We start from the raw sequence: 57,671 nt of genomic DNA on the forward strand, positions 1-57,671 counted from the left end.
GTTGCTGGCAAGTTTGCGGGCAGCACAGCGGCAATCTGCACTGTATGAAGAGCAGCGAGAAATCTACGGCGAACTCACTGCTGCCCGGCAAGAAATGCAGCAAAACCAGCACTGGAAAGAGGAATGCGAGCAACTCAATCGTGAATTACGCACGCAGCTAGAAATCAACAGTGCGCAGGAAGCGGATATCCGCGAACTCTCCACATTGCTGGAGCAAACCCGTCTAAATGCTGACGATAAACATCGCCAGATGCTTAATAGCGAACAGCGACTCAGCGAACAATTTGAAAACCTCGCCAACCGAATCTTTGAACAAAGCGGCCGAAAAGTTGAAGAACAAAACCGCCAAAGTTTGAATGGCTTGCTGTCGCCATTGCGCGAACAACTGGATGGCTTTCGCCGCCAGGTGCAGGATAGCTTTGGTCAGGAGGCTCGCGAGCGGCACACGCTGACTCATGAGATCCGCAACCTTCAGCAGCTAAATGCTCAGATGGCGCAAGAGGCGCTAAACCTCACCAAAGCCCTGAAAGGGGATAACAAAACGCAGGGTAACTGGGGCGAGGTCGTATTGACCCGCGTACTGGAAGCATCCGGTTTACGTGAAGGTTATGAATACGAAACTCAGGTGAATATCCAGCTCGAAAATAACAGCCGTATGCAGCCAGATGTCATCGTACGTTTGCCGCAAGGCAAAGATGTGGTGATCGACGCCAAGATGACGCTGGTGGCCTATGAACGTTATTACAATGGCGACGACGAGTTAACGCGAGAAAGTGCGCTCAATGAACATATTGCAGCGATGCGTAATCACATTCGTATGCTGGGCCGCAAAGATTATCAGCAATTACCGGGTTTGCGTTCGCTGGATTATGTGTTGATGTTTATCCCCGTCGAACCTGCATTTTTACTGGCGATTGACCGCCAGCCTGAACTCATCAGCGAAGCGCTGAAAAATAACATCATGCTGGTTAGCCCAACCACATTGTTGGTGGCATTAAGAACCGTTGCCAATTTGTGGCGTTATGAACATCAAAGCCGGAATGCGCAACAAATTGCCGAACGTGCCAGTCGGCTATATGACAAAATGCGCCTCTTTGTTGATGATATGTCGGCGATAGGCCAGAGCCTCGATAAAGCGCAGGATAACTACCGGCAGGCGATGAAAAAACTCGCTTCGGGACGTGGCAATATTCTCGTGCAGGCCGATGCGTTTCGTGGCCTGGGCGTTGAGGTTAAACGTGAGATTAATCCAGATTTGGTCGAGCAGGCCAGATTTGAAGAAGACGTTAATTCAGCTCGCCACGAGCATGAATTAGATGAAGAAAACCTGGATGACAACAATTTGGATAACAGACATATCGTGGGTGAACGTTAAACCCAGGTCAAGCGCATGGCTTGAAGCATAGGGCTTTAGGCCTCATTCTGTTACACTTCACAAACATTTTTTGGACAAGCAGGCATTGAGATGGTTGAAGAATCCCAGGAAACAACACACTTTGGTTTTCGCACTGTAGCGAAAGAGCAAAAGGCCGATATGGTCGCTAATGTGTTCCACTCTGTGGCCGCAAAATACGACGTAATGAATGATCTGATGTCATTCGGCATCCATCGCATCTGGAAGCGTTTCACCATTGATTGCAGTGGTGTCCGTCGTGGTCAGCGTGTACTCGATTTAGCGGGAGGCACCGGTGATTTAACCGCTAAATTCTCTCGTCTGGTCGGTGAAACAGGCGAAGTGGTTCTGGCAGATATCAACGACTCAATGCTGAAAATGGGCCGCGAGAAACTTCGCAATATCGGTGTAGTTGGCAATGTGAACTATGTTCAGGCTAACGCCGAAGCTCTGCCATTCCCGGATAACTTCTTTGACTGCATCACTATCTCTTTCGGTCTGCGTAATGTGACAGACAAAGAGAAAGCACTGCGTTCTATGTATCGCGTATTAAAGCCGGGCGGTCGCCTGTTGGTTCTGGAGTTCTCCAAACCGATTATCGAACCCCTGAGCAAAGCCTACGACGCGTACTCATTCCATATTCTGCCGCGTATCGGTGAAATCGTGGCGCAGGATGCAGAAAGCTACCGTTATCTGGCGGAGTCGATTCGCATGCATCCGGATCAAGAAACGCTGAAAGCGATGATGGAAGATGCGGGCTTTGAAAACACCACTTACTTCAACCTGACTGCTGGCGTTGTTGCTTTGCACCGTGGTTATAAATTCTGACAGGGAGTTCGTGATGCCTTTTACACCTCTGATGACTGCTGGGATTGAAAGTGTTCTCAATACCTTTCTCTGGCGTGACCGGGGATTAAAAGCGGCACGTCAGCGCTTAATGGGTAAGGTGTTGCGCGTCGAGCTCAAAGAGTTCGCTTCTCCCCTCGTTTTAGTCTTCAGCGAGCAGCAAATTGACGTGTTAGGTCAATGGGAAGGTGAAGCAGATTGTGTGGTGAAAACCGCTCTTAGCACTCTGCCAAAACTGCGTGACAGGCAACAGCTTACTGCGCTGATTCGTAGCGGTGAGTTGGAAGTGGAAGGCGATCTTCAGGTCGTTCAGAATTGGGTCGCGTTGATGGACCTTGCTGAATTTGATCCGGCAGAATTATTGGCTCCGTATATCGGAGACATTGCTGCAGAAGGCATCGGCAAGGTGATTCGCGGCGGCAGTAAGTTGCTAAAAAAAGGCTTCAGCCGTAACCAACAATACCTTTCAGAAGCGATTACTGAAGAGTGGAAGATGGCTCCAGGCTCGCTGGAAGTCGCATGGTTTGCTGAGGAAACGGCAGCAGTCGAACGTCAGGTCGAAGCACTCGTTGCGCGACTGGAAAAACTGGAGAACAAATGACGCCTGGAGAAATTCGCCGCCTCTATTTCATCGTTCGCACTTTCTTGAGTTACGGTTTGGATGAGCTGATCCCGCGTATCCGCATTACGCTGCCGTTACGTATCTGGCGACGTATGCTTTTCTGGATGCCAAACCGTCATAAAGACAAACTCCTCGGTGAGCGTTTACGCCTGGCATTACAGGAACTGGGTCCGGTATGGATTAAGTTTGGGCAGATGCTCTCAACTCGTCGCGACCTGTTTCCACCGCAAATAGCTGATCAGCTTGCCATGCTCCAGGACCGTGTTGCCCCGTTTGATGGAGCATTAGCAAAACAACAAATCGAACAAGCGATGGGCGGCATTCCTGTTGAGACCTGGTTCGATGATTTTGATATCACACCGTTGGCGTCGGCTTCTATCGCCCAGGTTCATACGGCTCGCCTGAAAGAAAATGGCCGAGAAGTGGTCATCAAAGTGATTCGCCCGGATATCCTGCCGATTATTAGAGCCGATATGAAGCTTATCTATCGCCTCGCGCGTTGGGTGCCACGACTCCTGCCTGATGGTCGCCGTTTGCGCCCGTTGGAAGTGGTGCGTGAATACGAAAAAACACTCATTGATGAGCTGAATCTTCTACGTGAATCTGCGAATGCTATCCAGTTGCGTCGGAATTTTGAAGACAGCCCAATGCTGTATGTGCCGGAAGTGTTCTCTGACTATTGTAGTCAGGACATGATGGTGATGGAGCGCATCTACGGCATTCCCGTTTCTGATATTGCCATGCTTCACAAGCAAGGGACTAACATGAAATTGTTGGCAGAACGTGGCGTGCAGGTGTTCTTCACTCAGGTTTTCCGCGACAGTTTCTTCCATGCTGATATGCATCCTGGCAACATCTTTGTTAGCTATGAGCACCCGGAAGATCCGCAATATATCGGTATCGACTGCGGCATTGTTGGCTCGCTCAACAAGGAAGATAAGCGCTATCTGGCAGAAAACTTTATTGCTTTCTTTAACCGTGATTATCGCAAAGTGGCTGAGTTGCATGTGGACTCTGGCTGGGTGCCTCCCGATACCAACGTTGAAGACTTTGAGTTTGCGATTCGTACTGTTTGCGAACCTATCTTCGAGAAACCGCTGGCCGAGATTTCTTTTGGCCACGTGTTGCTGAACCTGTTTAACACGGCTCGTCGCTTTAATATGGAAGTTCAGCCACAGCTTGTTTTGCTGCAAAAGACGCTTCTTTACGTTGAAGGCCTCGGAAGACAGCTTTATCCAGAACTGGATTTGTGGAAAACAGCCAAACCTTTCCTGGAAGACTGGATCAAAGATCAGGTTGGAATACCGGCACTTATTCGCACCCTTAAAGAGAAAGCGCCGTTCTGGATTGAAAAAATGCCAGAGCTACCGGAACTGATGTACGACAGTTTGCGCCAGGGTAAACAATTACAAAATAGTGTTGATAAAATAACGCGTGATTTACAACGCAATCAGGTTCGTCAGGCACAATCGCGCTACCTGTTCGGCATCGGTGCGACGCTGATGATAAGCGGCACGTTATTACTCATTAACAAGCCTGAATGGGAATTTATGCCTGCCTGGATAATGGCTGGCGGCATTGTGACCTGGTTGATTGGCTGGCGGCGCTCGGCCTGAGTTGTTTTTAATCGTTTTTAACAGACAACGTGCGGTACAATACAGACCGTTATTCTTTTTATCACTGTGACTTTGAGGCAACATTATGGGTGGTATCAGTATTTGGCAATTGTTGATCATTGCCGTGATCGTCGTTCTGCTTTTCGGCACCAAAAAACTCGGTTCTATCGGCTCTGATTTGGGCGCATCCATCAAAGGCTTTAAAAAAGCCATGGGTGACGATGAAGACAAAGAGAAAGACAAATCCGTTCAGGATGCTGATTTCACAGCGAAAACGCTTGCTGATAAGCAGCCTGGCGAAGTGAAGAAAGACGAAGCAAAGAGCAACGATAAAGAGCAGGTGTAAACCGTGTTCGATATTGGTTTCAGTGAACTGCTACTGGTATTCGTTATTGGCCTGATTGTTCTCGGGCCACAACGTTTGCCTGTGGCCGTTAAAACGGTTGTTGGCTGGGTGCGCGCCCTGCGTTCACTTGCGGCAACCGTACAAAATGAACTGGTTCAGGAACTGAAAATCCAGGAGCTGCAAGACAGCCTAAAGAAGGTTGAAAAAGCGAGCATGGATAACCTGACTCCGGAGTTAAAAGCCTCCATGGATGAGCTGCGTCAGGCGGCTGAGTCTATGAAGCGCTCGTACACGCATGAACCTGAGAAGGCGAGTGACGAGGCTCATACCATCCATAACCCGCTGGTCAAAGATGCCGAGGACAGTCACGACGGTGTGACACCTGCAGCGGCTGCGCATCAGGCTAGTGCGCCTGAAAAAGTGCCTGAAACTGCAACGGAAGAAGCATCTGTCGAGTTAATTCAGCCTCAGATTAAACCCGTCGCAGAGCCAGTCAAAACTCCAGTTTCTTCTCAACCTTCGAGTGATAAACAGTAAACATGGCCGTTGAAGATACCCAACCGCTTATCAGCCATCTGATAGAGCTGCGCAAGCGACTGTTAAATAGCATTATCGCTGTGCTGGTGATTTTCCTGGCACTGGTTTACTTTGCCAACGACATTTATCAGATTGTCTCCGCCCCGCTGATTAAGCAGATGCCGATTGGGTCAACGATGATTGCGACCGATGTTGCGTCGCCGTTTTTTGCCCCAATTAAACTGACAATTTATGTCGCCGTGTTCTTATCGGCTCCAGTCATTCTTTACCAAATCTGGGCGTTTATCGCGCCTGCACTCTATAAGCACGAGCGCAAATTAGTGATGCCACTGCTGTTTTCCAGCACGCTGTTATTCTACATCGGCATCGCTTTTGCTTATTTTGTTGTCTTCCCGCTGGCATTTGGTTTCCTGACCAAAACTGCGCCAGTCGGTGTCATCGTATCGACCGACATTACGAAATACCTCGATTTTGTCATGGCTTTATTTATGGCGTTCGGTGTGGCGTTTGAAGTGCCGGTTGCCATTATTTTGCTGTGCTGGATGGGAGTAACTTCACCCGAAGCGCTGAAACAGAAACGCCCGTACATTTTAGTTGGTGCGTTTGTGGTCGGGATGCTGTTAACACCACCGGATGTGTTCTCGCAGACGCTACTGGCGATTCCGATGTACTGCCTGTTTGAAGTAGGGATTTTCTTCTCTCGTTTCTATGTCGGTAAAGGGCGTAGAAGAGGTGAGGAAGAAGACCCAGAAGAAGCACCAGAAACAGAAGACGATCACTCTAAGTAAGAGTCATAATATCAGGCCGCCCATCAGGGCGGTCGTCGTTTGGAAGGCACAATTTAGAAGGCACTATGTTTGATATCGGTGTAAATCTTACCAGCTCTCAATTTGCCAAAGACCATGCGGATGTTGTTACCCGTGCACAGCTTGCAGGAGTGAGCGGTATGTTGCTGACGGGCACAAACCTTCACGAAAGCCAGCAGGCGCTTTTACTGGCGCAACAGTATCAGGGGTGTTGGTCTACAGCCGGTGTTCACCCGCATGACGCCAGCCAATGGCAGGACGAAACGGCGCAAGCCATTCGTGAACTTGCTGGTGCATCTGAAGTCGTGGCTATTGGCGAGTGCGGCCTGGATTTTAACCGTAATTTTTCAACACCAGCTGAACAAGAACGCGCTTTTACCGCACAATTGGCCCTGGCGGCCGACCTGATGATGCCGGTATTTTTACACTGCCGTGAAGCACACGAACGCTTTATTGCATTGCTCGACCCGTGGCTCGATAAATTGCCCGGCGTGGTGCTGCACTGCTTTACAGGCACTGAAGACGAGGCCTGTGAATGTCTGGCTCGTGGGCTTTTTATTGGCGTAACCGGTTGGGTATGCGATGAGCGTCGCGGCCTTGAATTACGTGAGTTATTGCCGGTGATTCCAGCGCATCAGTTATTACTGGAAACTGATGCCCCTTATTTGTTACCGCGGGATCTAAAACCAAAACCTGCTTCCCGGCGGAACGAACCCTGCTACTTGCCTCATATCCTGAACAAGGTGGCCGAATGGCGCGGAGAAGACCCCGCCTGGCTTGCGCAAGTAACAGATGACAATGCCCGTCGTCTTTTTCGGCTGGCTTAAATCAGGAGAAAATCAATGAGCTATGCATTTCCCGGTACGTTTCCTGGTCGCCGTATGCGCCGCGTCCGTCGTCACGATTTCAGCCGCCGCCTGGTCGCCGAGAATCAATTAACGGTTAACGACCTTATCTATCCTGTATTCGTGATGGAAGGTCAGAATCGCCAGGAAGAAGTAACGTCGATGCCGGGTGTTTACCGCATGACTATCGATTTGCTGCTCAAAGAGGCGGAAACCGTTGCGAAGCTGGGTGTGCCGGTGTTGTCTCTGTTCCCGGTTATTGAAAGCGCTGGAAAATCACTGCACGCCGAAGAAGCATATAACCCGAATGGCCTGGTTCAGCGTGCGGTGCGTGCGCTGAAAGATGCCGTACCGGAATTAGGTTTACTGACTGACGTTGCGCTCGATCCGTATACCACGCACGGTCAGGATGGCGTCATCGATCAGGACGGTTATGTTATCAACGACATTACCCGTGAGATTCTGGTGCGCCAGGCGTTGTCTCATGCTGAAGCCGGAGCCGAAATCATTGCCCCAAGCGATATGATGGATGGTCGTATCGGTGCGATTCGCGACCAGCTTGAACTGGATGGCTTCGTGAATACGCAAATCATGTCTTATGCGGCTAAATACGCTTCCTGCTATTACGGTCCGTTCCGCGATGCAATTGGTTCTTCAGGCAATCTGAAAGGTGGCAATAAAAAGACTTATCAGATGGACCCGGCCAATGGTGATGAAGCATTGCAAGAAGTCGCGCAAGATCTGCAAGAAGGCGCGGATATGGTGATGGTGAAACCGGGTATGCCGTATCTGGATGTGGTTCGTCGCGTGAAAGATACGTTCGGTGTGCCGACTTTTGCCTACCAGGTTTCTGGCGAATATGCGATGCATATGGCCGCGATTCAAAATGGCTGGTTGGCAGAAAAACCGGCCATTATGGAATCACTGTTGTGCTTTAAACGTGCTGGCGCTGATGGCGTGTTGACGTACTTCTCGAAGCGAGTCGCTCAGTGGCTGCACGATGAGCAAATGCAACGCTAGATGCTAAAAGTAAGGCCAGCATTTGCTGGCCTTATTTATTTCTTTTTAAAGTCTGTGTTCTTCACACTCTGCATAACCTGTTTATTTAACAGATTAAGCAGCAGCATCGAACGAGCCTCGCCGTCCGGTTCGCCAAAGATCGCCTCCAGACCTTCAAATGCCCCTTCTGTGATCACCACGCTATCGCCAGGGTACGGCGTTTCAGGGTCGGTGACATTTTCAGGCTGGTAATTCACCAGTTGTTCGATGACATCAGCCGGAACGGATGCAGGCTGGGCACCGAAGCGCACGAAATGGCTGACACCACGGGTTGAATGGATTGTCGTCGTGTGAATAGTTTCAGGGTCAAACTGGACAAACATATAGTTTGGGAACAATGGTTCTTTGACCGCAGTGCGTTTGCCTCGCACGATCTTTTCGAGTGTGATCATCGGGGTGAGGCAATTAACTTCCTGGCGCTGAAGATGTTCTTGCGCCCGCAGTAATTGACCCCGTTTGCAGTAGAGCAGATACCAGGATTCCATAATTTCTCTTTTTCCTAATCAACCGAGGAAGAATAGCAAAAGGCCGTTATGAGGGATAGACAGCATAAGTATAACCAAACACCGATTGGTCATCCGTTACCCATTTACGCGTTATTAACAAAAATACAGCATGCGGTGCATGAAGACCGTATAATGAGCGCAAAATCCTGACTACGATTAATTGCATGAAATACCACGACCTACGCGACTTTCTGGAACTACTCGAACAACGCGGCGAACTCAAGCGTATCGCGATGCCAGTCGATCCTTACCTGGAAATGACTGAAATTGCCGATCGTACTTTGCGCGCCAATGGCCCCGCACTGCTGTTTGAAAACCCAAAAGGGTACGATATGCCGGTGCTGTGCAACCTGTTTGGTACGCCGAAGCGTGTCGCGATGGGAATGGGGCAGGAAGATGTTTCTGCACTGCGCGAAGTCGGTAAGTTACTGGCCTTCCTGAAAGAGCCTGAGCCGCCAAAAGGCTTCCGCGATTTATTCGATAAACTTCCTCAGTTCAAGCAAGTCCTGAATATGCCGACCAAACGGCTGCGTAATGCCCCTTGTCAGGAGCAAATCTTTGAAGGGGATGAAGTCGATTTATCGCGTATTCCTATCATGCAATGCTGGCCGGAAGATGCCGCGCCGCTGATTACCTGGGGTTTAACGGTAACGCGTGGTCCACATAAAGAGCGCCAGAATCTGGGCATTTATCGCCAGCAACTTATCGGTAAAAACAAACTGATTATGCGTTGGTTGTCACATCGTGGCGGCGCGCTGGATTTCCAGGAATGGTGTGCGGAGCATCCCGGTGAGCGCTTCCCGGTTTCTGTAGCATTAGGCGCTGACCCGGCAACAATTCTTGGTGCAGTCACCCCTGTACCCGATACGCTTTCTGAGTATGCCTTTGCTGGTTTGCTGCGTGGAACCAAAACTGAAGTTGTGAAATGTATTTCTAACGATCTCGAAGTGCCTGCCAGCGCTGAAATTGTGCTGGAAGGGTATATCGAGCCGGGCGAAATGGCGCCAGAAGGGCCATATGGCGACCATACAGGCTACTACAATGAAGTAGATGACTTCCCGGTATTTACCGTGACGCATATTACTCAGCGCCAGAATCCGATTTACCATTCAACTTATACCGGACGCCCACCGGATGAACCTGCCGTCCTGGGCGTGGCACTCAATGAAGTGTTTGTGCCGATTTTGCAGAAGCAATTTCCGGAGATTGTTGATTTTTATCTGCCGCCGGAAGGCTGCTCCTATCGCCTCGCGGTTGTGACGATTAAGAAACAATACGCGGGCCATGCTAAACGCGTGATGATGGGCGTCTGGTCTTTCTTGCGGCAGTTTATGTACACCAAGTTTGTCATCGTATGTGATGACGATGTTAACGCGCGTGACTGGAACGATGTGATTTGGGCCATCACCACGCGTATGGATCCGGCACGTGATACCGTTCTGGTAGAGAACACGCCGATCGATTACCTGGATTTTGCCTCGCCGGTTTCCGGTCTTGGCTCAAAAATGGGACTGGATGCCACCAATAAATGGCCGGGGGAAACCCAACGTGAGTGGGGGCGTCCTATTAAGAAAGATGCAGAAGTATGTGCGCGTATTGATGCAATCTGGGACGAACTGGCTATTTTCGACGACAGTAAAAACGCCTGAGCGGCGGATTTTACCGTTTTGCATTATTGACCCGACAGAGGGGAAGCATGACAACCTTAAGCTGTAAAGTGACCTCGGTAGAAGCGATAACTGACACGGTATATCGCGTTCGATTACTGCCGGAAGCGAAATTCTCCTTTCAGGCCGGGCAGTATTTGATGGTGGTGATGGATGAGCGCGACAAACGCCCGTTCTCCATGGCATCCACGCCGAGTGACCATGAGTTTATCGAGCTGCATATTGGCGCTTCAGAGATCAATTTGTACGCCATGGCCGTGATGGATCGAATTCTCAAAGAGAAAGAAATCGTCGTTGATATTCCTCACGGCGATGCCTGGCTGCGTGATGACGAAGATCGCCCGCTGATTCTGATTGCAGGCGGCACCGGTTTCTCATACGTCCGTTCTATTTTGCTGACGGCGCTGGCGCGTAACCCACAACGTGAAATCGCGATTTACTGGGGTGGCCGTGAAGATAAGCATCTTTATGATCTGTCAGAATTAGAAGCGTTGTCTGTGGTTCATCCAAACCTGCGCGTTGAGGCGGTTGTTGAACAGCCGGAAGAGGGTTGGCGTGGGCGCACGGGCACGGTTTTAACTGCCGTGATGCAGGATTACGGAACGCTTGCCGGACACGACATCTATATTGCTGGACGTTTTGAAATGGCGAAAATTGCTCGCGATTTGTTCTGCAATGAACGTAGTGCGCAGGTTGATCGCATGTTTGGTGATGCGTTCTCGTTTATCTGATGCAATAAAAAACCCGCCCCTGACGGGCGGGAATAACAACAATTAAAGCAACTAAACTCGTTCAATAACAGTGGCAATACCCTGGCCTAATCCGATGCACATAGTGGCGAGGCCAAACTGCGCATCGCGACGTTCCATCAGGTTTAACAGCGTGGTGCTAATGCGTGTACCGGAGCAACCGAGCGGGTGGCCCAACGCAATCGCTCCGCCATTCAGGTTAATCTTCTCGTCGATCTTATCCATCAAGCCCAGATCTTTAATGCATGGCAGGATCTGCGCGGCGAACGCTTCGTTCATCTCAAACAGGTCGATATCGGCGGCAGTCAGGCCCGCTTTTTTCAACGCCAGTTGTGATGCCGGAACCGGACCGTAGCCCATAATGGAAGGATCACAGCCAACAACGGCCATTGAGCGGACGTAAGCGCGAATCTTAAGGCCGAGTTCTTTGGCTCGGGTTTCGCTCATCAGCAACATCGCTGATGCGCCATCGGAAAGCGCAGAAGAGCTGCCCGCCGTAACGGTACCGTTGACCGGGTCAAATGCCGGTTTCAGCGCCGCCAGACCTTCAACAGTCGTTTCCGGGCGAATCACTTCATCGTAATCAAAACGCTTAAGCACGCCGTCTGCGTCATGGCCGCCGATTGGCAGGATTTCATTTTTGAAATGACCTGCTTCGGTAGCAGCCCATGCGCGCTGGTGTGAACGTGCGGCAAACTGATCCTGCATTTCACGGCTAATGCCATGCATACGCGATAGCATTTCAGCGGTTAAACCCATCATACCTGCGGCCTTGGCGACGTTGCGGCTCAGGCCCGGATGGAAATCAACGCCGTGGTTCATCGGCACGTGGCCCATGTGTTCCACGCCACCAATCAGGCAAGCATGTGCATCACCGGTCTGAATCATTCGAGCAGCATCATGCAGCGCCTGCATGGATGATCCACATAAGCGGTTTACCGTAACAGCTGGAACTGAATGTGGGATCTCCGCCAGCAGCGAGGCGTTACGCGCAATATTGAAACCTTGCTCTAGCGTCTGCTGCACGCAACCCCAGTAAATGTCATCCAGCGCAGCGGCTTCTAAGGCCGGGTTGCGCGACAAAATTCCACGCATCAAATGAGCTGATAAATCTTCTGCACGCAAATTGCGAAACGCACCGCCTTTTGAACGGCCCATCGGGGTGCGGATGGCATCAACAATTACAACCTTTTCCATGATCACTCCTCAGGCACTTTTCAGGTCACTGGCTGGGCGCGCTGGCTCAACCGGTGGATAGTACGGCTCGTTATGGGACGCTTTAGTACGCAGACCGTCCGGCGCCTGGTAGAGCGGGCCAAGATGTTCGTACTGTTGCGCCATATCGAGATATTTCGCGCTGCCGATGGTGTCTAACCAACGGAATGCGCCGCCGTGGAATGGAGGGAATCCCAGGCCGTAAACCAGCGCCATATCTGCTTCTGCCGGGCTGGCGATAATGCCTTCTTCCAGGCAACGAACCACTTCGTTGACCATTGGGATCATCATGCGAGCGATGATTTCCTCGTCGCTGAAGTCGTGACGCGGCTTGCTGACATCGGCCAGCAGGCCGTCAGTCGCTTCATCCTGCTCTTTGCGCGGTTTTCCTTTGCTGTCTTGTTTGTAACGATAGAAACCCTGCTGGGTTTTTTGGCCGTAGCGGCCTGCGTCAAACATGGCATCAACGGCATCGCGATAATCTTTCTGCATACGCTGCGGGAAACCTGCCGCCATCACTGCTTGAGCGTGGTGCGCGGTATCAATGCCGACAACGTCGAGCAGATACGCCGGACCCATCGGCCAGCCAAACTGTTTTTCCATTACTTTGTCGATTTGACGGAAATCGGCACCGTCGCGCATCAACTGGCTAAAACCTGCAAAGTACGGGAACAGCACGCGGTTGACGAAGAAACCTGGGCAGTCGTTTACCACGATTGGCGTTTTGCCCATTTTGCTGGCCCAGGCGACGACCTTAGCGATAGTTTGATCAGAGGTTTTCTCGCCGCGAATCACTTCCACTAACGGCATGCGATGCACCGGGTTAAAGAAGTGCATACCGCAGAAGTTTTCCGGGCGCTTCAGGCTATTTGCCAACTCGCCAATCGGAATGGTCGAGGTGTTCGACGCCAGAACGGTATCCGGGCGCACTTTATCTTCCACTTCTGCCAGAACGGCTTTCTTCACTTTCGGGTTTTCTACCACTGCTTCAACTACCACATCGACACGCTCAAAACCGGCGTAATCGAGTGTTGGATGAATGGTGGCAATCACACCCGCCAGTTTCATGCCGTCAATTTTGCCGCGTTCCAGCTGTTTGTTGAGCAGTTTGCTGGCTTCGTTAATACCCAGTTCCAGCGACTTCTCGTTAATATCCTTCATTAATACCGGCACGCCTTTCCAGGCAGACTGGTAAGCAATGCCGCCGCCCATGATCCCGGCACCAAGAACGGCTGCCTGTTTCGGGGTTTCGGTATTTTTGGTCAGCTTCTTCGCCTGACCTTTTATGTATTGGTCGTTGAGGAAAATCCCGACCAGCGCACGGGCCTCATTAGAACGCGCCAGCGGCACGAAACTTTGAGTCTCCAGTTGTAATGCTTCGTCACGGCCCATTCGTGCCGCGGCTTCGATGGTTTTGACTGCCGTCATTGGTGCCGGGTAATGCTTACCCGCAATCTGCATCACCATGCTTTTGGCAATAGTGAAGCTCATGGTGGCTTCGATCTTGCTCAGCTTCAAAGGTTGCAGTTTTGGTGCACGTTTGACTTTCCAGTCCAGATCGCCATTAATCGCCTGGCGCAGTATTGCCAGTGCGCCATCGCGCAGTTTTTCAGTTTTAACGATCCCGTCGACTAAGCCGAGCTTTTGCGCTTCAACCGCACCAACATCTTTCCCTGCGGTGATAATTTCCAGTGCGCTGTCAGCACCCAGTAAACGTGGCAGACGCACAGAACCACCGAAGCCTGGCATGATGCCCAGTTTGGTTTCCGGCAGGCCGATGCGGGTATCCGGAGTTGCCAGACGGTAATCCGTTGCCAGCACACATTCACAGCCGCCGCCAAGTGCGTAACCATTTACCGCAGCAATGGTTGGGACGGGCAAATCTTCCAGGCGGTTGAATACGCTGTTGGCAAATTGCAGCCAGTGTGTCAGTTGCTCCGCTGGAACCAGGAACAGCGACAGGAATTCGGTAATATCAGCGCCAACGATAAACGCGGCTTTATTGGAACTAAGCAACAGGCCTTTCAGACTAGGCTGCTTTTCAAGTACATCCAGCGCCTGGCCGAGGCTCGCTACGGTCGCGGTGTCGAGTTTGTTCACTGAGCCGGGCGCATCAAATACCAGTTCTGCGATGCCATCTTCCAGCCAGTCGAGATGTAAGGTTTCACCTTGGTAGAGCATGTCAGTCTCCTGAATCCAGCAATGGGATCTGGTCGTACCAGATGGAGAGGAGTGTGGAATTGATGTTAATGAAATGCAAATGACTCTTTAAATATTTGCAAAGATGATCACAGCCACTGGAAATAAGTTCGCAAACTTTACGGTGTGCTAAGATGCGTGGCGTTCAGTTTATGAAAAAAACAGAAGGGTAAATCATGGATTCACTGGCCTCACTTTATAAAGATCATGTGGCAACTTTGCAGGAACGTACCCGCAATGTTCTGGCGCGTTTTAATCTCGACGCGCTGTTGATTCACTCGGGCGAGCTAGTCAACGTCTTCCTCGATGATCATCCGTATCCGTTCAAAGTTAACCCACAATTCAAAGCCTGGGTTCCGGTGACACAAGTGCCAAACTGCTGGCTGCTGGTGGATGGTGTGAACAAACCTAAGCTGTGGTTCTACCTGCCGGTTGATTACTGGCACAACGTTGAACCGCTGCCAGAATCCTTCTGGACTGACGAAATTGAAGTGATTGCTTTGCCAAAAGCAGACGGCATTGGCAGCCAGTTGCCCGCTGCGCGTGGCAATATCGGTTATATCGGGCCGGTGCCAGAACGTGCCATTCAGCTTGAAATTCAGGGTGCTAACATCAACCCGAAAGGAGTGATTGATTATCTGCATTATCATCGCTCTTATAAAACAGATTATGAGTTAGCGTGCATGCGTGAAGCGCAGAAAACCGCAGTGGTTGGCCATCAGGCAGCTCATGAAGCCTTCCTTTCCGGGATGAGCGAATTTGATATCAACCTGGCTTATTTGACCGCAACCGGGCACCGCGATACCGATGTGCCTTACGGCAATATTGTGGCGCTCAACGAGCACGCGGCAGTTCTGCACTACACCAAATTAGATAATCGTGCACCTGCGGAAATGCGTAGCTTCCTTTTAGATGCTGGCGCGGAATACAACGGCTATGCGGCTGATTTAACGCGTACCTGGTCGGCTAATAGCGACAATGATTATGCTCAATTGGTGAAAGACGTTAATGCCGAACAACTGTCGTTAATTGACACCCTGAAAGCGGGTGTGCGTTACACCGATTACCATATTCAGTTCCATCAACGTATTGCGAAGCTGCTGAACCGCCATAAGCTAGTAACGGGTATTAGCGAAGAAGCGATGGTGGAAACCGGTATTACTGGGCCATTTATGCCGCACGGTCTGGGTCACCCGCTGGGTTTGCAGGTTCATGATGTCGCTGGCTTCATGCAGGATGACACCGGGACGCACATGGCTGCGCCTTCTCAATATCCGTATCTGCGCTGCACGCGTATTCTGGAGCCGCGTATGGTTCTGACTATCGAGCCGGGCATTTACTTCATTGAGTCGTTACTCGCACCGTGGCGCGAAGGCCAGTACAGCAAACACTTCGATTGGCAGCGCATTGAAGCAATGAAACCTTTCGGTGGCGTTCGCATTGAAGACAACGTGATTGTTTACGAAAACAGTGTTGAAAACATGACGCGTGATTTGAAACTGGCGTAATGGATAGCTGGCTGATTCCTGCTGAGTCCGTCACGGTCACAGAGGAAATCAAGAAGAGTCGCTTTATTACGCTGGTCGCGCATACGACTGGCGTAATAGAGGCGAAAGCGTTTCTTGAACACGTGCGTTCTGAACATCCGGATGCCCGGCATCATTGCTGGGCCTGGGTGGCTGGTGCGCCTGATGACTCACAGCAATTAGGCTTTTCTGATGATGGCGAGCCAGCAGGCACGGCCGGTAAGCCAATGCTTGCCCAGCTTATGGGAAGTGGTATTGGTGAAATCACCGCTGTCGTCGTGCGTTACTCTGGCGGTATTAAGCTCGGAACGGGCGGCCTGGTAAAAGCTTATGGCGGCGGCGTGCAGGCGGCGTTAAATCAATTGTCTACGGTGCTCAAAGTTCCGTTAACCGAATATACTTTGCAGTGTGATTATGCGCAGCTTGCGGGAATCGAAACATTGCTTAAGCAGTTCGATGGCATCCTGGTGCAAAGTGATTTTCAGGCATCTGTATTATTACGTGTGGCGTTGCCGCCCGCAAAACTCGCTGACTTTTCAGTCAGACTTGCTGATTTTAGCCGCGGTGCATTGCATTTATTGCCGGCTGAATAATAATTCCCTCTCGTTATTTTTTTGATAGTTAAGGAAGCGGCTGAAATGCATTTTCGCGCCATAACCCGAATCGTTGGTCTGTTAGTCATTTTATTTTCTGTGACCATGATTATTCCCGGGTTGGTAGCTTTAATTTATCGCGATGGTGCTGGCCGAGCTTTCACCCAGACTTTCTTCGCAGCGTTACTCATTGGTTCTTTTTTGTGGTGGCCTAACAGGCGGCAAAAAAGTGAGCTGAAACCGCGAGAAGGATTCCTGATCGTCGTACTCTTCTGGACGGTGCTGGGGAGCGTGGGGGCATTGCCTTTTATCTTCGCCGAACAACCGAATCTGACTATTACCGATGCATTCTTTGAATCGTTCTCGGGCTTAACCACTACCGGGGCGACGACGCTAGTCGGGCTCGATACGCTTCCTCACGCCATTTTGTTTTATCGGCAAATGCTGCAGTGGTTTGGCGGTATGGGGATCATTGTTCTCGCTGTAGCCATTTTGCCAATTCTGGGCGTGGGTGGGATGCAGTTGTATCGCGCTGAAATGCCGGGGCCACTTAAAGATAATAAAATGCGCCCGCGTATCGCGGATACTGCAAAAACCCTATGGCTCATCTATGTATTGTTAACCGTTGCATGCGCTCTTGCGCTTTGGTTTGCGGGCATGCCGGCGTTTGATGCAATTGGCCATAGTTTTGCGACTATTGCGATTGGGGGGTTTTCCACTCATGACGCCAGCATTGGTTATTTTGATAGTCCCACCATTAATACCATTATCGCCATCTTCCTGCTGATTTCCGGGTGTAACTACGGTTTGCACTTCTCTTTATTAAGCGGGCGTAATTTAAAAGTTTATTGGCGCGATCCTGAATTCCGTATGTTCATTGGCGTACAACTGACGCTGGTGGCTATTTGTACCCTGGTATTGTGGTTCCATAATACTTACCAGACGGCACTGTTAACGCTGAATCAGGCATTCTTCCAGGTTGTCTCGATGGCGACGACCGCCGGGTTCACAACCGACAGTATCGCGCGTTGGCCTCTATTCTTACCGGTGTTGTTGCTGTGTTCTGCTTTTATAGGGGGTTGCGCGGGTTCAACGGGCGGGGGCCTGAAGGTCATTCGTATTCTGCTGCTATTCAAGCAGGGGAACCGCGAGCTGAAACGCCTCGTGCACCCAAATGCGGTATATAGCATCAAGCTCGGCAACCGCGCGCTGCCCGAACGGATTCTTGAAGCAGTGTGGGGATTCTTCTCTGCATATGCGTTGGTCTTCATCGTGAGTATGCTGGCGATTATTGCGACGGGCGTGGATGACTTCTCAGCTTTTGCTTCCGTGGCGGCTACGCTGAATAACCTTGGCCCAGGTTTGGGGGTCGTGGCAGACAACTTTGCCAGCATGAATCCTGTGGCGAAATGGATACTGATCGCTAACATGCTGTTTGGTCGTCTTGAAGTGTTCACTTTACTTGTATTGTTTACGCCAACTTTCTGGCGAGAGTAACCGGAGCCTGTAGTGAGAACTTTAATTCTGTTTTCGACCCGTGATGGTCAAACTCGCGAGATTGCTTCTTATATAGCATCTGAGTTGAAAGAGCTGGGTGTTGAGAGTGATGTGGTTAACTTGCATCGCAGCGGTGTAATTGCCTGGGGCAATTACGAACGTGTAGTGATTGGTGCTTCTATTCGTTACGGGCATTTCCATTCTTCAGTGGCTGCTTTTGTGAAGAAGCATCAGCAAGCGTTGAATAAGATCCCCAGTGCTTTCTTCTCTGTGAACCTGGTGGCGCGTAAACCAGAGAAGCGCTCCCCGCAAACCAACTCTTATACACGCAAGTTTTTGCTGACGTCCCCCTGGCAGCCAAATCACTGCGCGGTGTTTGCTGGTGCGCTGCGTTATCCGCGTTATCGTTGGTACGATCGCGTGATGATTCGCTTAATTATGAAGATGACTGGCGGCGAAACAGATATTAGTAAAGAAGTTGTTTATACAGATTGGCCTCAGGTGGCCCGTTTCGCGCAAGAGATAGCCCATTTAAACAGCAAATAATGTCGAAAATGGTCGTTTTGTCGAAAAAAGAGGCGCTCAGTCATTTTTTTGCAATAAACACTTGTCAGCTTCCGGAAAATCCCTATACTGCGCCTCCACTGACACGGCACAACGGCTTACAAACCGGCCCGTCAGCCAGATAAAAAGCGAAAATAAACGCTTGACTCTGAAAGAGGAAGGCGTAATATACGCCACCTCGAGTTAGCAAGCGAAAGCGCGTAACTCACTGCTCTTTAACAATTTATCAGACAATCTGTGTGGGCACTCGCAGGATTGATATCTCAGATACCCTCGGGTATCAAAAAAATATCAAGTCTTGAAGAGTGACCAAGCAGTAATTCATTTAGTTGAATTATTACGAAAGTTAATTTTTGAGCACCGCTTCACGAGTTGAAGCAAATCAAGCTTTTAATTGAAGAGTTTGATCATGGCTCAGATTGAACGCTGGCGGCAGGCCTAACACATGCAAGTCGAGCGGTAGCACAGGGAGCTTGCTCCTGGGTGACGAGCGGCGGACGGGTGAGTAATGTCTGGGAAACTGCCTGATGGAGGGGGATAACTACTGGAAACGGTAGCTAATACCGCATAACGTCTTCGGACCAAAGAGGGGGACCTTCGGGCCTCTTGCCATCAGATGTGCCCAGATGGGATTAGCTAGTAGGTGAGGTAATGGCTCACCTAGGCGACGATCCCTAGCTGGTCTGAGAGGATGACCAGCCACACTGGAACTGAGACACGGTCCAGACTCCTACGGGAGGCAGCAGTGGGGAATATTGCACAATGGGCGCAAGCCTGATGCAGCCATGCCGCGTGTATGAAGAAGGCCTTCGGGTTGTAAAGTACTTTCAGCGAGGAGGAAGGCATTGTGGTTAATAACCGCAGTGATTGACGTTACTCGCAGAAGAAGCACCGGCTAACTCCGTGCCAGCAGCCGCGGTAATACGGAGGGTGCAAGCGTTAATCGGAATTACTGGGCGTAAAGCGCACGCAGGCGGTCTGTCAAGTCGGATGTGAAATCCCCGGGCTCAACCTGGGAACTGCATTCGAAACTGGCAGGCTAGAGTCTTGTAGAGGGGGGTAGAATTCCAGGTGTAGCGGTGAAATGCGTAGAGATCTGGAGGAATACCGGTGGCGAAGGCGGCCCCCTGGACAAAGACTGACGCTCAGGTGCGAAAGCGTGGGGAGCAAACAGGATTAGATACCCTGGTAGTCCACGCCGTAAACGATGTCGACTTGGAGGTTGTTCCCTTGAGGAGTGGCTTCCGGAGCTAACGCGTTAAGTCGACCGCCTGGGGAGTACGGCCGCAAGGTTAAAACTCAAATGAATTGACGGGGGCCCGCACAAGCGGTGGAGCATGTGGTTTAATTCGATGCAACGCGAAGAACCTTACCTACTCTTGACATCCACGGAATTCGGCAGAGATGCCTTAGTGCCTTCGGGAACCGTGAGACAGGTGCTGCATGGCTGTCGTCAGCTCGTGTTGTGAAATGTTGGGTTAAGTCCCGCAACGAGCGCAACCCTTATCCTTTGTTGCCAGCGGTTCGGCCGGGAACTCAAAGGAGACTGCCAGTGATAAACTGGAGGAAGGTGGGGATGACGTCAAGTCATCATGGCCCTTACGAGTAGGGCTACACACGTGCTACAATGGCGCATACAAAGAGAAGCGACCTCGCGAGAGCAAGCGGACCTCATAAAGTGCGTCGTAGTCCGGATCGGAGTCTGCAACTCGACTCCGTGAAGTCGGAATCGCTAGTAATCGTAGATCAGAATGCTACGGTGAATACGTTCCCGGGCCTTGTACACACCGCCCGTCACACCATGGGAGTGGGTTGCAAAAGAAGTAGGTAGCTTAACCTTCGGGAGGGCGCTTACCACTTTGTGATTCATGACTGGGGTGAAGTCGTAACAAGGTAACCGTAGGGGAACCTGCGGTTGGATCACCTCCTTACCTGAAAGATACGAACTTGCGTAGTGCTCACACAGATTGTCTGATAGAAGTAAATGAGCAAAAAGCGATATCCTGCAAAGGATTATTCGTGTCCCCATCGTCTAGAGGCCCAGGACACTGCCCTTTCACGGCTGTAACAGGGGTTCGAATCCCCTTGGGGACGCCATCTTCGATAATGATGTGAAAGACATTATCAATAAATATCTCAAAACTGACTTTCGAGTCACGTTTGAGATATTGCTCTTTAAAAATCCGGAACAAGCTGAAAATTGAAACGACATGTCGTCTCATTCCTCCGTAATAAGGAATGGGAATACGATATGTTCGAGTCTCTCAAATTTTCACAATCACGATTGTGTCTCACGAGACATCTTCGGGTTGTGAGGTTAAGCGACTAAGCGTACACGGTGGATGCCCTGGCAGTCAGAGGCGATGAAGGACGTGCTAATCTGCGATAAGCGTCGGTAAGGTGATATGAACCGTTATAACCGACGATTTCCGAATGGGGAAACCCAGTGTGATTCGTCACACTATCGTTAAGTGAATACATAGCTTAACGAAGCGAACCGGGGGAACTGAAACATCTAAGTACCCCGAGGAAAAGAAATCAACCGAGATTCCCCCAGTAGCGGCGAGCGAACGGGGAGCAGCCCAGAGTCTGAATCAGTTTGTGTATTAGTGGAAGCGTCTGGAAAGTCGCAGGGTACAGGGTGATACTCCCGTACACAAAAATGCACATGCTGTGAACTCGAAGAGTAGGGCGGGACACGTGGTATCCTGTCTGAATATGGGGGGACCATCCTCCAAGGCTAAATACTCCTGACTGACCGATAGTGAACCAGTACCGTGAGGGAAAGGCGAAAAGAACCCCGGCGAGGGGAGTGAAACAGAACCTGAAACCGTGTACGTACAAGCAGTGGGAGCCTCTTTTATGGGGTGACTGCGTACCTTTTGTATAATGGGTCAGCGACTTATATTCTGTAGCAAGGTTAACCGTATAGGGGAGCCGCAGGGAAACCGAGTCTTAACTGGGCGTTAAGTTGCAGGGTATAGACCCGAAACCCGGTGATCTAGCCATGGGCAGGTTGAAGGTTGGGTAACACTAACTGGAGGACCGAACCGACTAATGTTGAAAAATTAGCGGATGACTTGTGGCTGGGGGTGAAAGGCCAATCAAACCGGGAGATAGCTGGTTCTCCCCGAAAGCTATTTAGGTAGCGCCTCGTGAACTCATCTTCGGGGGTAGAGCACTGTTTCGGCTAGGGGGCCATCCCGGCTTACCAACCCGATGCAAACTACGAATACCGAAGAATGTTATCACGGGAGACACACGGCGGGTGCTAACGTCCGTCGTGAAGAGGGAAACAACCCAGACCGCCAGCTAAGGTCCCAAAGTCATGGTTAAGTGGGAAACGATGTGGGAAGGCACAGACAGCCAGGATGTTGGCTTAGAAGCAGCCATCATTTAAAGAAAGCGTAATAGCTCACTGGTCGAGTCGGCCTGCGCGGAAGATGTAACGGGGCTAAACCATGCACCGAAGCTGCGGCAGCGACGCTTATGCGTTGTTGGGTAGGGGAGCGTTCTGTAAGCCGTTGAAGCTGGACTGTGAGGTCTGGTGGAGGTATCAGAAGTGCGAATGCTGACATAAGTAACGATAAAGCGGGTGAAAAACCCGCTCGCCGGAAGACCAAGGGTTCCTGTCCAACGTTAATCGGGGCAGGGTGAGTCGACCCCTAAGGCGAGGCCGAAAGGCGTAGTCGATGGGAAACAGGTTAATATTCCTGTACTCGGTGTTACTGCGAAGGGGGGACGGAGAGGGCTATGTTAGCCGGGCGACGGTTGTCCCGGTTTAAGCATGTAGGCGGAGAGTTTAGGTAAATCCGGACTCTTATCTAACGCTGAGGTGTGATGACGAGGCACTACGGTGCTGAAGTAACAAATGCCGCACTTCCAGGAAAAGCCTCTAAGCATCAGGTAACAACGAATCGTACCCCAAACCGACACAGGTGGTCAGGTAGAGAATACCAAGGCGCTTGAGAGAACTCGGGTGAAGGAACTAGGCAAAATGGTGCCGTAACTTCGGGAGAAGGCACGCTGTCGGTAGGTGAAGTCCCTCGCGGATGGAGCTGAAGGCAGTCGAAGATACCAGCTGGCTGCAACTGTTTATTAAAAACACAGCACTGTGCAAACACGAAAGTGGACGTATACGGTGTGACGCCTGCCCGGTGCCGGAAGGTTAATTGATGGGGTTAAGCGCAAGCTGAAGCTCTTGATCGAAGCCCCGGTAAACGGCGGCCGTAACTATAACGGTCCTAAGGTAGCGAAATTCCTTGTCGGGTAAGTTCCGACCTGCACGAATGGCGTAATGATGGCCAGGCTGTCTCCACCCGAGACTCAGTGAAATTGAAATCGCTGTGAAGATGCAGTGTACCCGCGGCAAGACGGAAAGACCCCGTGAACCTTTACTATAGCTTGACACTGAACATTGAGCCTTGATGTGTAGGATAGGTGGGAGGCTTTGAAGTGTGGACGCCAGTCTGCATGGAGCCAACCTTGAAATACCACCCTTTAATGTTTGATGTTCTAACGTAGACCCGTGATCCGGGTTGCGGACAGTGTCTGGTGGGTAGTTTGACTGGGGCGGTCTCCTCCTAAAGCGTAACGGAGGAGCACGAAGGTTAGCTAATCACGGTCGGACATCGTGAGGTTAGTGCAAAGGCATAAGCTAGCTTGACTGCGAGAGTGACGGCTCGAGCAGGTGCGAAAGCAGGTCTTAGTGATCCGGTGGTTCTGAATGGAAGGGCCATCGCTCAACGGATAAAAGGTACTCCGGGGATAACAGGCTGATACCGCCCAAGAGTTCATATCGACGGCGGTGTTTGGCACCTCGATGTCGGCTCATCACATCCTGGGGCTGAAGTAGGTCCCAAGGGTATGGCTGTTCGCCATTTAAAGTGGTACGCGAGCTGGGTTTAGAACGTCGTGAGACAGTTCGGTCCCTATCTGCCGTGGGCGCTGGAGAATTGAGGGGGGCTGCTCCTAGTACGAGAGGACCGGAGTGGACGCATCACTGGTGTTCGGGTTGTCATGCCAATGGCATTGCCCGGTAGCTAAATGCGGAAAAGATAAGCGCTGAAAGCATCTAAGCGCGAAACTTGCCCCGAGATGAGTTCTCCCTGACCCTTTAAGGGTCCTGAAGGAACGTTGAAGACTACGACGTTGATAGGCTGGGTGTGTAAGCGTAGCGATACGTTGAGCTAACCAGTACTAATGATCCGTGAGGCTTAACCTTACAACACCGAAGGTGTTTTGGTTGAGAGACTAAGCATTTGATTTTCAGCTTGAACCGAGATTTTAAGTCGATGGTTGTGTGAATAGCATGACGGTTGATGAAACAGAATATGCCTGGCGGCAGTAGCGCGGTGGTCCCACCTGACCCCATGCCGAACTCAGAAGTGAAACGCCGTAGCGCCGATGGTAGTGTGGGGTCTCCCCATGCGAGAGTAGGGAACTGCCAGGCTCCAAATAAGTGTAAAGCCCTGTACTGACGTACAGGGCTTTTTGCTGTCTGCGATTTATACAATTGCTCCTTCCTGCCTCCCTTCACACAAGCCAACCCCTGGCATATAAGGTAAACTAACCGGGTTTAAACTCAGGAAAGATACCGATATGAGCACCTCTCTTAAGCCTTTCAATACATTTGGTATTCAGGCTAACGCTTCACGTATTGTCATTGCTGAAACACTGTCGCAGCTAAAAGATGCCTGGAGCGAGGCGGTTGCAGCACAGATGCCGGTGTTGCTACTGGGAGAAGGGAGTAACGTTCTCTTTCTTGAAGATTATTCTGGCACCGTAATTATCAACCGTATAAAAGGCATAGAGGTTATCGAGGAAGATGATGCCTGGCATTTGCATGTTGGTGCAGGTGAAAACTGGCATCAGCTGGTTGAATATACCTTGCAGCATGGCATGCCAGGACTCGAAAATTTGGCTTTAATTCCGGGTTGTGCCGGATCCTCGCCTATTCAAAATATTGGTGCATATGGTGTTGAACTTAAGAGTGTTTGCGAATACGTAGATTGTGTTGATTTACTCAGCGGTGAAATGCATCGTCTGGATAATTCACAGTGCCAGTTTGGTTATCGCGACAGTATTTTTAAGCATGAATATCATAGCCACTATGCAATTGTTGCCGTAGGTCTGCGTCTACCGAAAAAATGGCTGCCGGTGTTAACTTATGGTGACCTAACCCGCCTTGATGCCGCGAATGTTACCCCTCAAGAAGTGTTCAATTCCGTTTGCCACATGCGTATGACAAAGCTGCCTGATCCGCGTGTTAATGGTAATGCAGGGAGTTTCTTTAAGAATCCCGTTGTGACCGCCGAACAAGCAGCCACGTTAATTTCTACTTTTTCAGCTATTCCACATTATCCGCAGACCGATGGTTCCGTAAAACTCGCCGCTGGTTGGTTAATCGATCAGTGCCAACTGAAAGGTTACAAGATTGGTGGTGCTGCAGTCCATAAACAGCAAGCTCTGGTATTGATAAACGAAGAAAGCGCGTCCAGCCAGAACGTTGTGGATCTCGCGCATTATGTTCGCCAGTGCGTTGGAGAAAAATTTAATGTGTGGCTGGAACCGGAAGTCCGCTTTATCGGGCTATCTGGAGAGGTTAGCGCTGTGGAGACCATTGCATGAAAGATAACAAAATTCCTCTAACGCTGATTAGCATTCTTTCTGATGGTGAGTTTCATTCTGGCGAACATTTAGGTGAGCAGCTTGGTATGAGCCGAGCGGCTATTAATAAGCATATTCAAACACTAAGAGACTGGGGTGTGGATGTTTTTACCGTACCAGGCAAAGGATACAGCCTGCCGGATCCTATCCAGTTACTTAATGAAGAGCTGATAAAGTCACAGATTGATACGGGATCAATTGCAGTACTCCCAGTGATTGACTCGACGAATCAGTATTTACTCGAGAGGTTAGATACACTTCAGTCTGGAGATGCGTGCATTGCTGAATACCAGCAGGCGGGTCGTGGTCGTCGTGGGCGCCAATGGTTTTCACCTTTTGGTGCCAATCTCTACCTGTCTATGTACTGGCGACTTGAACAAGGGCCAGCAGCTGCGGTGGGCTTAAGTCTTGTTATTGGAATTGTTATGGCCGAAGTTCTGCAAGATCTAGGTGCAGAAAATGTCAGGGTGAAATGGCCAAATGATCTCTATCTCAACGATCGTAAGCTAGCTGGTATTCTGGTGGAGTTGACCGGTAAAACGGGTGATGCAGCCCAAATTGTAATTGGCGCAGGGATTAACCTTGCAATGCGGAATGTGGCTATCGATGTCATTAATCAAAGCTGGATTAATCTCCAGGAAGCTGGAATTAATATAGATCGTAATGCATTAGCAATTAAAATAATAAAAGAGTTACGTAAGGCATTACAATTATTTGAAGATGAAGGTTTAGTTCCTTTTCTTCCTCGCTGGGAATCACTCGATAACTTTATTAATCGTCAGGTGAAGTTAATAATAGGTGAAAGAGAAATTCACGGAATTTCCAGAGGAATTAATGAACAAGGTGGATTGCTATTAGAGCAGGATGGAGTAATTAAACCTTGGGTCGGTGGTGAAATCTCTTTACGCGGCGTTAATTAAAAAAATGGGGGTGCTCCCCCATTTTTTATTTTCTCAGTCGAACACACTCGACTTCATGATTCGAACTCTTCGTCATTATCAGGCTAGCGCGCTCACGCGTAGGCAGTATATTTTCTTTTAAATTCCGCCAGTTTATCTCTTTCCAAAGTTGTAATGCGACGTTAACAGCTTCATCTTCTGAAAGCTTGGCGTAGCTGTGGAAATAAGAATCAGGGTCGGTAAAAGCACCTTCACGGAATTTCAGGAAGCGAGTGATATACCAATCCTGGAGCAGATCTTCAGGTGCATCGACATATATAGAGAAGTCGACAAAGTCCGATACAAACACATGATGTGGGTCGTGTGGGTAATCCATGCCGCTCTGTAAAACATTCAATCCTTCAAGAATTAAAATATCAGGCTGAGCAACTGTTTTATCCCCATCGGGAATGACATCATAAATAAGATGCGAGTAAACCGGTGCGGTCACATTCGGCGCGCCTGATTTAATATCAGAAACGAATTTCACCAAACGATGCATATCATAGGATTGCGGGAATCCCTTTTTCTTCATCAGATTGCGTTCTTTCAACACTTTATTAGGATGTAGAAACCCATCAGTCGTAATTAACTCTACGCGACGATGCTCAGGCCAGCGGCTAAGCAAGGCTTGTAACACACGAGCAGTAGTACTTTTACCTACCGCAACACTCCCCGCGATACTAATGACGTACGGAATACGCTGCCCATTCGTACCAAGGAACTGCTCAAGTACTGCCTGGCGGCGTAAGTTCGAACTGATATAGAAATTCAATAGACGTGAAAGGGGCAGATAAATCTCTGCCACTTCCTCTAAAGAGAGATCCTCATTGATACCTTTCAACCGTGCGATTTCACCTTCAGTCAAGGTCATCGGCACTGAGTCGCGTAAAGCTGCCCATTGGTTGCGGTTGAACTGCATATAAGGAGTCGTCAACATTTGCTCTTTATTACTCATAAGCATGCTTCTGCCTGTAATTCAGGACAAAAATGAACGTAGTACGCGGACTGAGAAAAGGAGACTCATCTCAGGTAATCAAAGGCGTGCAACGTATATATCTTTTCACAATGGGCAGGAGGGTAACACCAGATGGGGGATAATAATAAGAAAAAAACATAGTGGTGATGCTTTCAGAGGAAAACATCACCTGGGTCCGGACCATTAACGCGCTATGCGCTGCACAAATTGATTAACGGAGAATATAAGCTTGCGAACGAAAGAATGTTTAGGCTGGTGTACTTGCCTGGAGATCCACAACAATAGCTCTCGATGATTTGCGATTGATGAGTTCTCCGTATGTGGGCACATCCCTAAGGTAAGAAGTGATCCAACGCCGCAGAAGTCGCTATAACTGCCATCTCAACGCATATGAAAGGATATTTGCGTAATCGTAGGGCATTAAAAAGGGCATTTCGCATGGTAATAGGTGCAACTGTGCGGTAAGTCGAGGGTCGCCGTGTTGGATTTCATGTACAAAAATCACACCGTGACGTTTATTAATCCACCATTTTTACGAGCTATCGCGCAAAATATAAGCGGTAGTGCATTTTCTTTAATTTTTTTGTTGCATCACGGAGCCGGTCTTCCTAGAATGCGCGCTACTTGATGCCGACTTAGCTCAGTAGGTAGAGCAACTGACTTGTAATCAGTAGGTCACCAGTTCGATTCCGGTAGTCGGCACCATCAAGTGCTTGGTGGGGTTCCCGAGCGGCCAAAGGGAGCAGACTGTAAATCTGCCGTCATCGACTTCGAAGGTTCGAATCCTTCCCCCACCACCATTTTCAGGCTGCGCTATGCGTAGCCCGAGGCGACGAGATCCAACTAGTCGACTCGAATACTGAGAAGCTTCTTCTCAGGTCAATACAGAATTCAAGCAGGTAGCCGAGTTCCAGAGTGCGGGCATCGTATAATGGCTATTACCTCAGCCTTCCAAGCTGATGATGTGGGTTCGATTCCCACTGCCCGCTCCAGATGTGCTGATATAGCTCAGTTGGTAGAGCGCACCCTTGGTAAGGGTGAGGTCGGCAGTTCGAATCTGCCTATCAGCACCACCTCCTTTATCCTCCCTGTTTCTCTTCTGTTAATGAATTCAACAAATTCAGGCTTTAGCCTGGTTGATGTGGTGATATCACCGATTTATCCGTGTCTTAGAGGGACAATCGATGTCTAAAGAAAAATTTGAACGTACAAAACCGCACGTCAACGTCGGTACTATCGGCCACGTTGACCATGGTAAAACTACTCTGACTGCAGCAATCACTACCGTTCTGGCTAAAACCTACGGCGGTTCTGCACGCGCATTCGACCAGATCGATAACGCACCAGAAGAAAAAGCTCGTGGTATCACCATCAACACTTCCCACGTTGAATATGACACCCCGACTCGTCACTACGCGCACGTTGACTGCCCAGGGCACGCCGACTACGTTAAAAACATGATCACCGGTGCTGCTCAGATGGACGGCGCTATCCTGGTTGTTGCTGCGACTGATGGCCCGATGCCACAGACTCGTGAGCACATCCTGCTGGGTCGCCAGGTTGGCGTTCCATTCATGATCGTGTTCATGAACAAATGTGACATGGTTGATGACGAAGAGCTGCTGGAACTGGTAGAAATGGAAGTTCGTGAACTTCTGTCTGCTTATGATTTCCCGGGCGACGACATCCCAGTGGTTCGTGGTTCAGCTCTGAAAGCGCTGGAAGGCGAAGCAGAGTGGGAAGCTAAAATCATCGAGCTGGCTGGTCACCTGGATAACTACATCCCAGAACCAGAGCGTGCTATCGACAAGCCATTCCTGCTGCCAATCGAAGACGTATTCTCCATCTCCGGCCGTGGTACTGTTGTTACTGGTCGTGTAGAGCGTGGTATCATTAAAGTTGGTGAAGAAGTAGAAATCGTTGGTATCAAAGATACCGTGAAATCTACCTGTACTGGCGTTGAAATGTTCCGCAAACTGCTGGACGAAGGCCGTGCTGGTGAGAACGTTGGTGTTCTGCTGCGTGGTATTAAACGTGAAGATATCGAACGTGGTCAGGTTCTGGCTAAGCCAGGCTCTATCAAGCCGCACACTCAGTTCGAATCAGAAGTTTATATCCTGTCCAAAGATGAAGGCGGCCGTCATACTCCGTTCTTCAAAGGCTACCGTCCACAGTTCTACTTCCGTACAACTGACGTGACTGGCACCATCGAACTGCCAGAAGGCGTTGAGATGGTAATGCCGGGCGACAACATTCAAATGGTTGTTACCCTGATCCACCCAATCGCAATGGACGACGGTCTGCGTTTCGCAATCCGTGAAGGCGGCCGTACTGTAGGTGCAGGCGTTGTTGCTAAAGTTATCGCTTAATCGCTGATAACATTTGACGCAACGCGCAAGAAAAGGGCATCATTTGATGCCCTTTTTGTACGCTCTCTGCCCAGAACCTGGCTCATCAGTGATTTTTTACTCATAATCATTGCTGAGACAGGCTCTGAAGAAGGCGTTATACCGAATAGTGCCTGAAAAATTGCCATTCGGTTTGGTTTTGCCTCGCATATGCGGGGCAAAAATGTTTGTCTGAATTACTGTGACGGGTTGGTTTATGAGTGCGAATACCGAAGCTCAAGGAAGCGGGCGCGGCCTGGAAGCGATGAAATGGCTGGCAGTTGCTGCTCTGCTGATTGTGGCGATCGTGGGCAACTACATTTATCGTGATGTATCTCTGCCTCTGCGTGCCCTGGCAGTGGTTGTTCTGATTGCTGCAGCGGGTGGTGTCGCGCTGTTAACGACGAAAGGCAAAGCTACTGTTGCTTTCGCCCGCGAAGCGAGAACCGAAGTTCGTAAAGTGATTTGGCCAACTCGCCAGGAAACTTTACACACCACCTTAATCGTGGCAGCAGTTACCGCTGTAATGTCACTGATTTTGTGGGGGCTGGATGGTATTCTTGTCCGCCTGGTTTCTTTTATTACTGGCCTGAGGTTCTGAGATGTCTGAAGCCCCTAAAATGCGCTGGTACGTCGTTCAGGCGTTTTCCGGTTTTGAAGGCCGCGTAGCAACATCGCTGCGTGAGCATATCAAATTGCACAACATGGAAGAGTTGTTTGGCGAAGTCATGGTTCCGACTGAAGAAGTCGTCGAAATTCGTGGTGGCCAACGTCGCAAAAGCGAGCGTAAATTCTTCCCGGGCTATGTTCTGGTCCAGATGGTTATGAACGACGCGAGCTGGCACTTAGTGCGTAGCGTTCCGCGCGTAATGGGATTCATTGGCGGTACTTCTGACCGTCCTGCACCAATCAGCGATAAAGAAGTTGATGCGATTATGAACCGCCTGCAGCAGGTTGGTGATAAACCGCGTCCTAAAACGTTGTTTGAGCCAGGCGAGATGGTACGTGTCAGCGATGGCCCGTTTGCAGACTTTAACGGTGTAGTTGAAGAAGTAGATTACGAAAAGAGCCGCTTGAAGGTTTCTGTATCTATCTTCGGTCGTGCTACGCCGGTTGAGCTTGATTTTGCTCAAGTAGAGAAAGCCTAATAATCAGGTTGTAAAAGCAGCGATTATTCGTTGCACAAGGCGCGAGATTGAACTACAATTTCGCGCCTTTTGTTTTTACGGGTCTCGTACACGTAAAACGATTTATTCACGGGGAGCCTTCATTCTGTAAGGCGCTATAACCCACTAGAGGAAATTAAGATGGCTAAGAAAGTACAAGCCTACGTCAAGCTGCAAGTTGCAGCTGGTATGGCGAACCCAAGTCCACCAGTTGGTCCAGCTCTGGGTCAGCAAGGTGTGAACATCATGGAATTCTGTAAAGCGTTCAACGCAAAAACTGAATCCCTGGAGAAAGGTCTGCCAATTCCGGTTGTTATTACCGTTTATGCTGACCGTTCTTTCACCTTCGTTACTAAAACTCCACCGGCTGCTGTTCTGTTGAAGAAAGCTGCAGGTATCAAGTCTGGTTCCGGTAAGCCGAACAAAGACAAAGTGGGTAAAGTGACCCGTGCTCAGGTGCGTGAAATCGCAGAAACCAAAGCTGCGGACATGACTGGTTCTGACGTTGAAGCGATGACTCGCTCCATCGAAGGTACTGCTCGTTCCATGGGCCTGGTAGTGGAGGATTAAGAAATGGCTAAACTGACCAAGCGCATGCGCGTGATCCGTGACAAAGTTGATGTAACTAAACAGTATGACATCAACGAAGCCGTTGCCCTGCTGAAAGAGCTGGCCACTGCGAAATTCGTAGAAAGCGTTGACGTTGCTGTAAACCTCGGCATCGACGCTCGTAAATCTGACCAGAACGTACGTGGTGCAACTGTACTGCCGCACGGTACTGGCCGTTCAGTTCGCGTAGCCGTATTTGCCCAAGGCCCTAACGCTGAAGCAGCTAAAGCTGCTGGCGCTGAGCTGGTAGGTATGGAAGATCTGGCTGACCAGATCAAAAAAGGCGAAATGAACTTCGACGTTGTTATCGCATCTCCAGATGCAATGCGCGTTGTTGGCCAGCTGGGCCAGGTACTGGGTCCACGTGGCCTGATGCCTAACCCGAAAGTTGGTACTGTAACTCCTAACGTTGCTGAAGCGGTTAAGAACGCTAAAGCGGGTCAGGTTCGTTACCGTAACGACAAAAACGGCATCATTCACACCACCATCGGTAAAGTGGATTTTGACACTGACAAACTGAAAGAAAACCTGGAAGCTCTGCTGGTTGCGCTGAAAAAAGCTAAACCAACTCAAGCTAAAGGCGTTTTCATTAAGAAAGTTAGCCTGTCTACCACTATGGGTGCAGGTGTTGCGATCGACCAGTCTGGTCTGAGCGCAGTAGTGAACTAAGATTCACTGCTTTACGCGGGCGAAAGATTAGTCTAAAATCTTACGCCCGTTGCCTTGCAATGCAGGGCACAAAGAATTTTCGGTTGGAGCCTGGCCTTATCCAGGCCTCCGTCCAAGACCGCAGGTGTTTCGCAAGAGACTTAATTGCCTGCGTAGACGGTGACAGAACCTGAAGAATATTTTTGATAGTCTTTGGCTTGTTTCTGCTCACCGTATTTCGACGTTCATTATCGTTTTGGTGATGAATGAAGTGAGTTCCGGGGGCAACCCCGGCTAATATCCAGGAGCAAAGCTAATGGCTTTAAATCTTCAAGACAAACAAGCGATTGTTGCTGAAGTCAGCGAAGTAGCCAAAGGTGCGCTGTCTGCGGTTGTTGCGGATTCCCGTGGCGTTACCGTAGGTAAAATGACTGAACTGCGTAAAGCAGGTCGTGAAGCTGGCGTTTACATGCGTGTTGTTCGTAACACCCTGCTGCGCCGCGTTGTTGAAGGTACTCAGTTTGAGTGCCTGAAAGACACGTTTGTTGGTCCAACCTTGATTGCATATTCTATGGAACACCCGGGCGCTGCTGCTCGTCTGTTCAAAGAATTCGCTAAAGCGAATGCAAAATTCGAGGTTAAAGCTGCAGCCTTTGAAGGTGAGCTGATCCCGGCGGCCCAGATCGATCGCCTGGCAACTCTGCCAACTTACGAAGAAGCAATCGCACGCCTGATGGCAACCATGAAAGAAGCCTCTGCAGGCAAACTGGTTCGCACTCTGGCTGCTGTACGCGATCAGAAAGAAGCTGCTTAATAGCACTTTTCTTTCTCACGCATTTGCTTACGTATAAACTTATTCTGATTTTCAGGAACAATTGTTATGTCTATCACTAAAGATCAAATCATTGAAGCAGTATCCGCTATGTCTGTAATGGACATTGTTGAACTGATTTCTGCAATGGAAGAAAAATTCGGTGTTTCCGCTGCTGCTGCTGTTGCAGGCCCTGCTGCTGCTGCTGAAGCTGTAGAAGAGAAAACTGAGTTCGACGTTATTCTGAAAGCTGCTGGCGCTAACAAAGTTGCCGTTATCAAAGCAGTACGTAGCGCAACTGGCCTGGGCTTGAAAGAAGCTAAAGACCTGGTTGAATCCGCTCCAGCTGCGCTGAAAGAAGGCGTGAGCAAAGATGACGCAGAAGCTCTGAAAAAATCTCTGGAAGAAGCTGGCGCTGAAGTTGAAGTTAAATAAGCCAACCTTTCCGGTTGCAGCCTGAGATATTAGGCTGATGGCTGGTGACTTTTTAGTCACCAGCCTTTTTGCGCTGTAGGGTACCAGTAGCATTTCACACTGTTTGACTGCTGGTTGCCTTTCAATGCTTGTCTCTATCTACGACTTAATATACTACGACTTTCTATTCCGGGAGTTCCGGGGTAAAGCGTAGCGAAATGGTTTAAGAGTGATAGAAACAGGTATTGCGGAAAGTGTTCCACTTTCCGGTCCACAAAATAGTGTTGCACAAACTGTCCCCTTGTCGGGCAGATGGGTCGACTTGTCAGCGAGCTGAGGAACCCTATGGTTTACTCCTATACCGAGAAAAAACGTATTCGTAAGGATTTTGGAAAGCGTCCACAAGTTTTGGACATTCCTTATCTCCTTTCTATCCAGCTTGACTCGTTCCAGAAGTTCATCGAGCAAGATCCTGAAGGCCAGTACGGTCTGGAAGCGGCTTTCCGTTCCGTGTTCCCTATTGCAAGCTACAGTGGTAACTCTGAGCTGCAATATGTGAGCTATCGTCTGGGTGAGCCGGTATTTGACGTTAAAGAATGTCAGATCCGCGGCGTGACGTATTCCGCTCCCCTGCGCGTAAAACTGCGTCTGGTGATCTACGAGCGTGAAGCGCCGGAAGGCACCGTTAAAGATATTAAAGAACAAGAAGTCTACATGGGTGAAATTCCACTCATGACTGATAACGGCACCTTCGTTATCAACGGTACTGAGCGTGTTATCGTTTCTCAGTTACACCGTAGCCCAGGCGTGTTCTTCGATAGTGACAAAGGTAAAACCCACTCTTCAGGGAAGGTGCTGTATAACGCACGTATCATCCCTTACCGTGGTTCCTGGCTGGATTTCGAATTCGACCCGAAAGATAACTTGTTCGTACGTATTGACCGTCGCCGCAAATTGCCAGCGACCATTATTCTGCGTGCGTTACAGTTCACCACGGAGCAGATTCTTGATCTGTTCTTTGAGAAAGTTAATTTCGAAATCCGCGACAACAAGCTGCAGATGGAATTGGTGCCAGAACGCCTTCGTGGTGAGACTGCATCCTTTGACATCGAAGCTGACGGCAAAATATATGTCGAAAAAGGCCGCCGTATTACTGCGCGCCATATTCGTCAGCTGGAAAAAGACGATATTAAGCTTATCGAAGTTCCGGTTGAATACATTGCTGGTAAAGTCGCGGCTAAAGACTACGTTGATGCATCGACTGGCGAACTGATTTGCCCGGCGAACATGGAACTGTCTTTGGATCTGTTGGCTAAGCTGAGCCAGTGTGGTCATAAGCGTATCGAAACGCTGTTTACCAACGATCTGGATCACGGTGCATACATTTCTGAGACCATCCGTGTCGACCCAACCAGCGATCGCTTAAGCGCGCTGGTTGAAATCTATCGCATGATGCGTCCTGGCGAGCCACCAACTCGCGAAGCGGCTGAAAACCTGTTCGAGAACCTGTTCTTCTCCGAAGACCGTTATGACTTGTCAGCGGTTGGTCGTATGAAGTTCAACCGTTCCCTGCTGCGTGATGAAATCGAAGGTTCAGGTATCCTGAGCAAAGACGACATCATCCAGGTAATGCGTAAGCTGATCGGTATTCGTAACGGCCAGGGCGAAGTGGATGATATCGACCACCTCGGCAACCGTCGTATCCGTTCCGTAGGCGAAATGGCGGAAAACCAATTCCGTGTTGGCCTGGTTCGTGTTGAGCGTGCGGTTAAAGAGCGTCTGTCGTTAGGCGACCTCGATACCCTGATGCCTCAGGATATGATCAACGCTAAGCCTATCTCTGCTGCGGTTAAAGAGTTCTTCGGTTCCAGCCAGCTGTCTCAGTTCATGGACCAGAACAACCCGTTGTCTGAGATTACGCACAAACGTCGTATCTCCGCACTCGGCCCGGGTGGTTTGACCCGTGAGCGTGCAGGCTTCGAAGTACGTGACGTACACCCAACCCACTACGGTCGTGTATGTCCAATCGAAACCCCTGAAGGTCCAAACATCGGTCTGATCAACTCCCTGTCTGTGTATGCACAGACTAACGAATACGGTTTCTTAGAAACTCCGTATCGTCGCGTTGTTGAAGGTGTTGTGACTGACGAGATTCATTACCTTTCTGCTATTGAAGAAGGTAACTACGTTATCGCTCAGGCGAACACCAACCTGGACGAAGAAGGCCGTTTCGTTGACGACCTTGTAACTTGCCGTAGCAAAGGCGAATCAAGCTTGTTCAGCAACGACCAGGTTGACTACATGGACGTTTCCACCCAACAGGTGGTTTCCGTCGGTGCGTCCCTGATCCCGTTCCTGGAACACGATGACGCCAACCGTGCATTGATGGGTGCGAACATGCAACGTCAGGCCGTTCCAACTCTGCGCGCTGATAAGCCGCTGGTTGGTACTGGTATGGAACGTGCTGTTGCCGTTGACTCCGGTGTTACTGCGGTTGCTAAACGTGGCGGTACTGTTCAGTACGTTGATGCGTCTCGTATCGTTATTAAAGTTAACGAAGACGAAATGCTGGCTGGTGAAGCTGGTATCGACATCTACAACCTGACCAAATATACCCGTTCTAACCAGAACACTTGTATCAACCAGATGCCTTGTGTGTCTCTGGGTGAGCCAGTTGAACGTGGCGACGTGTTGGCAGACGGTCCGTCTACTGACCTCGGTGAACTGGCTCTTGGCCAGAACATGCGCGTAGCGTTCATGCCGTGGAACGGTTACAACTTCGAAGACTCCATCCTCGTATCCGAGCGTGTTGTTCAGGAAGATCGTTTCACAACTATTCACATCCAGGAACTGGCATGTGTGTCTCGTGACACCAAGCTGGGGCCAGAAGAGATCACCGCTGATATCCCTAACGTGGGTGAAGCTGCTCTCTCCAAACTGGATGAATCCGGTATCGTTTATATCGGTGCTGAAGTGACCGGTGGTGACATTCTGGTTGGTAAGGTAACGCCTAAAGGTGAAACCCAGCTGACTCCAGAAGAGAAACTGCTGCGTGCAATCTTCGGTGAGAAAGCGTCTGACGTTAAAGACTCTTCTCTGCGCGTACCAAACGGCGTTTCCGGTACCATTATCGATGTGCAGGTCTTTACCCGCGATGGCGTGGAAAAAGACAAGCGCGCGCTGGAAATCGAAGAAATGCAACTGAAGCAGGCGAAGAAAGACCTGACTGAAGAACTGCAAATCTTTGAAGCTGGTCTGTTTGCTCGTATCCATGCTGTGCTGGTTGCTGGCGGTGTTGAAGCTGAGAAGCTCGACAAATTGCCACGCGATCGCTGGTTGGAACTGGGTCTGACTGACGAAGAGAAGCAAAACCAGCTGGAACAGCTGGCAGAGCAGTACGACGAGCTGAAGCACGAGTTTGAGAAGAAACTTGAAGCTAAGCGCCGCAAAATCACTCAGGGCGATGACCTGGCACCTGGCGTGCTGAAAATCGTTAAAGTGTATCTGGCCGTTAAACGTCAGATCCAACCTGGTGACAAGATGGCAGGTCGTCACGGGAACAAAGGTGTTATCTCCAAGATCAACCCGATCGAAGATATGCCTTACGATGAAAACGGCACGCCTGTAGACATCGTACTGAACCCGTTGGGCGTACCATCTCGTATGAACATCGGTCAGATTCTGGAAACCCACTTGGGTATGGCTGCTAAAGGCATCGGCGAGAAAATCAATGCCATGCTGAAGAAGCACGAAGAAGTTTCCAAGCTGCGCGAATTTATCCAGAAAGCATACGATTTGGGTTCAGATGTTCGTCAGAAAGTTGACCTGAACACCTTCACCGACGATGAAGTTCTGCGTCTGGCTGAGAACCTGAAAAAAGGTATGCCGATTGCTACTCCTGTCTTCGACGGTGCAAAAGAGTCGGAAATCAAAGAGCTGCTGAAACTGGGTGACCTGCCGACTTCCGGCCAGATCACACTGTTCGACGGCCGTAGCGGTGAGCAGTTTGAGCGTCCAGTAACCGTAGGTTACATGTACATGCTGAAACTGAACCACTTGGTTGATGACAAAATGCACGCGCGTTCTACCGGTTCTTATAGCCTGGTTACTCAGCAGCCGCTGGGTGGTAAGGCTCAGTTCGGTGGTCAGCGCTTCGGTGAGATGGAAGTGTGGGCACTGGAAGCTTACGGTGCTGCTTATACCCTGCAGGAAATGCTGACTGTTAAGTCTGATGACGTTAATGGCCGTACCAAGATGTATAAAAACATCGTGGATGGTAACCATCAGATGGAACCAGGCATGCCGGAATCCTTCAACGTTCTGTTGAAAGAAATCCGTTCGCTGGGTATTAACATCGAGCTGGAAGGCGAGTAATCACTCGTATCTGCTGTACTGGTTACAGGATGTCCGGGTCACACCGGACGTCTCTGAGAAGTCTCACTCCGACGGGAGCTAATCCGTGAAAGACTTACTTAAGTTTCTGAAAGCGCAAACTAAGACCGAAGAGTTTGATGCGATCAAAATTGCTCTGGCATCGCCAGACATGATTCGTTCATGGTCGTTCGGCGAAGTTAAAAAGCCGGAAACCATTAACTATCGTACGTTCAAACCAGAACGTGACGGTCTGTTCTGTGCTCGTATTTTTGGGCCAGTGAAAGACTATGAGTGCCTGTGCGGTAAGTACAAGCGCCTGAAACACCGTGGTGTAATTTGTGAGAAGTGCGGCGTTGAAGTCACCCAAACTAAAGTGCGCCGTGAGCGCATGGGTCACATCGAGCTGGCTTCCCCAACTGCACACATTTGGTTCCTGAAGTCACTGCCGTCTCGTATCGGCTTGCTGCTGGATATGCCACTGCGTGATATCGAACGTGTACTTTACTTCGAATCTTATGTGGTAATCGAAGGCGGTATGACCAACCTCGAGCGCCGTCAGATCCTGACTGAAGAGCAGTATCTGGATGCGCTGGAAGAGTTCGGTGACGAATTCGATGCGAAGATGGGTGCGGAAGCTATTCAGGCCCTGTTGAAAAACATGGATCTGGAGCAAGAGTGTGAAACTCTGCGCGAAGAGCTGAACGAAACCAACTCCGAAACCAAACGTAAAAAGCTGACCAAGCGTATCAAACTGCTGGAAGCGTTCGTTCAGTCTGGTAACAAACCAGAGTGGATGATCCTGACAGTTCTGCCGGTTCTGCCGCCAGATCTGCGTCCATTAGTTCCGCTGGATGGCGGTCGTTTCGCAACGTCAGATCTGAACGATCTGTATCGTCGCGTTATCAACCGTAACAACCGTTTGAAACGCCTGCTGGATCTGGCTGCTCCTGACATCATCGTACGTAACGAAAAACGTATGTTGCAAGAAGCGGTAGATGCCCTGCTGGATAACGGCCGTCGCGGCCGTGCGATCACGGGTTCTAACAAGCGTCCTCTGAAATCTTTGGCCGATATGATCAAAGGTAAGCAGGGTCGTTTCCGTCAGAACTTGTTGGGTAAACGTGTTGACTACTCCGGTCGTTCTGTAATCACCGTAGGTCCATACCTGCGTCTGCATCAGTGCGGTCTGCCTAAGAAAATGGCACTGGAGCTGTTCAAACCGTTCATCTACGGCAAGCTGGAACTGCGTGGTCTTGCTACCACTATTAAAGCTGCGAAGAAAATGGTTGAGCGCGAAGAAGCTGTCGTTTGGGATATCCTGGACGAAGTTATCCGCGAACACCCGGTACTGCTGAACCGTGCACCAACTCTGCACCGTTTGGGTATCCAGGCATTTGAGCCAGTACTGATCGAAGGTAAAGCTATCCAGCTTCACCCGCTGGTTTGTGCGGCATATAACGCCGACTTCGATGGTGACCAGATGGCGGTACACGTTCCACTGACGCTTGAAGCTCAGTTGGAAGCGCGTGCGCTGATGATGTCTACCAACAACATCCTGTCACCAGCGAACGGCGAGCCAATCATCGTTCCTTCTCAGGACGTTGTATTGGGTCTGTACTACATGACCCGTGACTGTGTTAACGCCAAAGGCGAAGGCATGGTGCTGACTGGCCCTAAAGAAGCTGAGCGTATTTATCGCGCAGGTCTGGCCTCTCTGCATGCGCGTGTAAAAGTGCGTATCACCGAGTACGAAAAAGACGAAAACGAACAATTCGTTGCGAAAACCAGCATTATCGACACCACCGTTGGTCGTGCGATTTTGTGGATGATCGTACCGAAAGGCCTGCCTTACTCCATCATCAACCAGGCGTTGGGTAAGAAAGCCATTTCCAAAATGCTGAACACTTGTTACCGCATTCTGGGTCTGAAACCGACAGTAATCTTTGCTGACCAAACTATGTACACCGGCTTTGCTTATGCAGCGCGTTCAGGTGTTTCTGTTGGTATCGATGACATGGTCATCCCAGCTAAGAAAACTGAAATCATCTCTGAAGCGGAAGCTGAAGTTGCTGAGATTCAGGAACAGTTCCAGTCCGGTCTGGTAACAGCGGGCGAGCGTTATAACAAAGTTATCGATATCTGGGCTGCGGCGAACGATCGTGTATCCAAAGCGATGATGGACAACCTGCAAACTGAATCCGTTATTAACCGTGACGGCGTCGAAGAGCAGCAAGTTTCCTTCAACAGCATTTACATGATGGCCGACTCCGGTGCTCGTGGTTCTGCGGCACAGATTCGTCAGTTGGCTGGTATGCGTGGTCTGATGGCTAAGCCAGATGGCTCCATCATCGAAACGCCAATCACCGCGAACTTCCGTGAAGGTCTGAACGTACTCCAGTACTTCATCTCCACGCACGGTGCTCGTAAAGGTCTGGCGGATACCGCACTGAAAACTGCGAACTCCGGTTATCTGACGCGTCGTCTGGTTGACGTTGCGCAGGATCTGGTTGTTACCGAAGACGATTGTGGCACCCTCGAAGGTATCACGATGACTCCGGTTATCGAAGGCGGCGACGTTAAAGAGCCACTGCGTGACCGCGTATTGGGTCGTGTAACGGCTGAAGACGTACTGAAACCTGGTACTGCTGATATCCTGATCACACGTAACACTCTGCTCCATGAGCAAATGTGTGACCTGTTAGAAGCTAACTCTGTTGATAGCGTGAAAGTACGTTCTGTTGTGGGTTGTGAAACCGACTTCGGCGTATGTGCGCACTGCTATGGTCGTGACCTGGCTCGTGGCCACATCATCAACAAAGGTGAAGCAATCGGGGTTATCGCGGCACAGTCCATCGGTGAACCTGGTACTCAGTTGACGATGCGTACGTTCCACATCGGTGGTGCGGCATCTCGTTCTGCTGCTGAATCCAGCATTCAGGTTAAGAACAAAGGTAGCATCAAGCTCAGCAACGCGAAGTCGGTTGTGAACTCTGCCGGTAAACTGGTAGTGACTTCTCGTAACACTGAACTGAAACTGATTGATGAATTCGGTCGTACTAAAGAGAGCTATAAAGTTCCTTACGGTGCGGTAATGGGCAAAGGTGATGGCGAGCAGATTGCAGCGGGCGAAACCGTAGCAAACTGGGATCCGCACACCATGCCAGTTGTTTCTGAAGTAAGTGGTTTCATCCGCTTTACTGACATGATCGACGGCCAGACCATTACTCGTCAAACTGACGAACTGACAGGTCTGTCATCTCTGGTTGTTCTGGATTCTGCAGAACGTACTGCGGGTGGTAAAGATCTGCGTCCAGCACTGAAAATTGTTGATGCTCAAGGCAACGACGTTCTGATTCCTGGTACAGATATGCCAGCTCAGTACTTCCTGCCTGGTAAAGCGATTGTTCAGTTGGAAGATGGTACTCAGATTCACTCTGGTGACGCGCTGGCGCGTATTCCTCAGGAATCCAGTGGTACCAAGGACATCACCGGTGGTCTGCCACGCGTTGCTGACCTGTTCGAAGCACGTCGTCCGAAAGAGCCTGCTATCCTTGCTGAAATCAGCGGGATCATCTCGTTCGGTAAAGAAACCAAAGGCAAACGCCGTCTGGTAATCTCTCCACTCGACGGCAGCGATGCTTACGAAGAGATGATTCCTAAGTGGCGTCAGCTGAACGTGTTCGAAGGCGAAGTTGTAGAACGCGGTGACGTTGTTTCCGATGGTCCAGAATCTCCGCATGACATTCTGCGTCTGCGTGGCGTGTATGCTGTGACTCGTTACATCACCAACGAAGTGCAGGACGTTTACCGTCTGCAAGGCGTTAAGATTAACGATAAACACATCGAAGTCATCGTGCGTCAGATGTTGCGTAAAGCAACCATCGTTAACGCTGGTAGCTCTGACTTCCTGGAAGGTGAGCAGGCTGAATACTCTCGCGTCAAGATCGCTAACCGCGAACTGGAAGCGAACGGCAAGATTAACGTGTCCTTCTCACGTGATCTGCTGGGTATCACCAAAGCCTCTCTGGCAACCGAGTCCTTCATCTCCGCGGCATCGTTCCAGGAGACAACTCGTGTGCTTACCGAAGCAGCCGTTGCGGGTAAACGTGACGAACTGCGCGGCCTGAAAGAGAACGTTATCGTGGGTCGTCTGATCCCAGCTGGTACGGGTTATGCGTATCACCAGGATCGTATGCGCCGTCGTGCAGCGGGCGAAGCGCCAGTTGTACCTCAGGTAACTGCAGCAGATGCAACTGCCAGCCTGGCAGAATTGCTGAATGCAGGTAATCTGGGCGGTAACGATAACGATTAATCGTTAGAGACGCCAAAAACAAAAACCGCTCGAAAGAGCGGTTTTTTTATGCCTGAAATCTGAAGCGTTAAAACTGAAAGGAACGAAAAATCAGTTAGCTAACGGCAGACGGCGGTACAATTCAATCATGTCTTCGGCTAAATCCTGGATAACCATCGCATTCATCAGGTGATCCTGAGAGTGTACGGTAATCAGGTTCACTGGCAGTTTGCCGGTGCCTTCATCCAGCCCGATGAGCTGGGTCTGAATTTTGTGTGCATGTTTCACAAACTCACGAGATTCTTCCATCGCTTGTTGAGCCGCTGCGAAATCACCTTTACGTGCCATTTGCAGAGCTGTCAGTGCCTGGCTGCGTGCGCTACCTGCATTGACCAACAATTCCATGATAATCGATTCTAAATCTTCCACGTCTTATGACTCCATCATTTTCAAAGCTTTATCCAGTACGACATCACCTTTCATCATGCCGTAATCCATCATGTCGATGACCGCAACGGTTTTACCCATCGGCTCTGCGATCGCCTGTAGTTTTGCATGCTCATACTTAACTTGTGGACCCAACAGCACAATATCCGCTGTGTCGATGTTGTCTTTGAACTCGGCAACTGGCACAGCCTTGATAGAGACTTCAATACCTTTCTTCTGAGCGGCGTCCTTCATGCGCTGGACTAAAATGCTAGTCGACATACCCGCTGCACAACACAAAACGATATTCTTCATAGATCTGCTCTCAGTGTCCGTTCGATACACTGATAATTATCCGTGACGCCTCGCTACAACAACCGCTTTACGATGATTGTGTGTGAGGTATCACAAAAGAAACTGATCAGGGCTGAAACCGGTTACATTACTGCAAGGTTCTTCCCAGAAAACGATCCCAATCTTTCCACACCGGTTGTAAACCTGAGCGCGTTAATGCCTCAGCCACTTCGACTGGAGTGCGCCCATCATGTGGAGCAAACTGCTCGAGTTCAGGATGATTATCGGCGTAGCCGCCAGGCTGCGTTTTTGAAAACGCACTGACGTTGTTTATGGCGAGTGGAATCATGTTGTCCCGGAACCACGGAGATTCGCGCGTAGAAAGTGAAAGCTCAACGTCAGGGGCGAGCAGACGAAATGCACATATCACCTGCACAAGCTGGCTTTCCGTCATCACAGATGCGGGTTCCACCCCGCCTGCGCACGGGCGTAATCGCGGAAATGAAATCGAAAAGCGGCTTTGCCAATAATTTTGCTGTAGCCACAGAAGATGTTCAGCAACCATAAAACAGTCGGTGCGCCAGCTGTCTGATAATCCGATTAACGCACCAAGACCGATTTTGTCTATTCCTGCCCGACCCAATCTGTCGGGTGTTTCCAGGCGCCAGAAGAAATCCTGCTTATTGCCCCGTAGATGGTGCTGCGCGTATACCGCCTGGTGATAAGTTTCCTGGTAAACCATCACGCCATCCAGACCGAGGGTTTTCAGTTCGACATATTCGTGTTCCTCCAGCGGCTGCACTTCCATTTGTAATGAACTGAACTGGCGGCGAATGGTGGGAAGATGCTGACGGAAATAATCCATTCCCACTTTGGTCTGATGCTCACCGGTCACCAACAGCAAATGCTCAAAGCCCAGTTTGCGAATCGCCTCGCACTCGCGTTCAATCTCTGGCGCATTGAGCGTTTTACGTTTGAGCTTGTTACTCATGGAAAATCCACAGTAAGTACAATCGTTAGCGCAGAGATTTGACAGATAAAGCGGCACATAAAAACTCACTGTGTTGCCAAAGCGTTGGCGAGTTAAATACTGTGCCTTTTGCGCGAGCGGTTCCAGAAATTGGCTGGTGGCGGGGGAGAGCAAAGCCATGAAATCATCACGTGTGAGTTTCTGTGCTGCCAACGCACGTTCTACGTCGGCAGCCGTTTTACTGTTGATGCGAAGCGTAATGTCATCCCAGTCCAGCTCTCGCCAGCGGTCAGTGAAGGTTTGTGCCATCACGCATTCTCCTGGCTAAATTGCAAAAACTCCGTCAACGGGCTGGATGCGTGAGCCTGCTGATGGCGTGTTCCTAAACCAGACTGCGCTGCAATTAAGCCCGCTTCTACGGCGAGGCGAAATGCGTGCGCCATTTGTACCGGGTCACGCGCCACGGCAATGGCGGTGTTAACCAACACCGCTGAAGCCCCGATTTCCAGGGCTTCAGCGGCATGGCTTGGTGCGCCAATTCCAGCATCAACGACAACCGGAACTCTTGCCTGTTCGATGATAATTTCCAGCAGCGCTCGCGTTTGTAAGCCTTGATTTGAACCGATAGGTGCGCCAAGTGGCATCACTGCCGCGCATCCTGCTTCTTCAAGCCGTTTACACAAAACCGGATCGGCTCCGCAGTAAGGCAGTACCACAAACCCCATTTTTACGAGTTGTTCCGCAGCTTTCAGCGTTTCGATAGGGTCGGGCAACAGGTAGCGAGCATCAGGGTGAATTTCCAGCTTTACCCAATGCGTACCGAGCGCCTCGCGAGCCAATTGAGCGGCAAAAATCGCTTCTTCCGCCGTCTTAGCACCTGAAGTATTAGGCAGCAATTGCACGCCGGCTTCGAGTAAAGGTGCCAGAATCGCATCGTTACGATTACGCAAATCGACCCGTTTCATCGCCATCGTCACCAATTGCGAACCTGAGGCGCGAATGGCTTCTGCCATTAACTGCGGCGAGGCAAATTTCCCGGTGCCGGTGAACAGGTGTGACGAAAAAGTTTTATCAGCAATCTGTAGCATTTAACCCCCGGCTATGGCCTGAAAAAGCACGATTTTGTCGCCATCATTCAACAAATAGTTTTCCCATTGCTCACGTGGAACGATTCTTTGATTGATCGCTAATGCAACGCCTGGTTTCAATAAACTGAGTTGTTCCAGCAGCATCGCCAGCATCAGGTTGTCCGGGCATTGCATCGGTTCGTCGTTAAAGTGGATGCGCATGTTGCCCTCCGCACACCGGGCAGCCTGCTACTTTCTGCATGATGAGAGTGCGCCAGCTATGTTGGCGGGCATCAAACAGGCGTAGAGAACCCGCAGCCGGAGCCATACCGCTGAGGTGTTTTATCGCTTCAAGCGCCTGCAATGTGCCCATCACACCCACCACCGGGCCGACGATGCCTGCCGTGCGGCAGTTGCGTTCCGGTTCGTGTTCATCAGGCCACACGCAGCGGTAACAACCGTTTTCCCATGGCGGCGTCAGCACCATAAGTTGCCCACCAAATCCCACGGCACTTGCGGAGATCAGCGGTTTGTTATGTGCGACGCAGGCGGCGTTAATCGCATGGCGCGTTGCCATGTTGTCGCTGCAATCCAGTACCAAATCGGCATTTTTTACTGCCTGATTCAACACTTCTCCAGCCAGACGCTCGCCAATAACCTGGAGCTTAATATCAGGATTAAGTTGTTGTAGATGGCGTTGGGCGGCCAGCGATTTTGGTTGGTCGATATCTTGCGTGGTGAACAGAATCTGGCGCTGCAAATTACTGATATGCACGTTGTCATCATCGGCGAGAATCAGGGTACCAACGCCTGCGGCAGCCAAATACAACGCCGCCGGGGAACCCAGCCCGCCTAATCCGACGATTAAGACTTTGCTGGCGAGCAGCTTTTGCTGCCCTTCAATGGCGATATCTTCCAATAGCACCTGGCGGCTGTAACGCATAAAGTCGGAATCATTCATCGCCAGCCCCCACTAGTTCCAGCAACTGTGCGGTAGCCGCTCGCCAGTCAGCAGCCTGAGTTATTGCACTAACCACCGCGACACCGCCCACACCTGTTTTTAGCACGAAGGGAACGCGCTCAATGCATATCCCGCCAATCGCGACAGTCGGGTAATCGCCCAACGTTTTGATATGTGCAGCGAGCTGCGCCAGCCCTTGCGGGGCGGACGGCATTTGTTTGGTGTTGGTAGGGAAAACATGCCCTAAAGCGATGTAAGAAGGGCGCGCCATCAGGGCGCGATCCATTTCCATATTGTCGTGTGTCGAAAGCCCGAGGCGCAGGCCCGCATCGCGAATAGCATCCAGATTAGCCACATCCATATCTTCCTGGCCGAGATGCACGCCGTAAGCGCGATGTTTTATTGCCAGCCGCCAGTAATCGTTAATAAATAGGCGAGCTTGGTATTGCTGGCTTAACTTGATGGCCGCAACAATATCGCCCTCAACGTCATCGTCGTGTTTGTCTTTGATGCGCAATTGAATGGTGCGCACGCCTGCTCCCAACAGTCGCTCAATCCATTCAACGCTATCAACCACCGGGTATAAACCCAACCGCTGCGGCACAGCGGGAAATGCAGGTTTGTTCATCACACTTCCTCCTGGCGCAGATAAATTTCGCCACCTTTTGCCCGGAAGGTTTGCGACATATCTTCCAGTCCGACTTCAATGGCTTGTTTAGCGGCGAAATCGCGAACCTCCTGGGAGATTTTCATTGAGCAGAATTTTGGCCCGCACATGGAACAGAAGTGCGCGACTTTGCCGGACTCCTGCGGCAGCGTTTCGTCGTGATACGCGCGGGCAGTGAACGGGTCGAGTGCGAGGTTAAACTGATCCTCCCAGCGGAATTCAAAGCGGGCTTTCGACATGGCGTTATCGCGTATCTGCGCACCAGGGTGGCCTTTTGCGAGGTCTGCGGCATGGGCCGCAATTTTGTAGGTAATCAGACCCTGCTTAACATCATCTTTATTTGGCAGGCCAAGATGTTCTTTTGGCGTGACGTAACACAGCATCGCGCAGCCAAACCAGCCGATCATGGCCGCACCAATTCCTGACGTGAAATGGTCGTAACCAGGCGCAATATCGGTAGTCAGCGGGCCGAGTGTGTAGAACGGCGCTTCGTGGCAATGCTCCAGTTCTTCGGTCATGTTGCGGCGAATCATCTGCATTGGCACATGCCCCGGTCCTTCAATCATCACCTGTACGTCGTACTCCCAGGCGATTTTGGTTAACTCGCCAAGCGTATGCAGCTCAGAGAATTGTGCTTCGTCGTTGGCATCCTGGATGGAGCCGGGGCGCAGACCGTCGCCTAAAGAGAGCGAAACGTCGTAAGCCGCGCAGATTTCACAGATTTCGCGGAAGTGCTCATACAGGAAGTTTTCCTGATGATGCGATAGGCACCATTTCGCCATAATCGAGCCACCGCGTGAAACAATTCCGGTGAGGCGTTTGGCGGTCATCGGCACATAACGCAGCAGTACTCCGGCGTGAATCGTGAAGTAATCGACGCCTTGCTCAGCCTGTTCCAGCAGCGTGTCGCGGAACATTTCCCAGGTCAGGTCTTCGGCGATGCCATTAACTTTCTCCAGCGCCTGGTAAATTGGCACAGTGCCGATCGGTACCGGGCTGTTACGCAAAATCCATTCACGGGTTTCGTGGATATAGCGGCCGGTAGACAGATCCATCACGGTATCTGCCCCCCAGCGCGTGGACCAGACCAGTTTTTCCACTTCTTCTTCAATGGAGGAAGTGACCGCCGAGTTGCCGATATTGGCGTTCACTTTCACCAGAAAGTTACGTCCAATAATCATCGGCTCAGATTCGGGGTGGTTGATATTAGCGGGGATAATTGCCCGTCCAGCCGCCACTTCGTCACGCACAAATTCCGGCGTGATATTTTCTGGCAGGCGCGCACCAAAACCCTGGCCTGGATGCTGGTGGCGTAACACTTCATCGCGAATACGCTCGCGGCCCATATTTTCGCGAATGGCGATGAACTCCATTTCCGGCGTCACTCTTCCCTGGCGTGCATAGTGCAGTTGCGTGACGGTTTTCCCGGCTTTAGCCCGCTTCGGCGTGAGCTGTGTTTCGAAACGCAATTCATCCAGACCGTCATCGGCCAGGCGCTCTTTGGTGTAGGCAGAGCTGCGGTCGGCCAAGATTTCGCAATCATCACGTTCGGCAATCCAGTTTTCACGTAGTGGAGAAAGACCGCGCAGGACATCAATGTTGATAGCCGGGTCGCCATACGCGCCAGAAGTGTCGTAAACCGGAATGGCATCGTTAGGGGTGAACTGCGGGTTTTCTTTGCTACTGCCAGTGGCTGTCGGGCTAAGCTGGATTTCACGCATCGGCACGCGGATATCATCACGCGAGCCGGTGAGGTAAATTCGCTGAGAGTTAGGGAAAGCTGTGCCTTCGAGGGTATTGATAAAGTGTTGGGCAGCAGCACGCTGTTCGCGACTGTTTGGTTTTTTTTCAGTAGTAGACATAGCTCATTCCAGTAATTATCAGGAAGTGGCTTGTCAGAACAACGGAGGAGTAATGAATGTGGGGCGCCCGCGCACGGGTGAACCCAAAAGCAGAATTACTCTTGTTCCCTTCGCAGGTATTAACCTGATCAGGTTCCGCGGATCCCGAATTAACGGTCTCAGCCGGTGCTTAACGCACTCGGCACTCCGACAAGAAGAAACCCGTATTGCTACGGGTCGATATGTAAATTACGCGTTAACAGAGCAGAACTCAAGCCGGACGTGCAAGGCTGCCGGTCTCATTAGCACTGTCATTTAGATCGTGGTCGTACGCCAACTGAATCAGTTTATCTTCCAGCGAAAAGCGGGATTCTAACGCTTCACCAATGCCGGAAAGTGCTTTCTGGAACTCAATATAGTTATCATGATCGATTGCGCTTTCGAGATGCGAATCGTAGAAATCCATGATTTGCTGGGTGTTGGCTTCAAGTTGTGGGTAAAGATGAGTGGCGGCTAAAAGTGGGCTGCTACCTTCCATTTCACTGATAATGCGTTCATAAATATTAAAATGGCCGGAAGAAAGATAGTCCACGAGGTTATGGCAAAAATTATCCAGAGCCTTTTCATCGAGCGCAGTATGGGATTCCTTGTTAGGCTTGATCCCAACCATATTGTAATAAGCTACCAACAGATGTTTGCGGGCATGAAGCCATTGGTCGATTAACTCATTACTACCACCAACGCGCTCAGTCAGGTTTTCTAACTGGTTAAGCATGATTGACTCCGTGAGTAGAGATGTGACGCAAACGTACCCAAAAGTGTTACGACTATTTGTTTATACCAGCGAACTCGGGGATGTGCACCAGGTTATGGAACGCGTAATTCAAAAGTTAGATCAGGGCTGGTTTATCGTCAGTCATGAACAAAAACTGTGGCTGCCTAAAGGTGAGCTACCTCACGGAGCGGCAGAGGAATTTCAATTAGATGGCGCGGTGGGGATACCCATCGGCGAATGGGAAAACGAGCCTGTCTGGCTGGTGCGAGAAAATCGCAAGGCGGATATGGGTTCTGTGCGTCAGGTGATTGACCAGGATGTGGGTTTGTTCCAGCTGGCTGGGCGTGGCGTGCAGTTGGCGGAGTTCTATCGCTCGCACAAATTCTGCGGCTACTGTGGCCATGAAATGCACGTCAGCAAAACCGAATGGGCGATGCTGTGTAACCACTGCCGTGAACGTTATTACCCGCAAATTTCACCGTGCATCATCGTAGCCATTCGTCGCGACGATCAAATCCTGCTTGCCCAACATACGCGTCATCGCAACGGGGTTTACACCGTCCTGGCCGGGTTTGTTGAGGTTGGGGAAACCCTCGAGCAAGCCGTGGCGCGTGAAGTGATGGAAGAGAGCAGCATTCGCGTTAAGAATTTACGCTATGTAACTTCCCAACCTTGGCCGTTCCCGCAATCGTTGATGACTGCGTTTATGGCGGATTATCACAGTGGCGAGATTAAAATTGACCCGAAAGAGTTAATTGACGCGGGCTGGTATCGATATGATCAGCTCCCGCTGTTGCCGCCGCCAGGCACGGTGGCGCGTCGTTTGATTGAAGATACCGTCGCCCTGTGTCGCGCGGACTATGAGTGATAAACTTGAGCGATACAGCCAAAGGAAATTCAAAATGACTGAACTGAAGAACGACCGTTACCTGCGGGCGCTGCAACGCCAACCTGTAGATACCACGCCAGTATGGATGATGAGGCAGGCAGGTCGTTACTTGCCAGAATACAAAGCCACGCGCGCTGTCGCAGGCGATTTTATGTCGCTGTGCAAAAATGCGGAGCTGGCTTGTGAAGTGACATTGCAGCCGCTGCGTCGCTATCCGCTGGATGCCGCTATCCTTTTCTCCGATATTCTCACCGTGCCAGACGCGATGGGGCTTGGTCTCTATTTCGAAGCCGGTGAAGGCCCGCGTTTCCGCTCGCCAATTACCAGCCGTGCCGATGTCGAAAAACTGCCGATCCCTGATCCAGAAGATGAACTGGGTTATGTAATGAACGCAGTACGCACCATTCGCCGCGAGTTAAAAGGCGAAGTGCCGCTGATTGGTTTCACCGGAAGCCCGTGGACGCTGGCGACTTATATGGTTGAAGGCGGCAGCAGCAAAGCCTTTACCGTGATTAAAAAGATGATGTATGCCGACCCGCAAGCGCTGCATCTTCTGCTCGATAAGCTGGCGCAAAGCGTCACGCTGTACCTGAATGCGCAAATCAAAGCGGGTGCGCAATCGGTGATGATTTTCGATACCTGGGGCGGTGTGCTGACCGGGCGTGACTATCAACAATTCTCGCTCTATTACATGCACAAAATCATTGATGGCCTGCTGCGTGAAAACGAAGGTCGTCGCGTGCCGGTGACGATGTTCACCAAAGGCGGCGGTCAGTGGCTGGAAGCGATGGCCGAAACAGGTTGTGATGCGCTGGGCTTAGACTGGACGACCGACATCGCTGATGCTCGCCGCCGTGTTGGCCATAAAGTCGCGCTTCAGGGCAATATGGACCCATCCATGCTTTATGCACAACCTGCGCGTATTGAAGAAGAAGTGGCAACGATTCTGGCTGGGTTCGGTAAAGGTGAAGGCCACGTCTTTAACCTCGGCCACGGTATTCATCAGGATGTGCCGCCAGAGCACGCGGGTGCATTTGTTGAAGCGGTGCACCGTTTGTCGAAACCGTATCACCTGTAAAAGTTCGGAGAGGGAATGGATCTCGCAAGCCTGCGTAAACAACAGATCGAACTGGCAGCCCAGGTGATCCGCAAAGATCGCCTGGAGCAAGATCCACCCCGGTTAATCGCCGGGGCTGACGTTGGGTTTGAGCAGGGCGGCGATGTCACGCGTGCCGCCATCGTGCTATTGAAATATCCTTCCCTCGAACTGGTTGAATATCAGGTGGCGCGAGTCGCCACCTCAATGCCTTATATCCCCGGCTTCCTTTCATTTCGTGAATATCCCGCACTGCTTACTGCATGGGAAATGCTGTCGCAAAAACCTGACCTGCTGTTTGTCGACGGCCACGGTATTTCGCATCCTCGGCGTTTGGGCGTTGCCAGCCATTTCGGCCTGCTGGTGGACGTGCCAACGATAGGCGTTGCCAAGAAACGTCTGTGTGGGAAGTTTGAGCCGCTATCGGAGGAACCCGGTTCGTGCCAGTTGCTGACTGATAAAGGCGAACCGCTTGCGTGGGTGCTGCGCAGTAAAAAGCGCTGCAATCCGTTGTTTGTCTCCACAGGCCACAAAGTCAGCCTCGATACGGCCTTGTTATGGGTGAATCGCTGTCTGGTGGGTTATCGTTTACCGGAGCCGACTCGCTGGGCTGATGCCGTGGCATCAGGTCGCCCGGCTTTCACGCGGTGGCAAGCAATTCAGGGGTGATTAAGGTAAACTGCCGCTAATATTCCGTCTTTGAGACATCGCTATGTTACAAAACCCAATCCATCTGCGCCTGGAGAAACTGGAAAGCTGGCAACATGTCACTTTCATGGCTTCTTTGTGCGAACGCATGTATCCGAATTACGCCATGTTCTGCCAGCAGACAGAATTTGGTGATCCTCAGTTATATCGCAAAATTCTCGATTTGATTTGGGAAACCTTGACGGTCAAAGATGCGAAAGTAAACTTTGATAGCCAACTTGAGAAGCTCGAGGAAGGCATCCCGGTTGCTGATGACTATGATATTTACGGTGTCTACCCGGCGATTGATGCATGCGTTGCGTTGAGCGAACTCCTTCATTCACGTCTTTCCGGGGAAACTCTGGAACATGCGATTGAAGTCAGTAAGGCGTCAATTACGACCGTTGCGATGCTGGAAATGACCCAGGCTGGTCGTGAAATGACCGACGAAGAGCTGAGAGAAAACCCTGCCGTTGAAGAAGAATGGGACATTCAATGGGAGATTTTCCGCCTGTTAGCCGACTGCGAAGAACGCGACATTGAGCTGATCAAAGGGCTGCGTGCAGACCTGCGCGAAGCGGGTAGCAGCAATATTGGTATAAATTTGCAGCAGTAAGACAGCAAAACGTGACTTACAGTCCGAATTGTCACCCCTGAAGGCTTCCAATTAGCCCCCCGTCTGGTCTACATTTGTGGGGCGAAAAAAAGTGGCTATCGGTGCGTGTATGCAGGAGAGTGCTTTTTTGGCATTTCCGTCGCACTCGATGCTTAGCAAGCGATAAACACATTGTAAGGATAACTTATGAACAAGACTCAACTGATTGATGTAATTGCTGACAAGGCTGATCTGTCTAAAGTACAGGCTAAAGCTGCTCTGGAATCCACCCTGGCTGCAATTACTGAGTCTCTGAAAGAAGGTGATGCTGTCCAACTGGTTGGTTTCGGTACCTTCAAGGTAAACCACCGTGCTGAGCGCACTGGCCGCAACCCACAGACTGGTAATGAAATCAAAATCGCCGCAGCTAACGTGCCGGCATTTGTTTCAGGCAAAGCACTGAAAGACGCTGTTAAGAGCTAATAGTGTCAGTGAACAGTTTTAGCAGAGGGGCGTTTACGCCCCTTTTGTTTGTCTGGCGTCCTTTGGTCGTGCTGGCAGGCACAGTGCTGCTAATGGCATGCAGCAGTCAGCCTCCGCTTCCACCATTTACGGCAAGTGGCTATATCGCCGATAAAGGTGTAGTGCGTATCTGGCGTAAAGATAATAGTGACGACCACAGCATTCATATGCTTGCGGTACTGAGTCCAATGCAGAAAGGCGCTACAACCACCAGTGATTACCGCTGGTTGGGTGAAAAGCTAATGTCGATTGAAACGACAATTCAGAGCGAGCCGTCTGAACACATTAAAGTTCGCTTTGATGAAAACGGCGAGTTGAGCTTTATGCAGCGCGAAGTGAACGGCCAAAAGCAACAGCTTTCCAACGACCAAATCGCTTTGTATCAGTATCAAGCGAGCCGGACCAAAGCAACCAGCGAAGCATTACGTATTGGACGTGTGGTTCTGCGGCAAGGGCGTTGGCATGACAATGGAACAGTCACCACCTGCGAAGGTGAGACAATCAAGCCTAAACTCGACAGCATATCTTTGAGTCATATCGCGAATCGTCAGCGTCACTCCTCGATGGATGTGAGCGTGGCCTGGCTTGAAGCGCCAGAAGGGTCACAACTGCTGCTGGTCGCGAATCAGGACTACTGTAGCTGGCAGCCTAAGCCTGCGACATTCTAGATGTAAAAAAACCGCCACGCTGAACTGACCCCATAAAGTTGGACGGTTTACATCAGGCGGCTATCTGGGCCAGGGTTCGGTACTCTACCGGACTCAGGCCTTTTAGTTTCTGTTTTATTCTTTCATGGTTGTAATAGTAGATATATCCGTCAATAGCATCCCGTAACTCGCTGATACTTCTATACTCCTCCAGATACAGGCATTCCGTTTTCAGCGTGCCGAAGAAGCTTTCTATCACCGCATTGTCATAGCAGTTTCCCTTGCGTGACATGCTCTGTTTCAGCCCTGCTTCCCTGAGTCGCTTCTGATAGTGCCCCATCTGATACTGCCAACCCTGGTCTGAATGCACCAGCGGATATTCACCTTCACTCAGGACTGACAGCGCCTTACTCAGCATATCGTCTACCATCGACAGCACGGGACGATGCTCCATTTGATACGCCACGATCTCACCGTTATACAGGTCAAGGACCGGGGATAAATACAGCTTTTCCCCGGCAATTTTAAATTCTGTCACGTCTGTTACCCACTTCTGGTTCGGTTTGTCTGCACTGAACTGGCGGTTCAGCACATTACCCGCAGCTTTGCCGTATCGCCCTTTGTAAGAGTTATATTTTTTCCTTCTGATACAGGATGTTAAATCTAACTGCTGCATCAACCTCTGAACCGTTTTATGGTTCAGTAAACTCCCTTCCCTGCGACCAGCCAGCGTGATCCGCCGGTATCCATATCGCCCTTTATGCTTATGGAACAGCGTTAAAATCCTTTGCTTATCATCGGCATATTTGTCCGGCTTTTTAGCGCAAGCCAGCTGCCAGTAAAACGTACTTCTGGCCAGCGCCGCCGCTTTTAGCAGGCGAGTCAGGGGATACTGCGGCCTTAACTCATTCACAATCTGCGTTTTATCCCGCGTTTCGCCATGTTTTTTTCCCTGAGTAAGGCCTGAAGCTTTTTTAGATAAGCCACTTCAACGCGTAGCTGTTCGAGCTCCTCACGTTCGTCCGGGTTAAGGGGCGTTTGAGAAGGGGGGACTGACTTATTTTCAGGGGTATCCGGCATCGTTTTTTTCCTGCGGCGGTTGTCTGCGAGGGCTGCCAAACCCCCTTCATCATACAATCGTTCCCACTGACAAACCGAGGAAAAAGCAGGGATAGTGAACTTTGCACAGACTTCGCGAACAGACAGATGGTGTTCACGCATATGCAGGATAACGGACTCTTTGAAGGCCGGGGAATAAGTGAAATGCCGGGTAGTGAGTCCGGCTTTGCCATGAAACTTCCAGGCGGCAGACCACTTACGAACGGCACTGTGATCGATACCAAAACGCTTTGCTGTCGCCTTGTACCCTTCGGGCCCGGAAAGATAGTGCTGCACGACCTCAAGCTTGAAGCTGAGAGAATACTTGCTCATAAAAAACTGCACCTTAATCAGTTGGGTGTCCAACTTTTGGGGTGCAGTTCAACGCGGGCGGTCTTTAATATCACTTCAAATATTACTTCGCGTTTTCACGCTCAATGGCGCGATAGCCAATATCTGAGCGGCTGAAACTGCCATCCCAGTGGATATCCTTCATCAACTCGTAAGCACGCTGCTGCGCTTGTGCGACGGTATCACCTAATGCGGTCACGCACAGAACGCGCCCACCGTTAGTCACCACCATATCATCTTCACGCAGTTTGGTTCCGGCATGGAACACTTTCCCGTCCGCCACTTCTTCCAGCGGTAGGCCGTGAATCACGTCGCCATTACTGTAATCCGCCGGATAACCGCCAGCTGCCATGACTACGCCAAGAGACGGACGCTCATCCCACTTCGATGTTGTCACATCCAGCTTGCCATCACAGGCGGCGAGGCATAGCTCAACCAGGTCTGATTGCAGGCGCAGCATAATCGGTTGAGTTTCCGGGTCGCCGAAGCGGCAGTTAAACTCGATAACCTTCGGATTGCCTTGCTTGTCGATCATCAAGCCAGCGTACAGAAAACCGGTATAAGTATTCCCTTCAGCCGCCATGCCGCGCACGGTTGGCCAGATAACCAGATCCATTGCACGCTGGTGGACTTCATCCGTCACAACCGGTGCTGGAGAATACGCGCCCATACCGCCGGTATTTGGACCGGTATCACCATCTCCAACACGTTTATGATCCTGACTGGTGGCCATTGGCAGAACGTTTTCGCCATCCACCATCACGATGAAGCTGGCTTCTTCGCCATCCAAAAACTCTTCTACAACGATGCGGTGCCCGGCATCGCCAAAGGCGTTACCTGCCAGCATATCGTTTACCGCAGCTTCGGCTTCTTCTAACGTCATGGCTACGATTACGCCTTTACCTGCGGCCAAACCGTCGGCTTTAATGACAATCGGCGCGCCTTTTTCACGGACGTAAGCTAAAGCGGGTTCGACTTCGGTGAAGTTTTGATATTCAGCGGTCGGGATTTTATGGCGGGCCAGGAAATCCTTGGTGAAAGCTTTTGAACCTTCTAACTGCGCAGCTCCCTGAGTTGGGCCAAAGATCTTCAGGCCAGCTGCACGGAAGGCATCGACCACACCAATCACCAGCGGCGCTTCCGGGCCGACAATCGTCAGGTCGATTTTTTCATTTTGTGCAAAGCTCAACAGCGCGGGAATATCCGTTGGGTTAATCGCCACGTTTTGTAAAGCGGGTTCCAGAGCCGTGCCCGCATTGCCGGGGGCGACGAATACCGTGCGCACTAACGGCGACTGCGATGCTTTCCAGGCCAGCGCGTGTTCACGCCCGCCATTACCAATCACTAATACTTTCATTTATGGTCGCTCCGGATTAATGGCGGAAGTGGCGCATGTCGGTAAAGATCATTGCGATCCCGTGTTCGTCAGCGGCAGCGATCACTTCGTCATCGCGAATTGAACCGCCAGGCTGGATAACACAGCTCACACCGACTGCCGCAGCGGCATCAATACCGTCACGGAATGGGAAGAACGCATCAGATGCCATTGCAGAGCCTTTCACTTCCAGGCCTTCATCGGCGGCTTTAATACCGGCAATTTTAGCGGAGTAAACGCGGCTCATTTGGCCTGCGCCTATACCGATAGTCATATTCTCGCGGGCATAGACAATTGCGTTGGACTTAACAAACTTCGCCACCTTCCAGCAGAACAGCGCATCACGCAGTTCTTGCTCTGTTGGCTGGCGCTTGCTGACAACACGCAGGTCTGCGGCTGTCACCATACCCAAATCGCGATCCTGGACTAACACACCACCGTTGACGCGTTTGAAATCCAGACCCGGAACACGCTGCTGCCACTGGCCACAAGTCAGAACGCGAACGTTTTGCTTAGCAGAAGTGATCTTCAGTGCTTCAACGCTTGCTGACGGCGCAATAATCACTTCGACGAATTGGCGAGAGATAATCGCTTGTGCAGTTTCAGCGTCCAGTTCACGGTTGAACGCGATGATGCCGCCGAATGCAGAAGTTGGGTCGGTTTTGTAAGCGCGGTCGTAAGCATCTAATAAGGTAGTGCTGACAGCTACGCCGCAAGGGTTAGCATGCTTCACGATAACGCAGGCAGGCTCGCTAAACTCTTTCACACATTCCAGTGCCGCATCAGTATCAGCAATGTTGTTATAAGAGAGCGCTTTGCCCTGAACCTGAGTTGCGGTGGCAACCGACGCTTCTTTAATTTCTTCTTCTATATAGAAGGCTGCTTGCTGGTGGCTGTTTTCACCGTAACGCATATCCTGCTTCTTAATGAAGTTCAGGTTCAGCGTGCGAGGGAAGCGGCCAGAAGGATCTTTGCTTTCGCCGTGGTAGGCAGGAACCATGCTACCGAAGTAGTTGGCGATCATGCTGTCGTAAGCGGCGGTGTGTTCGAAAGCCTTAATAGCCAAATCGAAACGTGTCTCGAGCGTAAGAGATCCTTCATTAGCATCCAGCTCGCTAATAATCGCCTCGTAGTCACTGCTCTTTACGACGATTGCCACATCTTTATGGTTCTTCGCCGCCGAGCGCACCATAGTTGGGCCGCCGATATCAATATTCTCTACCGCATCTTCCAGAGAGCAACCTTCACGGGCAACAGTCTGGGCGAACGGGTAGAGGTTGACGACAACCATATCGATTGGGGAGATTGCGTGTTGTTCCATGATCGCATCATCCTGGCCGCGACGACCGAGAATGCCACCATGCACCTTTGGATGCAGGGTTTTGACGCGTCCATCCATCATCTCCGGGAAACCGGTGTAGTCAGAGACTTCGGTTACCGGCAGGCCAGCTTTAGCCAGCAGATGAGCGGTTCCGCCAGTGGACAGCAGCTCCACACCACGTTGGGAGAGCGCCTGGGCGAATTCGACGATACCGGCT

Annotated in this window: 48 protein-coding genes, 5 tRNA genes, 3 rRNA genes and 1 riboswitch (2 of these 57 only partly in view); of the genes, 40 read left to right on the forward strand and 16 right to left on the reverse strand. The window is 50.7% G+C overall.

Going from position 1 to position 57,671, the window contains the following annotated elements; genetic code table 11:
• From rmuC to hemB, 9 genes are all read left to right on the forward strand, one after another.
• On the forward strand, positions 1 to 1,375 hold the 3' portion of the coding sequence (gene rmuC, locus AC0IWZ_RS22275; protein ID WP_471678460.1) for a DNA recombination protein RmuC. 59 nt of this gene lie to the left of the window's left edge; only the last 1,375 of its 1,434 coding nucleotides appear in the window; the start codon falls outside the window, past its left edge; the stop codon is at positions 1,373 to 1,375.
• 90 nt (positions 1,376 to 1,465) lie between these two features.
• Positions 1,466 to 2,221 (forward strand): bifunctional demethylmenaquinone methyltransferase/2-methoxy-6-polyprenyl-1,4-benzoquinol methylase UbiE, encoded by a 756-nt coding sequence (gene ubiE, locus AC0IWZ_RS22280; RefSeq protein WP_034492146.1) that lies wholly within the window; start codon positions 1,466 to 1,468, stop codon positions 2,219 to 2,221.
• Positions 2,222 to 2,234: 13 nt separating this feature from the next.
• Positions 2,235 to 2,840, forward strand: coding sequence for a ubiquinone biosynthesis protein UbiJ (gene ubiJ, locus AC0IWZ_RS22285; RefSeq protein WP_034492145.1), 606 nt, complete (start codon positions 2,235 to 2,237; stop codon positions 2,838 to 2,840).
• Positions 2,837 to 4,477: a ubiquinone biosynthesis regulatory protein kinase UbiB gene (gene ubiB / locus AC0IWZ_RS22290; RefSeq protein ID WP_034492143.1), complete on the forward strand. Its 1,641-nt coding sequence runs from the start codon at positions 2,837 to 2,839 to the stop codon at positions 4,475 to 4,477. The genes ubiJ and ubiB overlap by 4 nt, the downstream gene beginning before the upstream one ends.
• A gap of 85 nt (positions 4,478 to 4,562) precedes the next feature.
• Positions 4,563 to 4,823: a Sec-independent protein translocase subunit TatA gene (tatA, locus tag AC0IWZ_RS22295; protein ID WP_034492140.1), complete on the forward strand. Its 261-nt coding sequence runs from the start codon at positions 4,563 to 4,565 to the stop codon at positions 4,821 to 4,823.
• A 3-nt stretch (positions 4,824 to 4,826) separates the two neighbouring features.
• Positions 4,827 to 5,360 (forward strand): Sec-independent protein translocase protein TatB, encoded by a 534-nt coding sequence (gene tatB / locus AC0IWZ_RS22300; protein WP_034492138.1) that lies wholly within the window; start codon positions 4,827 to 4,829, stop codon positions 5,358 to 5,360.
• A gap of 2 nt (positions 5,361 to 5,362) precedes the next feature.
• On the forward strand, positions 5,363 to 6,148 hold the full coding sequence (gene tatC, locus AC0IWZ_RS22305; RefSeq protein ID WP_471678459.1) for a Sec-independent protein translocase subunit TatC: 786 nt from the start codon (positions 5,363 to 5,365) through the stop codon (positions 6,146 to 6,148).
• A gap of 65 nt (positions 6,149 to 6,213) precedes the next feature.
• Positions 6,214 to 6,993 (forward strand): 3'-5' ssDNA/RNA exonuclease TatD, encoded by a 780-nt coding sequence (tatD, locus tag AC0IWZ_RS22310; protein WP_471678458.1) that lies wholly within the window; start codon positions 6,214 to 6,216, stop codon positions 6,991 to 6,993.
• Between the two features lie 15 nt (positions 6,994 to 7,008).
• The gene (gene hemB / locus AC0IWZ_RS22315; protein WP_034492131.1) at positions 7,009 to 8,031 is read left to right on the forward strand and encodes a porphobilinogen synthase; all 1,023 of its coding nucleotides are present in this window, start codon (positions 7,009 to 7,011) and stop codon (positions 8,029 to 8,031) included.
• Between the two features lie 35 nt (positions 8,032 to 8,066).
• Here the strand turns inward: hemB and rfaH are convergent, their stop codons facing one another.
• Positions 8,067 to 8,555: a transcription/translation regulatory transformer protein RfaH gene (rfaH, locus tag AC0IWZ_RS22320; protein WP_471678457.1), complete on the reverse strand. Its 489-nt coding sequence runs from the start codon at positions 8,553 to 8,555 to the stop codon at positions 8,067 to 8,069.
• Positions 8,556 to 8,731: 176 nt separating this feature from the next.
• Here rfaH and ubiD point away from each other — a divergent pair, with 176 nt between their 5' ends.
• Entirely contained in the window at positions 8,732 to 10,225 is a 1,494-nt protein-coding gene (gene ubiD, locus AC0IWZ_RS22325) for a 4-hydroxy-3-polyprenylbenzoate decarboxylase (RefSeq protein WP_167333319.1), read from the forward strand.
• Between the two features lie 47 nt (positions 10,226 to 10,272).
• Positions 10,273 to 10,974, forward strand: a complete 702-nt coding sequence (gene fre / locus AC0IWZ_RS22330) for an NAD(P)H-flavin reductase (protein WP_034461638.1) — start codon at positions 10,273 to 10,275, stop codon at positions 10,972 to 10,974.
• Positions 10,975 to 11,025: 51 nt separating this feature from the next.
• Here the strand turns inward: fre and fadA are convergent, their stop codons facing one another.
• On the reverse strand, positions 11,026 to 12,189 hold the full coding sequence (gene fadA, locus AC0IWZ_RS22335) for an acetyl-CoA C-acyltransferase FadA (protein WP_034492121.1): 1,164 nt from the start codon (positions 12,187 to 12,189) through the stop codon (positions 11,026 to 11,028).
• Between the two features lie 9 nt (positions 12,190 to 12,198).
• On the reverse strand, positions 12,199 to 14,388 hold the full coding sequence (gene fadB / locus AC0IWZ_RS22340) for a fatty acid oxidation complex subunit alpha FadB (protein WP_471678456.1): 2,190 nt from the start codon (positions 14,386 to 14,388) through the stop codon (positions 12,199 to 12,201).
• A 194-nt stretch (positions 14,389 to 14,582) separates the two neighbouring features.
• On the opposite strand from fadB, the gene pepQ reads away from it, so the two are divergent.
• The 10 genes from pepQ to birA all read left to right on the forward strand — a co-directional run bounded on the left by pepQ (position 14,583) and on the right by birA (position 26,175).
• Positions 14,583 to 15,914 (forward strand): Xaa-Pro dipeptidase, encoded by a 1,332-nt coding sequence (gene pepQ, locus AC0IWZ_RS22345; RefSeq protein ID WP_471678455.1) that lies wholly within the window; start codon positions 14,583 to 14,585, stop codon positions 15,912 to 15,914.
• A complete protein-coding gene (locus tag AC0IWZ_RS22350) occupies positions 15,914 to 16,525 on the forward strand; it encodes an IMPACT family protein (RefSeq protein ID WP_410374302.1) in 612 nt (203 codons plus the stop codon). Before pepQ ends, AC0IWZ_RS22350 begins: the two co-directional genes overlap by 1 nt.
• A 45-nt stretch (positions 16,526 to 16,570) precedes the next feature.
• Positions 16,571 to 18,022 (forward strand): Trk system potassium transporter TrkH, encoded by a 1,452-nt coding sequence (gene trkH / locus AC0IWZ_RS22355; RefSeq protein WP_034461629.1) that lies wholly within the window; start codon positions 16,571 to 16,573, stop codon positions 18,020 to 18,022.
• Between the two features lie 12 nt (positions 18,023 to 18,034).
• Positions 18,035 to 18,568 carry a menaquinone-dependent protoporphyrinogen IX dehydrogenase gene (gene hemG, locus AC0IWZ_RS22360; RefSeq protein ID WP_034492114.1) on the forward strand — a complete coding sequence of 178 codons (534 nt, stop codon included), beginning with the start codon at positions 18,035 to 18,037 and terminating at the stop codon, positions 18,566 to 18,568.
• Between the two features lie 409 nt (positions 18,569 to 18,977).
• Positions 18,978 to 20,517, forward strand: a 16S ribosomal RNA gene (locus tag AC0IWZ_RS22365).
• Positions 20,518 to 20,607: 90 nt separating this feature from the next.
• Positions 20,608 to 20,683: transfer RNA gene (locus AC0IWZ_RS22370), tRNA-Glu, on the forward strand.
• 218 nt (positions 20,684 to 20,901) lie between these two features.
• A 23S ribosomal RNA gene (locus AC0IWZ_RS22375) occupies positions 20,902 to 23,810 on the forward strand.
• Between the two features lie 112 nt (positions 23,811 to 23,922).
• Positions 23,923 to 24,038, forward strand: a 5S ribosomal RNA gene (gene rrf / locus AC0IWZ_RS22380).
• Together the 16S, 23S and 5S rRNA genes with 1 tRNA gene alongside form the textbook arrangement of a ribosomal RNA operon.
• Before the next feature lie 149 nt (positions 24,039 to 24,187).
• The gene (gene murB, locus AC0IWZ_RS22385) at positions 24,188 to 25,216 is read left to right on the forward strand and encodes a UDP-N-acetylmuramate dehydrogenase (RefSeq protein WP_471678454.1); all 1,029 of its coding nucleotides are present in this window, start codon (positions 24,188 to 24,190) and stop codon (positions 25,214 to 25,216) included.
• Positions 25,213 to 26,175, forward strand: a complete 963-nt coding sequence (birA, locus tag AC0IWZ_RS22390; RefSeq protein WP_471678453.1) for a bifunctional biotin--[acetyl-CoA-carboxylase] ligase/biotin operon repressor BirA — start codon at positions 25,213 to 25,215, stop codon at positions 26,173 to 26,175. Before murB ends, birA begins: the two co-directional genes overlap by 4 nt.
• A gap of 25 nt (positions 26,176 to 26,200) precedes the next feature.
• On the opposite strand, the gene coaA is transcribed toward birA, so the two are convergent.
• Positions 26,201 to 27,151 (reverse strand): type I pantothenate kinase, encoded by a 951-nt coding sequence (gene coaA / locus AC0IWZ_RS22395; protein ID WP_034492290.1) that lies wholly within the window; start codon positions 27,149 to 27,151, stop codon positions 26,201 to 26,203.
• 650 nt (positions 27,152 to 27,801) lie between these two features.
• Here coaA and AC0IWZ_RS22400 point away from each other — a divergent pair.
• The 13 genes from AC0IWZ_RS22400 (at position 27,802) to rpoC (ending at position 41,893) form a co-directional block, all read left to right on the forward strand.
• Positions 27,802 to 27,877 (forward strand) — tRNA-Thr (locus AC0IWZ_RS22400).
• A 10-nt stretch (positions 27,878 to 27,887) separates the two neighbouring features.
• Positions 27,888 to 27,972: transfer RNA gene (locus AC0IWZ_RS22405), tRNA-Tyr, on the forward strand.
• A gap of 117 nt (positions 27,973 to 28,089) precedes the next feature.
• Positions 28,090 to 28,164: transfer RNA gene (locus AC0IWZ_RS22410), tRNA-Gly, on the forward strand.
• A 5-nt stretch (positions 28,165 to 28,169) separates the two neighbouring features.
• Positions 28,170 to 28,245, forward strand: a tRNA-Thr gene (locus AC0IWZ_RS22415).
• A gap of 111 nt (positions 28,246 to 28,356) precedes the next feature.
• Positions 28,357 to 29,541 carry an elongation factor Tu gene (gene tuf, locus AC0IWZ_RS22420; protein WP_172893068.1) on the forward strand — a complete coding sequence of 395 codons (1,185 nt, stop codon included), beginning with the start codon at positions 28,357 to 28,359 and terminating at the stop codon, positions 29,539 to 29,541.
• 235 nt (positions 29,542 to 29,776) lie between these two features.
• Complete coding sequence (secE, locus tag AC0IWZ_RS22425; RefSeq protein ID WP_034461807.1) at positions 29,777 to 30,160, forward strand: preprotein translocase subunit SecE; 384 nt, start codon at positions 29,777 to 29,779, stop codon at positions 30,158 to 30,160.
• 1 nt (position 30,161) lies between these two features.
• On the forward strand, positions 30,162 to 30,707 hold the full coding sequence (gene nusG, locus AC0IWZ_RS22430) for a transcription termination/antitermination protein NusG (RefSeq protein ID WP_034461806.1): 546 nt from the start codon (positions 30,162 to 30,164) through the stop codon (positions 30,705 to 30,707).
• A 159-nt stretch (positions 30,708 to 30,866) separates the two neighbouring features.
• The gene (rplK, locus tag AC0IWZ_RS22435) at positions 30,867 to 31,295 is read left to right on the forward strand and encodes a 50S ribosomal protein L11 (RefSeq protein WP_034492296.1); all 429 of its coding nucleotides are present in this window, start codon (positions 30,867 to 30,869) and stop codon (positions 31,293 to 31,295) included.
• Positions 31,296 to 31,298: 3 nt separating this feature from the next.
• A complete protein-coding gene (rplA, locus tag AC0IWZ_RS22440; protein WP_034492299.1) occupies positions 31,299 to 32,003 on the forward strand; it encodes a 50S ribosomal protein L1 in 705 nt (234 codons plus the stop codon).
• 295 nt (positions 32,004 to 32,298) lie between these two features.
• The gene (gene rplJ / locus AC0IWZ_RS22445) at positions 32,299 to 32,796 is read left to right on the forward strand and encodes a 50S ribosomal protein L10 (protein WP_034461803.1); all 498 of its coding nucleotides are present in this window, start codon (positions 32,299 to 32,301) and stop codon (positions 32,794 to 32,796) included.
• Between the two features lie 66 nt (positions 32,797 to 32,862).
• Positions 32,863 to 33,228 (forward strand): 50S ribosomal protein L7/L12, encoded by a 366-nt coding sequence (rplL, locus tag AC0IWZ_RS22450; protein WP_034461801.1) that lies wholly within the window; start codon positions 32,863 to 32,865, stop codon positions 33,226 to 33,228.
• Between the two features lie 324 nt (positions 33,229 to 33,552).
• A complete protein-coding gene (rpoB, locus tag AC0IWZ_RS22455) occupies positions 33,553 to 37,581 on the forward strand; it encodes a DNA-directed RNA polymerase subunit beta (RefSeq protein WP_034492301.1) in 4,029 nt (1,342 codons plus the stop codon).
• Positions 37,582 to 37,666: 85 nt separating this feature from the next.
• Positions 37,667 to 41,893, forward strand: a complete 4,227-nt coding sequence (gene rpoC, locus AC0IWZ_RS22460; RefSeq protein ID WP_034492303.1) for a DNA-directed RNA polymerase subunit beta' — start codon at positions 37,667 to 37,669, stop codon at positions 41,891 to 41,893.
• 90 nt (positions 41,894 to 41,983) lie between these two features.
• Here the strand turns inward: rpoC and AC0IWZ_RS22465 are convergent, their stop codons facing one another.
• From AC0IWZ_RS22465 to AC0IWZ_RS22505, 9 genes are all read right to left on the reverse strand, one after another.
• Complete coding sequence (locus tag AC0IWZ_RS22465; protein WP_034492305.1) at positions 41,984 to 42,301, reverse strand: PTS lactose/cellobiose transporter subunit IIA; 318 nt, start codon at positions 42,299 to 42,301, stop codon at positions 41,984 to 41,986.
• A gap of 3 nt (positions 42,302 to 42,304) precedes the next feature.
• Positions 42,305 to 42,613 carry a PTS sugar transporter subunit IIB gene (locus tag AC0IWZ_RS22470; protein ID WP_034492306.1) on the reverse strand — a complete coding sequence of 103 codons (309 nt, stop codon included), beginning with the start codon at positions 42,611 to 42,613 and terminating at the stop codon, positions 42,305 to 42,307.
• A gap of 127 nt (positions 42,614 to 42,740) precedes the next feature.
• Positions 42,741 to 43,871 carry a 2-iminoacetate synthase ThiH gene (thiH, locus tag AC0IWZ_RS22475; RefSeq protein ID WP_034492308.1) on the reverse strand — a complete coding sequence of 377 codons (1,131 nt, stop codon included), beginning with the start codon at positions 43,869 to 43,871 and terminating at the stop codon, positions 42,741 to 42,743.
• The gene (thiG, locus tag AC0IWZ_RS22480; RefSeq protein ID WP_259268619.1) at positions 43,871 to 44,650 is read right to left on the reverse strand and encodes a thiazole synthase; all 780 of its coding nucleotides are present in this window, start codon (positions 44,648 to 44,650) and stop codon (positions 43,871 to 43,873) included. The genes thiH and thiG overlap by 1 nt, the downstream gene beginning before the upstream one ends.
• Positions 44,651 to 44,851 (reverse strand): sulfur carrier protein ThiS, encoded by a 201-nt coding sequence (thiS, locus tag AC0IWZ_RS22485; protein WP_471678452.1) that lies wholly within the window; start codon positions 44,849 to 44,851, stop codon positions 44,651 to 44,653.
• On the reverse strand, positions 44,835 to 45,590 hold the full coding sequence (gene thiF / locus AC0IWZ_RS22490; RefSeq protein WP_471678451.1) for a thiazole biosynthesis adenylyltransferase ThiF: 756 nt from the start codon (positions 45,588 to 45,590) through the stop codon (positions 44,835 to 44,837). Before thiF ends, thiS begins: the two co-directional genes overlap by 17 nt.
• The gene (gene thiE / locus AC0IWZ_RS22495) at positions 45,583 to 46,218 is read right to left on the reverse strand and encodes a thiamine phosphate synthase (RefSeq protein ID WP_471679106.1); all 636 of its coding nucleotides are present in this window, start codon (positions 46,216 to 46,218) and stop codon (positions 45,583 to 45,585) included. The genes thiF and thiE overlap by 8 nt, the downstream gene beginning before the upstream one ends.
• Positions 46,218 to 48,119: a phosphomethylpyrimidine synthase ThiC gene (gene thiC, locus AC0IWZ_RS22500; RefSeq protein ID WP_471678450.1), complete on the reverse strand. Its 1,902-nt coding sequence runs from the start codon at positions 48,117 to 48,119 to the stop codon at positions 46,218 to 46,220. Before thiC ends, thiE begins: the two co-directional genes overlap by 1 nt.
• Before the next feature lie 88 nt (positions 48,120 to 48,207).
• Positions 48,208 to 48,318: riboswitch (TPP riboswitch) on the reverse strand.
• A gap of 51 nt (positions 48,319 to 48,369) precedes the next feature.
• A complete protein-coding gene (locus tag AC0IWZ_RS22505; protein WP_034492322.1) occupies positions 48,370 to 48,873 on the reverse strand; it encodes an Rsd/AlgQ family anti-sigma factor in 504 nt (167 codons plus the stop codon).
• A gap of 94 nt (positions 48,874 to 48,967) precedes the next feature.
• Here AC0IWZ_RS22505 and nudC point away from each other — a divergent pair, with 94 nt between their 5' ends.
• The 6 genes from nudC to AC0IWZ_RS22535 all read left to right on the forward strand — a co-directional run bounded on the left by nudC (position 48,968) and on the right by AC0IWZ_RS22535 (position 53,330).
• Entirely contained in the window at positions 48,968 to 49,741 is a 774-nt protein-coding gene (gene nudC / locus AC0IWZ_RS22510) for an NAD(+) diphosphatase (protein WP_034492336.1), read from the forward strand.
• Positions 49,742 to 49,775: 34 nt separating this feature from the next.
• Entirely contained in the window at positions 49,776 to 50,840 is a 1,065-nt protein-coding gene (gene hemE / locus AC0IWZ_RS22515; protein WP_034492325.1) for a uroporphyrinogen decarboxylase, read from the forward strand.
• 15 nt (positions 50,841 to 50,855) lie between these two features.
• Positions 50,856 to 51,527 (forward strand): deoxyribonuclease V, encoded by a 672-nt coding sequence (gene nfi / locus AC0IWZ_RS22520; RefSeq protein WP_471678449.1) that lies wholly within the window; start codon positions 50,856 to 50,858, stop codon positions 51,525 to 51,527.
• A 43-nt stretch (positions 51,528 to 51,570) separates the two neighbouring features.
• On the forward strand, positions 51,571 to 52,161 hold the full coding sequence (locus AC0IWZ_RS22525) for a YjaG family protein (protein ID WP_034492329.1): 591 nt from the start codon (positions 51,571 to 51,573) through the stop codon (positions 52,159 to 52,161).
• A 186-nt stretch (positions 52,162 to 52,347) separates the two neighbouring features.
• Positions 52,348 to 52,623, forward strand: coding sequence for a nucleoid-associated protein HU-alpha (gene hupA, locus AC0IWZ_RS22530; RefSeq protein WP_034492331.1), 276 nt, complete (start codon positions 52,348 to 52,350; stop codon positions 52,621 to 52,623).
• An 8-nt stretch (positions 52,624 to 52,631) separates the two neighbouring features.
• The gene (locus AC0IWZ_RS22535; RefSeq protein ID WP_172896196.1) at positions 52,632 to 53,330 is read left to right on the forward strand and encodes a DUF1481 domain-containing protein; all 699 of its coding nucleotides are present in this window, start codon (positions 52,632 to 52,634) and stop codon (positions 53,328 to 53,330) included.
• Between the two features lie 52 nt (positions 53,331 to 53,382).
• Here the strand turns inward: AC0IWZ_RS22535 and AC0IWZ_RS22540 are convergent.
• The 3 genes from AC0IWZ_RS22540 to purH form a co-directional block, all read right to left on the reverse strand.
• Positions 53,383 to 54,740 (reverse strand): IS3 family transposase gene (locus tag AC0IWZ_RS22540; protein WP_471678448.1). Its coding sequence is split into 2 segments (ribosomal slippage): positions 53,383 to 54,278 and positions 54,278 to 54,740, totalling 1,359 coding nucleotides; the frame shifts between segments, so codons are not numbered across the junction.
• Between the two features lie 82 nt (positions 54,741 to 54,822).
• Entirely contained in the window at positions 54,823 to 56,115 is a 1,293-nt protein-coding gene (gene purD, locus AC0IWZ_RS22545; protein WP_034492334.1) for a phosphoribosylamine--glycine ligase, read from the reverse strand.
• Positions 56,116 to 56,131: 16 nt separating this feature from the next.
• A protein-coding gene (gene purH, locus AC0IWZ_RS22550) for a bifunctional phosphoribosylaminoimidazolecarboxamide formyltransferase/IMP cyclohydrolase (RefSeq protein ID WP_471678447.1) crosses the window boundary here: on the reverse strand, positions 56,132 to 57,671 show its 3' portion. Its footprint extends 50 nt past the window's final position; only the last 1,540 of its 1,590 coding nucleotides appear in the window; the start codon falls outside the window, past its right edge — the gene reads right to left on this strand; the stop codon is at positions 56,132 to 56,134.

Source organism: Buttiauxella sp. AC142, assembly GCF_979253435.1.

Excerpts from the sequence above, each read along its gene's own strand:
- hemE (WP_034492325.1), top strand. The coding sequence starts at position 49,776 with ATGACTGAACTGAAGAACGACCGTTACCTGCGGGCGCTGCAACGCCAA.
- rplA (WP_034492299.1), top strand. The coding sequence starts at position 31,299 with ATGGCTAAACTGACCAAGCGCATGCGCGTGATCCGTGACAAAGTTGAT.
- thiF (WP_471678451.1), bottom strand. The coding sequence starts at position 45,590 with ATGAATGATTCCGACTTTATGCGTTACAGCCGCCAGGTGCTATTGGAA.
- thiS (WP_471678452.1), bottom strand. The coding sequence starts at position 44,851 with ATGCGCATCCACTTTAACGACGAACCGATGCAATGCCCGGACAACCTG.
- tatA (WP_034492140.1), top strand. The coding sequence starts at position 4,563 with ATGGGTGGTATCAGTATTTGGCAATTGTTGATCATTGCCGTGATCGTC.
- thiH (WP_034492308.1), bottom strand. The coding sequence starts at position 43,871 with ATGGCACAAACCTTCACTGACCGCTGGCGAGAGCTGGACTGGGATGAC.
- thiC (WP_471678450.1), bottom strand. The coding sequence starts at position 48,119 with ATGTCTACTACTGAAAAAAAACCAAACAGTCGCGAACAGCGTGCTGCT.
- fadA (WP_034492121.1), bottom strand. The coding sequence starts at position 12,189 with ATGGAAAAGGTTGTAATTGTTGATGCCATCCGCACCCCGATGGGCCGT.
- ubiJ (WP_034492145.1), top strand. The coding sequence starts at position 2,235 with ATGCCTTTTACACCTCTGATGACTGCTGGGATTGAAAGTGTTCTCAAT.
- murB (WP_471678454.1), top strand. The coding sequence starts at position 24,188 with ATGAGCACCTCTCTTAAGCCTTTCAATACATTTGGTATTCAGGCTAAC.
- rpoB (WP_034492301.1), top strand. The coding sequence starts at position 33,553 with ATGGTTTACTCCTATACCGAGAAAAAACGTATTCGTAAGGATTTTGGA.
- rfaH (WP_471678457.1), bottom strand. The coding sequence starts at position 8,555 with ATGGAATCCTGGTATCTGCTCTACTGCAAACGGGGTCAATTACTGCGG.
- secE (WP_034461807.1), top strand. The coding sequence starts at position 29,777 with ATGAGTGCGAATACCGAAGCTCAAGGAAGCGGGCGCGGCCTGGAAGCG.
- AC0IWZ_RS22525 (WP_034492329.1), top strand. The coding sequence starts at position 51,571 with ATGTTACAAAACCCAATCCATCTGCGCCTGGAGAAACTGGAAAGCTGG.
- nfi (WP_471678449.1), top strand. The coding sequence starts at position 50,856 with ATGGATCTCGCAAGCCTGCGTAAACAACAGATCGAACTGGCAGCCCAG.
- fre (WP_034461638.1), top strand. The coding sequence starts at position 10,273 with ATGACAACCTTAAGCTGTAAAGTGACCTCGGTAGAAGCGATAACTGAC.
- coaA (WP_034492290.1), bottom strand. The coding sequence starts at position 27,151 with ATGAGTAATAAAGAGCAAATGTTGACGACTCCTTATATGCAGTTCAAC.
- nusG (WP_034461806.1), top strand. The coding sequence starts at position 30,162 with ATGTCTGAAGCCCCTAAAATGCGCTGGTACGTCGTTCAGGCGTTTTCC.
- AC0IWZ_RS22350 (WP_410374302.1), top strand. The coding sequence starts at position 15,914 with ATGGATAGCTGGCTGATTCCTGCTGAGTCCGTCACGGTCACAGAGGAA.
- thiE (WP_471679106.1), bottom strand. The coding sequence starts at position 46,218 with ATGAACAAACCTGCATTTCCCGCTGTGCCGCAGCGGTTGGGTTTATAC.
- pepQ (WP_471678455.1), top strand. The coding sequence starts at position 14,583 with ATGGATTCACTGGCCTCACTTTATAAAGATCATGTGGCAACTTTGCAG.
- purD (WP_034492334.1), bottom strand. The coding sequence starts at position 56,115 with ATGAAAGTATTAGTGATTGGTAATGGCGGGCGTGAACACGCGCTGGCC.
- ubiB (WP_034492143.1), top strand. The coding sequence starts at position 2,837 with ATGACGCCTGGAGAAATTCGCCGCCTCTATTTCATCGTTCGCACTTTC.
- AC0IWZ_RS22505 (WP_034492322.1), bottom strand. The coding sequence starts at position 48,873 with ATGCTTAACCAGTTAGAAAACCTGACTGAGCGCGTTGGTGGTAGTAAT.
- trkH (WP_034461629.1), top strand. The coding sequence starts at position 16,571 with ATGCATTTTCGCGCCATAACCCGAATCGTTGGTCTGTTAGTCATTTTA.
- hemB (WP_034492131.1), top strand. The coding sequence starts at position 7,009 with ATGAGCTATGCATTTCCCGGTACGTTTCCTGGTCGCCGTATGCGCCGC.
- rplJ (WP_034461803.1), top strand. The coding sequence starts at position 32,299 with ATGGCTTTAAATCTTCAAGACAAACAAGCGATTGTTGCTGAAGTCAGC.
- thiG (WP_259268619.1), bottom strand. The coding sequence starts at position 44,650 with ATGCTACAGATTGCTGATAAAACTTTTTCGTCACACCTGTTCACCGGC.
- nudC (WP_034492336.1), top strand. The coding sequence starts at position 48,968 with ATGGAACGCGTAATTCAAAAGTTAGATCAGGGCTGGTTTATCGTCAGT.
- tatC (WP_471678459.1), top strand. The coding sequence starts at position 5,363 with ATGGCCGTTGAAGATACCCAACCGCTTATCAGCCATCTGATAGAGCTG.
- rplK (WP_034492296.1), top strand. The coding sequence starts at position 30,867 with ATGGCTAAGAAAGTACAAGCCTACGTCAAGCTGCAAGTTGCAGCTGGT.
- AC0IWZ_RS22470 (WP_034492306.1), bottom strand. The coding sequence starts at position 42,613 with ATGAAGAATATCGTTTTGTGTTGTGCAGCGGGTATGTCGACTAGCATT.
- ubiE (WP_034492146.1), top strand. The coding sequence starts at position 1,466 with ATGGTTGAAGAATCCCAGGAAACAACACACTTTGGTTTTCGCACTGTA.
- fadB (WP_471678456.1), bottom strand. The coding sequence starts at position 14,388 with ATGCTCTACCAAGGTGAAACCTTACATCTCGACTGGCTGGAAGATGGC.
- tuf (WP_172893068.1), top strand. The coding sequence starts at position 28,357 with ATGTCTAAAGAAAAATTTGAACGTACAAAACCGCACGTCAACGTCGGT.
- birA (WP_471678453.1), top strand. The coding sequence starts at position 25,213 with ATGAAAGATAACAAAATTCCTCTAACGCTGATTAGCATTCTTTCTGAT.
- hupA (WP_034492331.1), top strand. The coding sequence starts at position 52,348 with ATGAACAAGACTCAACTGATTGATGTAATTGCTGACAAGGCTGATCTG.
- rplL (WP_034461801.1), top strand. The coding sequence starts at position 32,863 with ATGTCTATCACTAAAGATCAAATCATTGAAGCAGTATCCGCTATGTCT.
- tatD (WP_471678458.1), top strand. The coding sequence starts at position 6,214 with ATGTTTGATATCGGTGTAAATCTTACCAGCTCTCAATTTGCCAAAGAC.